Origin of the sequence: Burkholderia sp. Se-20373 (assembly GCF_017104705.1) — a bacterium.
GTDB lineage: Bacteria > Pseudomonadota > Gammaproteobacteria > Burkholderiales > Burkholderiaceae > Burkholderia.
This window is the reverse complement of record NZ_JAAGPH010000008.1, coordinates 1-54,826: the sequence shown is the minus strand read 5'-3', so window position 1 is coordinate 54,826 and position 54,826 is coordinate 1. Positions and strand designations below refer to the sequence as shown.

The following is a 54,826-nucleotide window of genomic DNA, read 5'->3' as shown; positions in this document are numbered from 1 at the left end:
TGAGCCAAACGGAGAAGCGATCGTACTCGTTCATTATCGAGACCAATATTGAAAGAGTCCCGACTGTCGACAGCCCGGATGGCATCTCAACGAGTGCTACCCGATTCCTCGGCAACGGCGTAAACAACTAGGTGACGGCATGACTGACGGCTTCAAACCCCTTCCCACGGCAATCGATATTGCTCAGGATTCGCAGGAAAAGGAGGGCACTCACCCGCTGGCAAGCGTTGAGGGCACCGACTGGCATCAAGTGTTCGAACTGATCGATCCGTTCATTGCAAGCCGCGATGAACTGGAGGAACTGTGGCGCACGGCACCCAACCGTCGCGCGCAGGATTGGCTCGCCGGCATCATGGACACGCGAAAGATGTATGCGGTGGTGACGGGCAATCCGTTCTAAGGCGAAATCGATGACGAGCGCATTCACGAAGTCGATGTGCTTGCTCGCGCTTGTCGGCGCAGCGCAAGTTGCAAGCGCACAAATGACGCAGACGAATCGGGCAGGCGCAGCAGGGCAGACACCCTACAGTTCCGGCGCAGCAGGGCAGCCTCCGGCTAGTCAGACCTCATACGCGACTGGCGCAGCAGGCTCGATGCCGAACGCAGGGGGAAACGTCTATTCGGCCCCCAACGCACCGAGACCGCTACCTCCATTGGTGGACCAGGCGACTGTCAACTATGACGCCGCCGTCAGTACGATGTCACCCCTGACCGGCGACCAGATCAAAGCTCTGCGAAAGCGCATCGATCAAGCGAAACGCGCGGCATCCACCAGCGCTAGAACGCCATCGAAGCCCGTCTCGTCATCGATTACGGTGGATCTCTCGCCGGGCGCACCGCCGCCGATTGTGCGCGTGAGCCACCTCGGGGCAACCGTCAACTTCATCGACAGCACTGGCGCGCCGTGGGACATCATCGAAGTGAACAATATGGCGAAGGGTCGGTTCGATGTGCTGAAACCTGTCGCGGCGATACCATCGATCACGATCACTGCGGACGGAGACTATGTTGAAGGCGATGTTGCGGTCTTCCTCAAAGACCTTCCATTTCCGATCGTCGTAAAGATGGTCGCTGGCCAAAAGGAGACGGACTACCGCCTTGACGTGCGCATTCCACGCCGAGGACCGAACGCAATCGCACCCGTGCGCGGTACGACCGCGATCGATCTGCCCAAGGACTACATGCAGTCCCTACTGGACGGCGTAGATACGCCAGGCGCGAAGCCCATCCGTATTGAAAACGCGTCTTCGGATATGAAGGCGTGGGCAATTGGCGATCGTATCGTGTTGCGAACCAGCCTTTCGCTGAGCAACCCGGCCTACTACGGAATTCTGACGGCGGCTGACGGTACCCACGTCTACGAAATCCCGCAGACGCCCGTCGTCACAGTGAGCGCCAACGGCGCAACCCGAAACATCATTCTTGATCTGGAGTAACGATGGCCGGCAATGATTCTCGAAAGCTGCACCCTGGCTTTATGCGCAACGCAAAGGTCATTGGTGGAATCGTCGTCTTGGCTATCGTCTGTGCAGGGGTGGCATTTGCCGCCATGAAACACCGCAAGGATCAGGCGGCGCAGTTCGACATCCCGACCGTTGACTCGCAAGGCGGCACGCCCTCGCAGGAGTCGCCGCACTATACGCAAGCGCTCAATAGCCAGAACCAGGAGGGGTTGGCGAAAGCTCAAAAAACTGGCGCGACCTTCGTTCCCGCGCTTTCCGACAACACCCAACTGGAGCAGCAGCTTCAACAGCGGAACGACAACACGCCTCCTGAGCGAATCGACTATCAGCATCCGGGCGGGTCACAGCAAGCGCAACAAGCGCAGCAGCTACCGCCGCTGCCCGCGCCATCTCCGGGTGTAAGTCAGCAAATCCAGAGCCTCGCGAACCAATGGGACAACCCCCCACAGTCACAAGAAGTGCTCGGCTTGCAAAAGCAGGGGGAGCAGACTGCCGCCGCGACAACGGCGCAACGCGACATGACTGGCACGCCCACTGGCGCAGCGCAAGCGAGAACTGCAATCATCAAGGACAGCGAGAAGTACTACGCTCACCTCGAAAATGGCATTGACACGAGCGTGCCGTCCGACGTTCTCGCGGTACTCGACCAAGGCCCTTGTAAAGGCTCGGAACTCCGCGGAACTGGCAAGCTCACAAACCAGAGCGTCAGCGCATCATTCTCAACGATGACCTGCCAAGGCAGAACCGTTGCGATCAATGCAGTCGCGTTGAATGACAAGACGCTCAGCAATGCGCTGCCAGCAGATATCGATCACCACATACCGGAGCGCGTCCTGATTCCGGGCATTCTTGGCGCTCTCGGCGCGGCAGGGAGCGTATACAGCAACGCCGGATCAACAGTGACTCAGAACGCGATCGGTGGCGTTACCCAGGTGAACAACCCCAACCCAAGCAGCAAGCAACTGATCGGTGCAGGGGTTTCAGGTGGCATTCAAGGGATGCAAGGCGTCATACAACAGGAAGTCTCCTCCATTCCGGCGATCACCGGCCGCGTGGAAATGAACACTCCCGTGCTGATCCTGTTTAGGCAGGATGTGATCATCCAATAGTCGTCATTTCCATGTCTGATTATTTACGTATAATTACCTCGATACGCATTTAATAGCGAGCGACCATATGAGCGAACACGATCATTTCTCGGCGAACCTGGATGGTCCTTCGGTCGATGAGCATCCGAATGTCACCGTGCACCCCGATGCAGACGGTGCCGACGTCACGACCTTTGACACCGAGCCGAAGAAGAAACGCTCGATCCCGACACCCGTCCTGCTGGCGGGCGGCGCTGCGCTCGTAATGGCAGCCATGTTCGGTTACAAGCATTTCTTTTCGAAACCGAACACGCAGTTCACGAACGCGCCGGTTACCGCATTGCCGTCCGACACCGGCGGGATGATTCCCAATACAGCAACCCCCTCGCCATTGCCGCCGCAAGCTGGAACGACGGATGCAACTCAAGGGGGCGTAACCCCGTTGCCGGCACAGGCAGCGAATCCGGGGATTCCCACGGGCCCTGTTCCGACCGTCGCATCGGGGTCTATGGCTGCTGATTCAGCAAGCACCAAGGGCAACGGCTTGCCGCTCGACATGGGCACGTCGTCGCCGGCCGTTGGCGCGAATGCTGCGCCACCGGCTGCTGCTGCATCGGCTGTCGCTGCCACGGTGACGCCCGCATCTGGCGCAGTGAGCGGAGCTGCGGGAGGAATTATCACTGGCGCGAGTTCCGTCACGACGGCGGCACCGGCTTCCGCTGCGCCCGATGCGACAGAAACGGATGCGAAGGACGCCGAAATCCGCAAGCTCAAACGAGAACTGAAGGCCGCACGAAGCGCTTTGGCGCATCGTGGTCCGCACGGTAGCAAGGCTGCGACCGTCGCTCAATCCAACTCGAGCGCTACCGACGAGCCCGACGCGACCACCGACGCCCCCGTGAAGAAAGCCACGACGCATGCGCGCCATACGGGCAAACACAAGCGTCGAGGTGTCGAGGTTCAGCTTGGCTACCACATCAAACAGGTGATCCCCGGCCAAGGTTGGGTCGTAGACGAGGAAAGCGGCAAGCAGATCGTCGTGGCCGTAGGCGACAAGATCGGGGCATCGGAAGTCACGCGGATCGATGCTGATAACTACAAAATCTATACGACTGCGGGAGTAATTCAGTAATGGACCTGACTACGATCGTCGTCAACATTGCTCAGGACATCATCGCGTTCCAGGCTCTTGCGCAGACGGTCGCTGTTGGCATCGGCATCTTCTATTGCAGCAAGGCTATCTCGGACGCGATGCGCAAGTCGGCATCGCCAGGTGCCGACATTTCAGGCCAAAGCATTTTCTCGGCGTTCTTTATCGGTGCGCTGATCGTCCACTTTTCGGGTGCCGTAAATAGCACGCTCGCGTCGATGGGTGAGAGCGAAGCAACCTACGGCCTCGTCGCCTACTCAGGCGCGTCCGCAGCTGGTGCATTCGGGCCAGCCATAAACGCCGTGCTGACGATCATTTCGACCTTCGGTTGGTGGTACGGACTGAAGGGATGGACGATGTTGCGAAAGGCATCCAACGGCGGTGGAGGAGGAGGGTACGAAGACTACGCATGGAAGGGTTTTATTCACATCCTTGGTGGTGCGGCTCTCGTGAACATCACCGCCACACTGGATGCTTTTAAAGCAACGATGGGTTTGACCTTTTAACCGCTATGGAGCAACACCAATGAAACACTACATCGCCCGGCTTCACCTCTACGCACTGACGCATCGCAACGTCGTTCTTGCGGCAGTCTTCGGCCTCGCCTTCTTCGGCAGGCTCGCATTCACGAATCCCGCACTCGACATTGCGATCGTCGTTCTGGCTATCGCGGTTACGTGGCATTCGCTCCTGCCCGACAACCTTCGACTTTCAAATTTCCGGCTTGCGGTCACGATCTTCGGGTCGCTGATCGGGACGAGCCTTTTGTTCGCGGCTCCTGCTGAAGCAATTAGCCTTGGTGGCATCGCGAAGTCCCTGAAGAACGACATGGGATCTGCATTCGACGCACTGGTCTATGCCTGCTACGGCTGCGGTATCACCGCGACCGGCGTCGGGATCAACAACGGCATCAAGAAGAGCAAGGGCGATCAGCAGGTCACCACCGGCTCGATCTTCGGCTACGGCCTCGGCGGTCCCGCGCTTGGCATGGTCGGCTACATCATGGATTCCGCCGGTGAGTCCATGGGCGGTGGCTCGAGCAGCATGAACAAGCTGCCGGGCGGCCTGTAACAGCGCACCTCGACCACGAGACCAACGCCATGAGCACGCCCATCGACTCGCGCCAGCACGTCACGCTTGACGAGGATGCGGTGCGCAATGCCGGGGTCTCGTGGGACGAAGCAACGCAAGGTATGGCCGCTCCGCATCCGGATCTCGGAGCAAACTTCGTTTCCCGTCGTTACCGGGACATCGTTTTTTCCGTCAAACGGAAGATTTGGCGTCAGGACGACGAAGGCATGGAGTCGGCAAATGCCGAATACAAGAAAAAGCGTCCAGCAGTTCTGGTAAAAGGCGGCAACAGGTGCGTCTTCTGTGGCTTTCGCTCAAAGCACACCGAAGTCCACCACTGCAACGACAACCATGCAGACAACCGCGACGAGAATCTCGCGATCGCCGATCCGCTTTGCCACGGCACGCAGCACATCGGCCAGGTTGGAAGCCAGCGCCAAGGGGTCTTCATCAACCTTGAAGGAATGCCTCAGTCTGAGGTCAACCACCTCCAGCGCACGATCGCCGTCGTGCTGGAGATGGGAAGTGAGCAGGAAAAGTCCGACGCTCGCGCGCTGTTGCAACATCTGGCCAGCCGCGCTGAATTGATCGCCTCGGAGTGGGGAAGTGCGAATCCTTCCGACTTCGCGAACGCGCTGCTACGTCTTCACGACGAAGACTTCGACAAGCGTGTGAGCGCCTTCAGTGGAATGGCATTGCTGTATCGTCCTGTCCGTTTTATGGAGTACATCGGTCAGTGGATCGAAGAGAGCTACAAGTCGCTTCCTCTAAAGATGTGGGGTCAAATTTATGAGCGCGCACGAGCAGCAAGGTAGTGCTCTCGCGACTTCGGACCCAAAAGACAATGCTGTCGCCTGCCCTGAGATCGGCATCATGCTGTACGACAACCCGAAGGAATGCACCTCGGGGCATGCTTCCGTCAACGGCTCGACACCGACGCATGTTCGGCAGCCGTCCGACCTAGCGAACAACGTTATCTGGATAACGAACGCCGACTACGGGCAGTTCATAACGCTCGGGCATCGGAACGTCCACAACTTGCGCGGGAACACCTTTCTCCGCACGCAGGTCCATCAGATCGCCGCCGATCTCGGTTACGAGCTGGCGGGAGCACATGCAGTCGACGCGGCACCGGTTTTGTCGGAGGTCGCCTCACGCGTATTCAAACTCGCGGCAGCCAGCTATGAATGGAAGGCCGGCGAGATTGCGAACGCCGACTCGCTGCATGAGAACATCAAGTCGCGATTCCCGCGGGATGTGTATCCATCGAACAATCCAGCGCTCGAACGCGCGCTGCGCGCTGCATATCAAACCGATTCGGCAATCACACGAGCAGACTTCGTTCCGAATTCGGTTTTCCTGACACTGCGAATGAACCGGTTGGCTCACGCCAAGAAGATACTTTCCTGCCCGATTCCGGATGATGCGTGGGAACACGTATCGGAAGTGAAGCTGCCAGTCAGTCAACGCGAACGCCTGGCCTTCTGCCTAAAGCATGACACGCCGATTCTTGCCGAAGTCGTAATGGACATGACCCGCGCCGACTCCGAATACGCGGCACTCGCTGCATTCGGCCAGAAGGTTGCGTCTCGTATGGTTCTGCGCGAATGGGTGTCCCATCCGGAACTGATCTGGTTATCTCGCTTCGCGCCGATCGAGATCAAGTCCGTATTCCGCTCTGCTGAATACAAGGCACTGCACGAACGGATGCAGCTTCCGCGGACCTTGGTGGAAGATCCGCTGATGGAGTTGTCCTACTCGGCTGGCCTTCTCGCGGAAAACCATTGGGTGTCGCTGGCGACCGACGAATACAACCGTCTCTTGAAAAAGAAGTCGCTGACTCCGCGAGCGGTGTGGCTTCGCGCGGCAGATCGCGCGTTGTGCTTCTCGCTTGCGAAGAAGGCCCTCGATCAAGGCTTTACCGTGACCGGCTATTCCGCCGGCGCGGTGCGAGTTCGTCTGCTTCGTTCCGAGCTATTCCGCGCGCTGGAGTTCGCTGTCGAGAACCAAGTGGTCTGCCCGAACTTCAACCGCCTCATCCAGGAGGACGACGTCCATGCTGCCACCGGATAACGAACCCCTCGACTTCGCCATGCTCGCCGAGGTGATGTGCGCAGCAGCGATTCGCTCGGGAGATTTGCTCAGATTGGACAAGATCGCCGAATTGCCTATGTCCGACCGAGCGATGCACGCGACGATGGTGATCAGCAAGTCAGCAGCAGCCGATCCCGATATCGCGAGAGTCCTAACAGAAACGAAAGCAGTTCAAACCATGCGTCAAGAAATTATGCGCCGGAGATCGAATCCATGACCATCGTATCAACCGTTCTGGACAATGTGGAGTCGCTGATCGCGTGGGTATCGAGCCACGCACTCGGTGCAGATCTGCCGTCGTACTGCCAGCTTGAGACCGCCATTGGCCTTGATCCTGATGACCCACGGGCGAAGCAGATGGCCGCGATGGACCCGAAAGGGGCGCGTCCGTACATCCTCATCACGCGGCAATGTGCAATGCTGACTGTCTTCGAATTGACAGGTTCGATGGACGTAGTAGGAGACGCCGAGTTCGAGCAGATCACTGACGATCTTCGTCGCGCGATGACCTCTTACTTCCAGAAAGCCGGCCACTCTGTGGAGATCTCGTTTGAGCGCGACCCGGACATGATCCGGTCGAAGGTCAAGAACCTGATGCAACCGGCATACGACACCTGTGACCGCATCGGTCTTGACCTGAAGGACATGCTGGACGATCGGTGCGATCGCGTGGCCGATCTTTGCTCTCATGAGTCATGCTACGTGATGCTTTACACACACCTGTCTTCGATGGCTCCCGACGAGTTGAAACGGGAGATGGAGACGCACAAGCTGCGCATTAAGGAAAGCAAGGTTCAGCCGATGCTGGAAGCGCAGTCCGTAACCGCGATTCTGAAGGGGCTGCTGCATCGCCACGAAACGTTCGTCGATGCAATGGAGCGCGATTTCCTGCACGCGAAGCTACACGTCGAAAGACTATCCACGCACCAAGCCGCGAGAGCAATCCGCCAGTCGTATGATCGTCGGCGTACGGACCACAAGTGGAAGCCCGTACTTCCTGGTGACAAGTTCACTCCTCGCGATATGCGTAATGGCTCCCCCAGTGGCTACTACTTGCCGAGGCTTCAGGAGCAGATGTGTTCCGGGAAGATTCACGCCGATGGCGACTACGTGTACGTCAACGGCGAATATCACGGCTCTGCTTACATGGAGGTGGGTCCGCAGGAGATCCACGACTTCATGATGCTGTTCAATCGTGTCGGGAAGGACATTCCTTGGCGGATCAAATTCTCAATCGAGCCCGGCGGCCTAGAAGCGAACAAATTCAAGAACGTGATGGTCAGCGTTATCGGCTTCTTGGGCAGTACGAACAAGGCTATCAAGCGGTCGTTCGATGCGATTGAACAGGCGCGACAAAACAATGAATGCATCGTCACCGTTCGAATCACTGCCTCAACATGGGGTCCGGACAAGAAAACGTGCGAGGACCGTCTATCGGCACTGGTGAGCGCGATGCAGGGGTGGGGCGTATCGCAGATCAGCACGGACACTGGTGATCCTATCCAAGGCCTTGCGTCGACCGTTCCGGGCTTCACCGATAAGTCAGTCGCTCCTAAGCTGATTCCGCCTTTGTCGGACATCGTTCGCCTGTTGCCGATTCAACGTGCAGCCTCACCATGGTGGGCCGGTGGCTCAATTCTGCTGCGAACCTTGGACGGTAAGGTGTACCCGTTCCAGCCGAACTCCTCGTTGCAGACTGCCTGGATCGACCTGATCTGGGCAATCATGGGCTCGGGCAAGTCTGTGTGGCTCAACACGCTCAATCTCGGCGCGATATTGTCGCCGGGCCTTCGCCGCCTCCCGCTGATCACGATCATCGACGTGGGTGTGAGTTCGAGTGGGCTCATCGAGCTTCTGCAGAACGCATTGCCGGACGACCGCAAACACGAAGCCATCTACATTCGACTCAAGAACAATGCCGAGTTCGCGATCAATCCGTTCGATACGCTACCCGGTTGCCGGCATCCAACCGAAATGGATCGCGAGTATCTGGTGTCTTTGTTGACCGCGCTCGCGACACCGGTCGGAAAGAAGGAGCCCTACGCGAACGCGCCTGAACTGGCCGGGATGCTCGTGGACGAGGTGTATCAGAAATATTCCTCACCGGGATCTGAGAAGCGTTATGAGCCGACGATCGATGCAGATGTCGATGCTGCTCTGGAATCGATCGGTTTCCACCACGATGAGTACACGTCCTGGTGGAATGTGACTGATGCCCTGACCGTTGCAGGGAAAACGCGTGAGTCGCGACTTGCCCAACGGTTTGCAGTCCCGGTGCTGTCGGACGTTATCGAAGCTCTCGGCGCGGAGAGCGTTCGCTCAATCTTTTCACCGAAGGAGGACTCCAAGGCGAAGGTCGAGAACGGGATGGACCTGTTGGACGCCATGGGAATGGTTATAACGTCGGCGCTCCGCGATTTCCCGATCATCGCATCGCATACGAGATTCGAGCTGAGCGATCAATCGCGAGTGGTGGCGCTCGATCTGGAAGAGGTGACGCGAGGATCTGGTGAGACAGGTGAACGGCGAGCCGAGATCATGTTCGTTTTCGCGCGTCAGATCGCTGCACGCCAATACTACTTGCCGGAAGACATTTCCGAGCTTGCCCCCTCGATCTACCACGAGACCCACAAGCAAAAGTACGAGGACATCAAGGACGAGATGAAGGCGATGTGCATGGACGAGCTTCACCGGACAGCGGGTAAGAAGTCCATTCGGCGTTTGCTCTCACTCGATCGCCGAGAAGGGCGCAAGCACGGAATCCGCGTATCACTCGCCTCTCAGTTCATGACCGACTTCGAGACGGACGGCGAATCGATTACCGAATCCGCTTTCTCGGTCTACATCATGAACGCCGGCAGTGAGAAGTCGCGGAAGGAGGCGAAGGACATGTTCGGTCTGTCGGATTCGGCAATCCAGGCGTTGAAGCGTGATGTGCGCGGTGCCGGCAAATTCCTCGTGTGGCATCAGACGAAGAGCGGCGTGGTAACGCAGGTGCTTCACAACGCGCCTGGTGCAATCGAGTTGTGGGCGTTCTCGACCACGGCGAAGGATGTCGGGCTTCGCCGGCGGCTGTATAAGCGCATGGCGCCCGCTCTCGCACGAAAGATTCTCGCCAAGGAATTTCCGAGTGGAAGTGCCGCGCAATACATGGAAGCCCGGCAAGCTGAACAGGGCGCGAAGGATGACGACAACATCATCGACACGGTCGCCAATGAACTGATCGTGAAGTACCACCTTGACACGCAAACGGAGCGCGCAGCATGAGCGATAGAAAGCAACGTAGCCGCGCAGGTAGGGTAGTTCGCTTCGGACTGCTTTCGCTTGTCCCTGGCTACCCGATTTACAAGGCGGCCGCATCCCTGAAGGAGAATATCCGGTTAGGGGCCAAGACGCTTGCTGACCGGAACCGTCAGTTGGCAGAGCAGCGCAAAGATCCTCGCGTCGTAACGTACAACGAAGCCCTTGCCAAACGGACAGCCGAGTCCCTGCCACTCGAGGCGATCGAACTGTCATGCGTCAGGCACAAGCGCTTCTTCCTTGCCATTGCCACTGTTTCGGCGGCGTTTCTGTTCGGCAGCACATTGGGAGGGAACTATTTCGGGACATTCCTCGGCGGGCTGTTCGTCCTCTTTTGCCTGATGCTCGCCGTCAAGTACGAGCACCGTCTATGGCAGATGGAAACCGGACGGGCTTCGCCTGACGAACCGCTTGGCGGTTTCCGGAAGTTCTTCGCCACGAGCGGTGTGCTGAAGCGAGTACTGAATCCGCGCCTTTTCTAGGCGATCCTATGTCCTGATATATTCGTATCGTTATATCGATACACAAGAGGAAGACCAATGAAGCCATTACCGAGAAGGTGGGGAGCAAGAGCGGCAGCGTTCAGCTTGTTTGCAACCTCCATGGCCGCGTCTGCTCAATCGTCCGTTTCCATGGGCGACATCCAGAATGCGGCAAACCGTGGCGGCGACAAGTCCATGTCGCTACTGGAACTGGTCTACGGGTCGGTGGTACACAACCCGCTTGCGACCGGCGGTGGATCGGGCGGAATGATTGCGCAGCTTTTCCTCGTGCTGAACGCATGCATGCTTGCCGTCGGCGCGATTTGGGCCATGTATCACTTTGGCTCCGCAATGATCGCCACCGGGCAGGATGGCGAGTTCATGGGACAGAAGAAATCGTCCCCGTGGTTCATCATCCGCATGGGTGTCGGCTTCACGGGCCTGGTGCCCATCTTCGGAGGATATTGTGGCGCGCAGATGGTGATGCTTTGGGGAACCATGATTGGCGTCGGGATTGCGAATCTCTCGCTCGACGCGGCCGTGTCCGTTCTCAACAGCGGTGGATCGATGATCGCAACGCCAGCCTCACCGCAGGCAACGACTCTCGCGAAGGCTCTCTTTGAAGCGAACCTCTGCGCGCAATCTGCCAATACGGCGATCGCGAACATGCCAAACGACAGCGGCGTGTCCGTCGATGCGGCCGAAAATTTCAACGCGATCACGACCAGCAACAAGGTCGTGCTCATGAACAAGCGAGGACTCTCGTGCGGCGGCGCTGAAATCAGAATCGCTAAACCGTCCACGCTACCGTCGTCAGATGGTATGGCCGCCTATTCGCTCGACCCCAGCTCGATCAACTCGCAGATGTTGAGCGCTCATCAGAGCGCGCTGACCACGCTCCAGTCCACGTTGTCGGCCGCGGCGCAAGCTTACGTGTCGGCCGTGAATGGCCAAAGCCAGCCGGCCGATCCGCAGAACACGATCAACCAAGCCGCTCTCCAGTACGAGAAGACGATTACGGATGCGATATCGAATTCCTCGAATGCGATCAGCGGATTGTCGAGCGTAATCCAGTCGAACCTGAAACGCGACGGCTGGATCATGATGGGCGCTTGGTATCAAACTTTCGCCCAGGCGAACTCGCAAGTAACTGCACTTGCAAACGCGACGGCCGCCGCCGTACCCGGCACTGATCCCCACAACATGCCGTACCCGCAGCTATACCGCAAGGTGAGCGCAGCATACGAGCAGCAAAACCAGCAGGGTGCATCAACATCGACATCGACCACGCAAAGCATGGTCAGCGACCTGACCACAGGTACAACGGACCCGAAGAACTTGATCACGAAAATCTTTCCCGGCCAGCAGCTTGTAAAGATGGCTATCAATCTGAACACGGGCCAAGGGCCGGGGGGGTCGACCAATCCGCTCATAGGCATGAAGAATCTCGGAGACTACATTCTCGATGCTGGCTGGTTTGCGCTTGGAGCGTATGCCGTCGTGAAGGGATTGGAGGGTGCTTCGGAGTCCAATGTAGGCACTGTTCTGGGCGTTGTCGGTGACGTGGCGACTGGTGGCATGCTCGGGGCAGCCAAGGGTGCGGCAAAAGGTGTCCTCAGTGCATTGGCACCGTTTATCGTGATCATGTGCATCACGCTGTTCTTCTTTGGCGCGATGCTCTCGATCTATATTCCTATGCTCCCGTTCATCATCTGGTTCAGCGGCGTGCTGTCGTGGTACGCCGTAGTCGGCGAGTCGATGGTTGCATCGCCTCTATGGGCGATGACGCACTTGGACGGCGAAGGTGAGGGTATGGGCCAGCGCCCGACGCACGGCTACATCTTTCTGCTCAACGTCATGTTCCGGCCGGTTTTCATGGAGATCGGCTTCGTCCTGGCGGGAGCCGGCGTCGTAGTGTTGGGAACGCTGCTGAATACGATGTTCGGCGTGGCCATGCAGAATGCGCAGTACGACTCTGTCACGGGCCTGGTGAGTATCGTTGGCTTTATCGTCCTCTATGTCGGTATGTGCCAAACGTTGTGCAACAGTACGTTCAGCCTCATCCACATCGTTCCTGACCAGGTGTTCTCGTGGGTTGGTGGCCAGATGGCATCGCGGATGCCCGAGCTTGAGGATCGTGTGAACCGGCTCTTCGGTGCGGGTGTCGGGCACGGCGGCAGCAATGCCCGCGGGCTTGGCACATCTCTCGGCGGTGGTGGCCCCGGCACGCCTGCCGGTCCAACGCGTGGTACGCCTGTCGGCAAGATGGATGTGTAGCGCAACGCGCCTGTCAAAAAGCGAAAAGCCCGCGGTCAGCGGGCTTTTTCATTACTCGGCTCGGTCGGTTGCTTACGCAGCGCGCTTACCGTTCGCAACGGGATTGAAACCGCCGTCGAAGATCCGTTGCCGGTTCTGCTGCACGAGCAAGTAGCTGCGTGGGTCCACACGTGCGATTTCCTTGATCGCGGCGTCCTTCAACGCTTCCATCCCCGCAGCGTTCGCTTGGCTGATGCGAAGCTGACGCTCAAGGTTTTCGGCGTAGGCTTTCCACTGCTCTGCGCTACGATGCGCCGCCTGTGCCCGACCAAAAATCACTGCGTCCATTTTTCGCTCCTGCGATGTGCCGAACGATCGGCTTGGTTTGAACTATAGCGCAAGGTTTTCGGTCCTCGCAACATCCAATTTAGCAAATCACAGCGATTCGCGTCGTTTCGTATCGCCTATATGCTGCGTAGAACGGTCGAGGCGGGCTTCGGAGCACTTCACCCGTCCCTTCCCCTTAAGAGACCGCGAAGATCGGCATACCGGCCGTTTTGGTGGCTCACTCAAGTCGCGCCCTCATGTCACTTTGCGATCGGTGGTCAAGGTTTTCTATCTTATTCGTGGTCGAAGCCTGTGGATCTGTGGATAGCCGCCGACCTGTTGGCAGGGAGTGGGCAACCCGAAGGGTTGTCCATCCCTGTCAACAGGGAACCGCGAAGCGGTTAGGCGGGTACCCTGCGTAGCAGGGCTATCCACAAATCCATAGGCCAATTGACCACTGACTTATTCACAGAAAACTGCGTCTTACTAGTTGCATAGAGATAATTATTTGTAAACCAACAGGGTAAACCTATAGGCGTAAACTACTTGAGACCGCCGCAAACCCAATACTGGCATGGGTTTGCAAGAGATCCGCGCGACCATTTAACCTCATGAGCGCGACCAATTAACCTCATACCCGCGACTAATTCACCTCAGGGCCGCGACTAATTCACCCCGGATAACTTATAACGGCGCGACCAATTAACCCTGAATAAATCGGCCTATCCACAGGGTTTATCCACAGGGCGAGGCGCGACTAGATAACCTCAACCGGGCTCGGACAAGGGCGCGACCATTTAACCTCATGCGCGACCAGATAACCCCTGCGCGACCAGATAACCTCAACTCCTCCCTGCGCGACCAAATAACCTCAGGCGGGGCGCGACTAGATAACCCCAAGGCGCATAGCGCGACCAAATAACCTCGACATGCGTGGGCAGGCGCGACCAAATAACCTCAGATTGTCGGCGTGGCCTGAAAGTTAGGGTGCGTCGAAGGTGCGTCGATTCTGCGTCACCTGTCTCCGGGAGGGGGGGCGCGACCAAATAACCTCATCGAAACGGCGTGAGCGCTTGCTTTCGATCAGAAGGATGGGGGTGAGTGCTTACTTTCGCGCAGGCGCGCTGCGGAGCGGGACGCAATAGGGCGCGAGTCGCGCGGGGGGGGCGCGACCAAATAACCTCAGGGACTGAGGGTCTCAGCGGTTGACGACTTCGAGGCGGGGTGCGACCGGTGTGGGCGATGGCAGGAGGACGAGGCCACTTTCGCTGTAGTCCACGTTGAGCCGTGGGTAGACAGCCTTGACCGAATTGAGCGCCTTGAGGAAATCAGCGCGGAAGTCACGCAGACGCCCGTAGCTCGAGCCGAACTGGTTATAAAGCTGTTGCCATGTCGGGCGCGAGGAGGTTTTCAGCGAGAACATCCGGTAGGCGAGCCACTGGTAGATGTCCAGTTCAAGCGGCGATTGCTGCAATGCGAGGACTGCACGAAGATCCAGCGGAATGCAATGCGCGGTGATCTCGTTGAAGAACTTCTCCGTCAGGGTGATCTCGCTTTGGAACAGCGAATCCTGACGCTCGTGCTCGTTTTGGTCGAAAAACAGCGTGAAATCTTCGGCGAATTGCAGCAGATCGGTCCGCTTCATCTTCGCCGTGTCCAGGTCGCCAGTGATGAACGCCGCACGGGCGTTGAGCAAGCGGTCAGCCTGATCGATGAGGCGACGGCCAGCCCCGTTCTTTCCCCGGCTACGGTCGATATTCAGTTTGCGGCAGAACTCGGCGAAGTTGCCTCCGGTGCTGATACGCCGGCTGCCTGTTCGAACGGCTTCCGAAGTCAGCCAGATTACAAACAAGCGTGGGTACGTCCCGAACGGAATGCCCTTAAGCGGGTCGCCCTGAATCCACAGGGTGTAGTCGCCGTTCTTCCGGACCCAGGCGCCATTTGTAAGCTGCTCTGGCTTGGGATTGCGATACGGGAGGGATGCCGAGACCAGGCACTTTGCGCCGAAAGCCTTTTCGTCGTCCCGCGGCTCTGCGGAGAGGATATCCGTGGACGTGTCGATGATCTTGGCGCTGCGATGGACGCTTTGACGTGCTAGTGAAGTGGTTTCGGACATGAGCAATGCTCCCGAGGCGGCTCAAAAGATTCTGTATAGATACAACGATACGGAATCTACAAAATTCGATCCATTATGTCAAGGTAGATCATACGTCAAATGATTGTGAATCGCCAAGTGGCCGGGCGGGATATTGCAGGGATTAGGCCGGAATAGCGCGCTGCACAACGGCGCGAACGGCCGCACGGACTGAAGCGCGCGTGCAACGCGGTCATGTTATCGCGCGTTGGTTTTCGGGGACGAGGGAGCGCGGCCGAGGCTCGAGATTTAGCGGGGGATGAAGCGCTTGCGGGGATCGATCTGGTTACGCGGGTCGATCGCTTTGGCGGTGCGATCGGATACGACGGTTTGGGACGAGCCCGCGATGTGCTCGCCGAAGTGGGCAATTTCAGCGAGCAGTCCGAGGCCGCCGAGTGTGGCGAGGTGATTCAGTCCTTCTGTTTCGCCGCGTTCCAGTTCAGACACGACTGCGCGAGCAATCGCGGACGGCTTGATGACCGGCGTCGGTTGCGTGCTGACGGGCTGCTCGGAACGGGGCTTCAGCTTGGGTTTGATCGGTGCGTTCACCGGAACCTCCTTGACTGGTAGGCAAAAAATTGACGGAATTACGTATCATGACTACTATACGCAATCTGCAAACCGATCCTAGCACAATGGTCCGTGGCCTTGGAAACCCGCGCAGCGATCTAATCGACCTGATGACTTCCGAAGTCGGTCGGATGGTTGCGCGCCGAATTGATGATGCACATGGATATGACACAGCAAAGCCACGCAAGGCAGTGCGGTCCGCGGCCGTTCGTATGGTCGAGATCGTCCGGGCGATGGATCGCGATCAGATGGAGGCTTGTCACGCTGAGCTGAACAGGTTCTTTCGGCTGGTCCCGTTCAGTGAAGCGATTCCGGTTGCAATCGAGATCGAACTGAAGTGGCCGCACCACATCGAGACGTTGCCAGAAGCAAACCAGCGGCTCGATCTGATTCGAAAGGGCGGTGAGTACGCGATGATTTTTAGTCCGGAAAAGATCGAGAACGTGCTCGCCTGCATCGCCGAAATCGAGGCGAGGCAATAGCGATGCCATACATGCCGTTCCCCGTTCAGGAACAGTCGTTCCAGGCGTGCGTAGTGCAGGCTGAACAGAAGTATTCGGTTCCGTCCTGCATCTTGAGAGCCGTCCATGAAGTCGAGTCGTCGGGCAATCTTAGCCCCGGCATCGTGCGCGCCAACCGCAACGGCACGAAGGACTATGGCATCACGCAGATCAACACGGTGTGGATCAACTATTTCCAGCGGAACTTCGGTATTTCAGCGACGCAGTTTGCCAACAACGCGTGCCTTGCGGTGAATGGTGCGGCCTACATCATCCGATACGAGATCAATGCGTCGGGTGACTTCTGGACTGGCGTCGGGCGTTATCACAGCCGGACTCCCGGAGAACATGACAGGTACGTCAGAAAGGTCGCCACGGAAGCAGAGAGGTTCGGATGCCAGATCAGGTAAGCAATCGTAGCTCGGCTCCGCTCGTCATCCTATCGGCCATCATTTTCGGTGTCGCGATGGTACTGATGTGGCACCTCAAGCACGAGGCAATCACTCAGAAGCTGCTCATCTGGAAGGCTTACGAAGTCATGCCAATTTCGTACCTTTCGGACACGGCCGACGGATTGAAGGGGCGACTGGTTCTCTATTTCCGCTACGCGCGAGTGATGACGTTCAAGGAAGTATTCATTCTTGGATGGCAAATCGGCGCGTTCTACGTCGTGATCCCCATTGGATTGAGCGTTTGGATCGCGTGGAAAGCTTCGCGGCATCCGGTCGTTCTCGCGACGCGCGTCCATACCGTGCAATCGCTTCTTGAGGTGCAGAGCAAGTCGTTCTCTGCTGTTGCCCCTATCCTTCAGCGCGACCTGACGGATGATCCTTCACCTGAATGGGCCTCGTCCATGCATCCCGAAGAGTGGGTTGCTGAGCATGGGTTGATCGTCAATGAGCGATTGGAGTTCGACCTGACAAGAGACCTGTTGGTCGGGCAGTTAGGTAAACCGGTCAAGTCGCTGTCGAAACTGAAAGCACACGAGAAAGCACTATTCGCGATCTTCGGGCTACGGGTTTTCTTCAAGGACACGAAGGCTTCGCAGGCATTGATTGATGCGCTCAACTATAGCGCGGTCAACGTCAAGTCGAAGCCGGATTTTTCGTTGGCGCGCGAAGCGTTTGAGCGATGCGCGGGCGCGAAGCCGGCGAAGAAATGGCTGATGAAGCATCCGTATCCGAGGACGCTACTGATGGCGCTGCTTATCGAGTCCAGGCAGATGGGCGTGCTTCCGTCGTCAAACTTCATTTGGCTTAAGCCGTTGGATCGCGCGCTTTGGTATCCGTTGAACACCGCTGGTCGGAAGGTGCCGTTCATGGAGTCGGCCGGCGTCTTCAATCAAATGCAAGCCGAGGAAGTGGCGTGGGACAACAACTGTGTGCTTACTGATCCGCACGTTGATGATGCGATCAAGGGGCTCCAGCAATACCTCGAAGAGACCGGCATCCTTGATGCACCGACGAAAAACGAATTTACGCTAAGGAATCCAAATGAGACTCAGTCTTGAAAGAAACGCTCCGATGCCGAAAGATTGCGTGCTGATCGAACCGGACGGAACAGTGTTCACGTCGTTCATGCAAACCGGCTTCATCAAGGCAATTTCGCGCACCAAGTACGCGAGTGGCGATGCGGCGGCAACGGGGGCGTTCATGGTGTCGTCGGCCGAACCGAAGGAAGGTGACGAGGGCTACGCGATGCATGCGCTGACGTTCGTCAGCGAGGTGGCCGGCGACGAGAAGATCGTGGTCCTGGAGCGGTTTCATACGAAGGATGAAGCCGACGCGGCGTGGTTGATGGTGCATCGATCGCTTCGTCGGTACGTGGTCAATGAGCGGCGCAAACGTGCGTGGCGAACGTTCCTGCGATATGTTGGCGTACCGTTTATCGTGCTCGCGGTGGGGATGGCGATGGTGCGCTATCTCGATTCCCACAACGGCTCTCTCGAAGCCCTGAACGCGATTATGCGCGCGGCGGGGACCATGGGTGGCCCGTCGGCCGTCCAGAGCAGTCCGCTCCCTCAAGCCGCGAGCGCTGGCACGCCCGTTGCTGATGCGTCCCATGCTGCCGCGGTGTCCAATGTCTCGCAGATGGCGTCGATTCACTTCGGGTTGGACAATCAACCGCCCGAAAAGACCCTGTATGTCTACTCGGACCCGAACTGTCCTGCCTGCAAGCAGTTCGAGGCGCACATTGACGATCTGGCAAAGGACTTTTCCGTCTACGTGCTGCCCGTTGCCTATCAGGGGGATGACCGCGGCATGGCTGCGGCCAATGCGCTCTGCGCCAAGGACCAACAGGGGGCATGGGCTCAAGCGGTTGGCGGTGTGTTGTTCCCCGCAGGCAGCGATTGCCTCGCGGGCTACACCGGCGTGAAGGCGAACATGCAGCAGTTCGAGCGACTCGGCTTCAATTCGACGCCGCGCGTTGTGAGCGGGACGGGCTTCATCTTCCCGGAAGGTGCACCGGCCAAGATGATTCGGCTGCAAGCTGCCGAGAAGTAAAACCCGCACGAGCAACCGACACGAATCCACCGGCGCATGGCACAACAATACGGCACCTCGCAACGCCAGGAGTTATCGCAACGGCGTATCACGCTAGATCCGCGCACGTTCCTCGAACGTGTCGGCGGATCGTTGACGCACCCGCGCACCTATGCACGATTCCAGATCGCGATGGCGGTGTTTTCGTGCGTTCTGGCCTTCGTCTGGTTGCCGATCACCATTGCCATGGTGTTGCTGCAAATTTGGTTCTCGTGGCAGCGACACGAAATGCCGATGCGCTACCCGAAGGACTTGGGAGGTATCGATCCGTCGCTCGATGTCGAGAAGCCGAATCCAAAAGGAAAGGGCGAGATTGTCGAGCGGAACGAGGCAGACGGCATCCTTTACCTCGGGAATCAGCGTTCCATCGACAGAGCGGAGCACCTCAAAGAGCTATGGGTAACCAACTCCGACGCGCGGACCCATATGCTGCTGATGGGCACCACGGGTTCCGGCAAAACGGTGACCTTGCTGAGCCTGTGTTTCAACGCTCTCGCGTGGGGATCAGGATTCTTCTACTCGGACGGTAAAGCCGATTCAAGTCTGCACGCGGCAGTATGGTCGTTGTGTCGCCGCGTCGGGCGAGAGGACGATTATCTCGTCTTGAACTTCATGACGGGCGGTGCGGACCCGTACAAGAAAAAGAAGTCCACCGAAAAGACTTCGAACGGTACGAATCCATGGTTCGAAGGTGGCCCGGACTTCCTGTCGCAACTCTCGTCGTCCCTTCTGCCGAAGGCGAGCGGCGACGGCGCACAGTGGCAGCAGAAGGCCGTCAACATGATGGACGCGCTCATTCGGACGCTTTGCTACGAGCGCGCGGTTGGCAACATCACGCTTTCGATCGGGGTGATCCGGGAATACCTGGCGTTGCCGAATCTCGTGAAGTTGTACCTGAAGGGCAAGAAAGGGGAGATTCCTGAGTTCGCGTTCCTGCCGATCAAGGCATACCTGGAAACCGGTTTGCCGGGCTTCAAGCCGGATCAGGCGGACAAGCCGGATAAGTGGGATCAAACAGTGTGGGATCAGCACGGCTACTTGACCGGCCAGTATGCCCGCACGCTGTCCATGCTGATGGACACCTACGGGTACATCTTCAAGGACAAGTATTCGGAAGTGGACATGATGGATGTGCTGCTGAACCGGCGCATTCTGGTGGTCATGATCCCGACGTTGGAGAAGTCGTCGCAGGAGGCGGCGAACCTCGGCAAGCTCGTTGTTTCGAGCATTCGATTGATGATGGCAATGAACCTCGGGCATAAGCTCGAAGGGACGTACAAGGACATCATCGATACGAAGGCCACGAAGTCCCCGGCACCGTACATCATCACGATGGACGAACTCGGCTACTACTTTGCCGAGGGTATCGCGCTCATGTTCGCCCAGGCCCGAAGCCTGGGCTTCATGATGATCGCGGCGGGGCAAGATATTGCCGCAATGGCAAAAGGGGAGAACAAGGAAGAAGTCGATTCGATGATCGCCAACACGAAGATCAAGTACACGTTGGCTCTCGAAGATCCCGACAAGACACTCGATGTCTTCAAGAAGGTCGCGGGGCAGGCGATTACCGTTGAAACTGGCTCCTATGAGGGGTCGGTGAACAACTTCACCTCCACGAATTACAGGCAGAACCTTACTGGTTCGATCCAACGGCGTGATCGCATCGAACTGCAAGAGTTGAAGGCACTGAAGGAAATGCAGGGAGTCCTGATCTTCAAGGATCAGGTGACACGTGCGCGCAGCTTCACGTGGTTCTTCTCAAGCAAGTTTTCCGATCTGCCGTTCCGGTTGAACCGCTTCCTGCAGGTCGATCGACCCAAGAGGGAAGACCTGGCCGAAAAGCTGAAGCCGATCGATCAGGCGGATGCTCGATTCACGACAATCGACCGGATCATGAAGAAGATCCGTCTCGGCCGTTCGCCGGCGTACATCGGAACGATCGATCCGATTACTGATGCCTTGCTCGACACCTATCGCGCGATCGAGACACACAATCCGAACGAGACGGCGATCAATCGCGGCATCGCGTACTACGTCGCCGCCGTCGCAGCGATGCGCAAGCATAAGGCTGATGAGGCCGGTCGGTATTGGGAGCCGATTGAGGTAGATCCGGCAACGCTGGATGATGCACCGCCCATCGATGTGCCGGACGAGGATGACGCGCCAATGGCTTTCGCTCGTCCAGTGAGCGGAGATTCCGCCGTACAGGATGGGACGCGGAATCCGGTCTATCACGATCCCCCGTTGCAGGAGAAAGCGAAGGAAGGCGAATCTTTCGAGGACTTGGTGCGGCAATTCACCGAGGCTCCATCCGAAGCGAAACAGACTGATCCTGCGGCGTTCGTGCCTTCGGATTACGATGCCGCCGAGATTGTTCCTCCGGCGATCGCTGGAACCTCCACCGCTTCGAGGACGGTTGAGCCGGCTTCCGATCCGATGGATGGCATGCCGGCTGCGGCAGACGATCTCGACGCTTTCCTGCGGCGCTTCCAGCCGCTTGAGGACGGGGGTGCTGTGGATGGTGTTTCTGCCGATATGGCAGAGCGCGATCCGGTGACGAACACGGTCGAACAGCCTCCGACCGGTGCATTCGCAGAGGAGGTTGTCGCCGATCTGGACGCAGTGCTCGCGGCAAACATTGGCGAACGGCAAGCGAAAGAGGTTGTGATCGGATTCACGGAGAAGACGGCCGATACCTTGGTGAAGATCGAAGAGGCGCTCGGTAGCGAAAGCCCGGTGGAATCCATGAAGACCACTGAGGCCGAGATCTCCGCTCAACTGAAGTGGACCAAACCGGTGGATGAGATGTCGGAAGCCGATCTGGACAGCATGTTCAGCAACATCGAGGCAACGATCAGCCGGTCGGCAAGCAGGGGGAGTTGATGATTACAAGACGTGAGTTTTGCAAGGCGTTTGCTGCCTCCGCGGCACTGGCCCCTTTGGTCAAACCCGCGCAGGCAAGCAACCATGCAGGCCAGGCCGTACCCACGCTGTTATGGGTCCGCCGGGGTGCTGACGAGGCGAAAGTCGATTACTCGACAGACGAAGGATTCCGGACCATCTGCTGGATGTTGCGCGATGTGAGGGCTGGAGTGGTTGGGACGCCAGCTTGGTCACTTCTGCAACAGTGGTCGTGGATGCAGGCGTGGCTTGCAGCCTACGGAACGCATGCCCGGTTCGATATCCATTCCGGACTCAGAACCAAGGCGACGAACGACTACTACGAAGGAGCGCTCGCGTCCTATCACCTACCTGATTCCAACATGGTGTTCCGCGCCGGCGACTTCAGTTCACCGTCCGTCTCAAGCGAGTACATGGGGCGGCTCGCTTTTTTGTCTCAGCAGGGTGGCGTAGGCTTTTACACGCGAAATTTCACTCATACCGACGTGAGGGGGCGGGTGGTCTTCTGGCGCTCGAAGTAGGGCGCGGGCGGTGCGCAAACGGTTGCCGGGCCGTCAGTGCGCTAACGCACACTAAGGTCATACAAAATATTGCGGGAAATTACCCCCTTGGGGATGCTGTACGGATTGTGTGCAACGCACTCTTAGATGCGTATAATCAATGCGATACATAATCCACAACGGAGTACCGCATGGTTTCCAGTGTTGCGGGACAAGGTCCAAATCCTGGCGGCGCAACCTCGGCACCGTCATTTTTCAGCCAGAAACCGATCGCAACCCTAGTTGGCGGGGCGCTTCATGTCAACAAGGCTGCCCTGTCAGCACGAGCGCAAGCCGCGCCTGGCGTGGCATCCGACGATGACGGTCTGTTTCTGCGCCTGATCGCCGCAATCCGGCGCTTCTTTGCCCGCCTTTGCCGGGTCATCCTTCCCTCCAAGTTTTTCGCCTCCTCGGTTGAAGACAATAGTCGTCCAGATGGCCTCTCGACGTCGGCCCAGGGTGGCCCGTTTCCGACCATTTCCGAGACCGAAGAGGAACTGGTGATCGACGGATTGCCCGAGTCCAGTCTTGATCGTGTCCGGCAGACCATCGATGAGATGGTCAATGTGGCGGTGGGCGACACGCTTCCGAACTCGTTGAAGACGGCTCTTGCGATGCCCGAACTTGGTCGTCGGCAGGCATTTCGCGTGTTCTTGCAGCAGAACTTTGGCGACACTCGCCAGATGCGAGAGGTACGCGCCGAGCTTCGCAGGCAGATCGAGGAAATGATCGAGCCGTTCGCCAGTGAACACGGCATCGACAAGGAAACGGCGTTGACTCTGTTCCGTGCCGATCTCGAGAGCGGGGGCGGGGTAATCGCAGAGCGCGTAGATCCCAATTCTGAAATCCGAGGCCATGTGGCCGAGTTGAAGCGCCTGGAAACGGCATTGGCCGCGCTCGCGAAAGCGCGTGGCATGATCTGCGCTCGAGCAATCGAAGCCGGGGTGTACACCCGCGAAGAGCTTGGGGCTGTCGTTGCGGCGCAAGGTCTCGACACGGAGTTCCTGTTCAAGGCGGAAGCGGTGGCTGCGCAGCCGGCCGAAGCCATGCCTGAGCGCGATTCGTCGACCGCACCTGCACCGGCAAACGTCGTCTCGATGGCCGACTACCGTCAATCGACGGGCGCTCCGGTGCCTGTGGATTACACGCCGGCGGAAGGCGTGCCATTGTCGCCGGCCGTTGCCGCGGCAGTGGATATGCTCGTTGAGCAGGGCGTCATCGAACCGGTGCAGGCGCAGGAGATCGCGCAATCTGCCGTCGTTGACGCTGCGCTGAGTGACGAGTCGGAGTTCGAGTTCGAAGCGGATACGAACGGGGATGACCTGGGCGACTTCTTCAAGAAAGACAGTGCTTCCAAGCCTGTGCCGAAACTATGAGTCAAAAATCAAAGGAAGGACCGATCCGATCACTTGATCTGGAAAAGTGGCGGACCAAGCACGGCCTCACCATCAGCGCAGCATGCGAACTGCTCGGTTTGCAGCGTGCAACGTGGGCAGAGCTTCAGAAGCATCCGGAAAAAGAAGTAGAAGACGCGACCGTGTGTGCGCTTGTCACTCTGTACGAGCGGTATCCCAAGGAAACGATGCCCATTACGCGCGTGATCAATATCCGGGAGCGCATGGTCAATCTTGGCTACGATCCGGATAACCCGAAAGACAAAAAGAGCTTTGCCGGAGCTACTGGCCGTGAGGCGGCAGCAGTGTACCGGTGGGTGAATGGGCAAGGTAACGTGAGCAAGCCGGTGGAACGCCTCCTGGAGGCGCTGGATCGCCTGCCTACCGAGTCGGGCAAGAAGAAGCGAAACGTGCTCGAAAGCGTGGCGATGGAGGTCGCGGATCGAGCCGGTATTCGCGATCCGCTGTCGCGGGGGTCGTGGCGTCGTGAGAGCTAAAGAAGGTTTGGGGGAAGGGTGATGATAAAAACGAAGCGCCCTGGTATCGACGTGACGGTGGTGCTCTTCTACAAGGCCGGCAGTGTGCCTGCGCGCATCGACGTTCAGGGCATCACGTTGCCGCTGTCCCGGTCGATACGTGGGTATATCACTGGTCTGTCCGGTCATCAGCGACTCGATGGCCTGATGTACGCTCGCCAGCATGCGGATGCCAAACGGCTTGAAATGATCGTCATCGATCTACTGGTCGGCTTCACGCAACCGATTTATACCAAAGTGCTTCCGCCCGAGCTTGTGGCACAACATGACGTGCTCAACCTGTTCCGGGTTTCCAAGAGCCTGATTGCCGAAATCGCGGAACACTGGCAAAAGTGGGTCAAGGACGAAGAAGGGGCGTCAGCCGTGAATCAGTACGACTGGTCGCGTCCCACGGACTTCGTAGCGCGTCGGCCTGATCTGTTGCCGCGGCTGTTGAAGCTGAAACAGTTCTCGCACATCAACGTTGTAACGCACCCTGTGCTGACCGCGTTCAGTGACCGGCCGCTGACTGCAACGACATTCCGAGTGGGCTACGACCACATCGAACAGGCGTCCGCGCGCTTTCATCCGGATATCGACGTCGTCGTATAGAGCAACGCGGCAGCGCTTCAACGAGCCCCGGCATCGATCGATGCGCGGGGCTTTTCTGTTTGTGCCAGTAGAAAAGAAATTTGTAACAAGATTGCCGGTATTCCGATCTCATCGCCATTTCCTAGGGTGGGCATTGTGCCCGCTGGAGATGGGGATGAAAAAGTTCTGCTTGGTGTGTCCCGGCGTTCGGGACGCAATTCCCGACGAGCTGCATGATCAGTTGCGGTCGCTGCCCGGTGTGCAGCTTGACCGCATCTCATCGGGCATCGTCAGCCTATGGTTCAACGGTGCTGAAGCCGAACTGCGCGCGTTGGTCGCCCAAACTGCATGGTCCGCCCTAGACCTTCGTATCAGCGAGAGCCGTGTGTATCGCTTGCAATAGTAGCGCGCAGTGCGATTTCTGGATCTCGGCGTTGCGAATAAATTGATCTATAGATCAATAAATGGCTTGACGATGATTGATCTATAGATCAATAATTGAATCATCGAATTGTGAGCGAGACGGTAAACCGCAATGAACACAGCCAAGCTCGACCCGCGCATCGGGATGTTGAACAGCGGGAAGTTCTACGCATTCGTCAACGGCTACGACAGGCCCGAAACCATCGGCACGCTTGAGGAAGTCGAGACGGCGCTTGGCCTGCGCAAGGTCACGAATGTTCGGCGCGCACGGAAGTCGCTGCGCGGTCAGGCGTTTAAGACGTACAACGTACACATGACGTTCGAGTTCCCCGCATGGGACGAAGTAGACGGCTACTGGTACGACGGCATCGCGGCCCGGAACAAGAGCGAAGCCAACAAGAAGGCGAGAGGGAAGGCAGAAGCAGATGGTCACACGGTCGGCAAGCGCGTCTGGTTCAAGGCGGCGGAAGTTGAATAACGACTGCCTCCGATAAATGAGAGCGACAATGAAAGACTTCAGTGTGTACAGCATGGGTTGTTTGATTGACCACGTACAAGGTGCGAGCCATGTCGCGGCCATGCGCGCGGTCGAGCGCAAGTATGCAGCCGGCCCCCTCGCCATCTGCCCGCTGGAGGCCCCGCGCGAAGCTCACAAGGCCGCAGCGGTACGGTCGCACTACAAGGTCAACGAGGTACCGCCGGAATTGCGCGGCTGACTGAAAAAGCATGCCCGCGTATGCGGGCCATCAGTGATCATCCAAGTATGGAGCCAATCATGTTTCGCACGCGTCACCTGAAGTGGGAAATCTGCGAATGCTGCGCCGGCAACGGTCGCGTCGAGCATTCAGCTTTCTCGAACGGCATCACGTCGATCGAGTGGGCCGAAATGTCGCATGATGAGCAGGCCACGTACATGAGCGGCGGCTATGACGTGGCATGTGCGCCATGCGCCGGCACGGGCAAGGTGCAGGTGCCCGACGTATCGCGCATGGTGTTCGGAGAAAAGCGCGAGTATGTGCTGTATCTGCGCGAGCGCGCGGCGGACGCACGCGCTGCCCGCGAAATCGCGGCGGAAATTGCTGCTGAACGTCGCATGGGGTGCTGATATGCGGACTCTCCTTCAAGCTGCCGAATTTGGCATGATCGCGGGCATATACGCGCGCGAGCGCGCTGCACACCCTAGCACGCGCGCGCTGACGATCCTCCGGTGGCTGCGCGATGATCATGGCCTCACGCTCGAACAGTTCGAGTGTGAGACTGAGCGAGGTCATTCGTGGCACTTCACGGGCACCGCATACGGTGGCGATGATTCTAGCCATATGGGGGAAGGTCGCTGTTACTGCGCGTACTGCGGTGCGGACGGCGACGCCTGATTGCGATGGGAAATCGACATCACGTGACAATGTTCGGCCGAAACGAGCCGATTTGCTGGCCTGTTCCTCGCGTGCTTTCTGAAGCGGAACGAGCCATCGTGATGCTGTATCGCGTGGGCCCGGTCGATGTGTCGGAACTTGAAGGCTTTGACGACCGGACGATGCGCATGCTGACGAATCGGAAGACGGTCGGCATCTTTTCGGGTGAGAAGCTGGTCGGAGTCGTTCGGCATCGCTTTCCGGGGGATGAGACCGTTGTCTACACGTTGAGTGGAGCAAGATTGCCCGTCATTTTCGGCGCAGCGGGCGAGGAATTGCGGGACTATAGCCAGAGTATCATCGCGCTCCACTCATTGATTGTTGACGAAGGAGCCAATGAAACAGGCAACGACGTATCCGGTTCTGACGCCTGACGAGGCGAAAGAGCTTTTGCGACGCAAAGGGTGGTCGAACAAGGCCCTCGCGTTGTGGTGGGGTTTCTCGGAGGAGTACATCAGCCGCACGATCAACAACGTTGATCGGAAGCGTCGCGACGATGACGCGCTACGCGGTTTGCCGAAGTGTCCGAAGGCCCTGATCGATAATTTGCAAACTGAGTGAGTTACGTCATGTATGACATTCTGGAGGTGCTGTTTTTTCATCAACCGACCGCGGACAAGCGAGCCGCGCTCGACCGGTTGCAAGAAGCGCTGAATGGTGACTTCGAGGTCGAGGGGCACGAGTTCGTGACGGAGACGCCGTTGGATGACTCCCGCCAGGTGGTACGGATCATCGCTGCGAGTGAAGAATTCGATTCCGGGCAGGAATTCGAAGAGCGCGTGCGCGAGCTTGCCTCGGAAGGAGAGTTCTCGTGGCAGCGCATAGGCGCGGTACCGGTTGGAGGCACCGAGACGGTGCTCTGCTAGAAACGCGACGAGACTGGCAGGTCGAAGCGCGACCAAATAACCTCACAAAGTGAAGAATTCATGACACAGACTGCGGTGGACGACAGCAGCGCATTCGGCATGATCGCCCGTGCGTTCCTTGACGGTGCGAATCTCGCACGATGCGACGTGCGTGACGGTATCGTGACGACGAAGGTGATTTTCGGGCGCGAGCGCCTCGATGACGGGTGGCCGTCGATATCACTCTCTGCGGCTGACGCGATGTCGATGTGGCGTTACGCGTACAACATGTTGTCGTTGAATGGAGTGTCGTCACACCCAAGGTTCGACCCGTCTGTACGCCAGTCGTCAGTGCTCCATCGAGCGGGGGATGGGGCGGAAGTCGTGCTCACATTCCAATCGATTCCTTGCGGAGATGGCGTCATCGTTTTGCTTGGCAATCGAGCGACACCATCGGAGTTTCTTGACGACTTGGTGCGCGAGGTCGAAGCGGAGACCATTGCTTTGCAGGCGGATCGCGTTGTCGAGTTGTCGGAGGTCAACATGCTCGAGGTGGTCGGCGAACAGTTTGCAGCCGGGCGAGGGGTGGTGCAATTGCAGAAAGGAATGACCGACGCTATGATCGCGACGGTCATCAAGGGGGCCGCGTCTCATGGCATGCCGTTCCAGGTGATCCCCGCGGAGTTGGTGGGCGCGACCAAATAACCCCAAGGTCGCTGGCGAGGCGACAAAAGCCCGCTACGCCGCCTAAGTCGAAAAATATGCCGCGATGCGCGGCACTGGCAAATTGGAAACGGTGATGCTTGCAGACATTAAATACATCTGGAAGGCGCAACGCGCGTCCGTATTCATGTTCGTCACGAGCCTGTTTTGGTTGCTCGTATCAGCAATCGGCATGGTGGAGCAATTCTCAAGTGGGCATCTGCTTTTTGGCACCATTCTCGCACTGATGGTCATTGTCTTCGCTTCGTTCGCGTTGATGGTCGGCGTCACGCAGTTGGCCGTTGCGAGGCAGCGGCGAAGCGCGGGCACGATTAGTTAGACATTGGAAGTCCGCACAGTGCGTCCTACCGCCAGAAGTACCATTCCGTTCCTGGTCAACACTCCCGCGAACGCCTGAATCTGCCTACCGTGAAGCACGGTCTCCAATTTTCTTGACTGGCAGGCAAAGAATTGCGAATATGCTAAAAAATACGTATCGTGCATGCGATACGTAAAACCGTGAGGTGGCTATGACGAAAGACGAAGTGGTTGCCCTGATCGCGGAGCGGACCGGTTCATCAAAGGCTCGGGCCGCGAGCGCTCTCGAAGCAGTGATCGACGGTTTGACAACGAGCATTCGCAGGGACGGGTACGCGAAGATCCATCGGCTGTGTTCCTTCTCTCTGGTCGAACGAGCGCCTCGGAAAGCGCGCAATCCGCGTACCGGTGCAGTCGTTCCGGTGCCCGCTCGGCAGGTCGTGAAAATCAAGCCGCTTCAGGCGTTGCGTGACGCTGTGGAGCGCTAATCAGGCGGATAACCGCAAGGTGAGCATGGAAACGGAAAATGCATTGCCGGGAGACCAAGCCCCGGCGCTTTATGGTGGCTCGAAGGTAGAGATGACTGCGTTGGGCAAGTTGGTGATTGCCTTGGTCGCCATCGGACTCGCGTTTGCGGGTTGGACTTACTACCAGGGGCAGGGAAACCGCCCGCGCGCGGCAGCGGGTGCCAGCCATCCCGTGATGCAGCCGGCTACTCGTGAGATGGCTCGGTCTTCGCAGACACCGACCGGTGTCCCGTCGTCCGACCAGGTGTTGCTCGTGCTTGAGAAGGAGCGGCGTGACCGCGCTGTTCAGATCGCCGCGTGGCGTGCAGTCTCCGAATCGAGTAGGCAGCAGCTTGCCGATTTGGCGTCGGCCATGGAAGTTGTCGATGCGAAGGTGGCGGCAATCCAGAAGCTGCCGGCCGCGTCGCGACCCGCCAAGGACGAAGTAACCGAAGGCGCGAAGGCGGTCCACAAGGCGGCCGATGCCGCGAAGGCTACGGCATCGATCGATGTTGCATCACTCCCGATCGAGACGGTGACGGCTCAGGCGATGGGGCTGACTGGCTTCGGAAAGGGCATGGTCGGCATCGGTGGCCAGAAGCTATCGGTTGGGCAATCGTTGCAACAGGGCGAAGCGATCGTGGCGATCGACCCTGAAAGCAGATCGATCGTCACCAACCGGCGAATCATCAACGTGACGAATTGAGGTAGGCGATGGCCAAAACTTTCCTGACTCGCGTCGGCATCGGTCTCGGGCTCGTGCGCCGGACTGTACCGGAAGTGCGGATGCAGACTGTCAATGAAGCACCGGCTGCGCCGGCAAACCAGCCGAGGCGCGCGCAATCGCCGTCGGCCGGAAGCACCAATGCGCCCGCGCGCGTACCGAGCAATGTTGCCCCGCGTCAAAGCCCGGCAGCGGGGTCCGCATCGGCTCCGGTATCCAGGCCGATCCCTGCCGCCTCGGTACCGCAGATTCCCGATGGTTTGCCTACGCGCATAAGCGAAACCGATATCCACACGGTAATCCCCGCAGCGGCACAACTGACCGGCGATCTGACGATCGAGGAAAGCATCGTGCTCCAGTGTGTGGTGCGGGGTAACGTCACGCAGGAAGGCGATCATCAGGTGGTGCTGACTGCAACTGGCGGTATCCATGGCACGCTTCGGGCGCGCACCACGGTAATCGGCGGGACGGTCGAAGGCGACGTGTTCGCCGATCGCGTGGTGCTTCTCGAAACGGGGATCGTCCACGGAAACATCCAGTACGTGACGCTGGCGATGAAGGAGGGCGCGTCAGTTACCGGAATGCTGACACGCACCGTCCCGAACGTACTCGACGGTAGCCACGGCGCGTCGGTGATCGCGCCCACTGCCGCACCCGCACTTCACGCGGTTCTGTTGGCGGAACAAGAGCGCGTGGCGTGACTAACCGCTTGCTGATATCAGTGGTGCTACTGGCGTGGAGCGCGCTATGCGCGCTTCTTGCGCAAATTCACTTTCCACATTTCCTGTTCATCTGCGAGTCCGTCGAAGCCCTATATGGAAGCTTGGCCGATGACGTGGTGGTGAGCCGCGCCACGCAGGCACTGATTGGCCTCCTGTGGATGGTCGGCTCGGTCGCCATCATCGTCTGCATCAAGCTCGCTCGCAGACCTCGGCGCGCACCCTCGCGCGCGCCATCCTCGTAACGCACGCTACGCTGAAGAATGAAGATCTTCCTCGGGTATAACGACTACCTCCGAAAAAAGGAGAGCAAGGACGTTCCGGTCTATTGGGACTCGGATGCGCTCATCAATCCACATCTCATCCTGTGCGGAAAATCGGGTACGGGGAAATCGTTCCAACTGCTGAATTTCATCGATCAAGCGCTGAAGACGGCCGGCCCCGGCTTCGAGAGATATCACAATCTCGACGTTCACGGCGACCTGATTGTGCCCGGTGAGTCGCGCGTGGAATTCTCGCGTGCCACCCGCTACGGCTACAACCCGCTCGTGCTCGACCCCAATCCGAAATCGGGCGGTGTCGATCGGCAAATCAACTTCCTGATCTCGACCATCAACCAGACTTCTCGAAAGCTGATGGACCGGCAGGAAGCCTGCATGCGCAACATACTGACCGACGTGTTCGCAGCCTATGGGATCTACGAGGATGATCCTGACACGTGGATTAGGGAAGAAATGACCGAGTCAATGCGTGCAGAGATGTGGGCGAGCCGTCGTTGGTCGGATATGCAGCGGTACTATCCGACGCTTGAGGATGCGATCGCCCTCGCCGAACGGAAACTGAAGGCGATGTACGGCGGCTTGAACATGAACGAGCACGGTAATCGTGCGGTCGCCGCGCTCGAGGAGATGAACCGCGCGGCTGCGCAGATGAACCGTGCCGTAACGACGAGCAAGAAGAAGATCGACATCGAGGACAAGGAGAAAGCAGAGAAGCAGTTGGAAGTTGCGAAGAGCAAGTATCTTGAACGCGTCTCCGACTATGTGTCTTCGATCGAAACTGGTCGCGAGTTCGATGACCTGATCAAGTACGACTCGAAGGAAGTCTTGAAAGGCGTCATCGACCGCTTGAAGAACCTCAAGGCCATCGGAATCTTCAACGGCAATCCGCCTCCATTCGATGAGAACGCTCGCGTTTGGTCCTATGACCTGACCAACCTGGACGAAGAGGACAAGTTCGTCTTCGCGAAGGTTCGCGCACAGCACATCGCTCGCAGCCGCAAGCTTGGCGGTTTGCAGTCTGAAATCAAGGAGATCATCGGACTGGACGAAAGCCCGGTTGTCTTCGATGACAATCCGGACAGCATCTACAACAAGATCGCCAAGGAGCTGCGGAAGTTTGGTCTCGCGCTCTGGTGTGTGGCGCAAACACCTTCGGACTTCCCTGAAGGTGTGATTACGACAGTGAGCACGAAGATCCTCCTCGGGATCGACAGCTACTACTGGACCGTATCCTGCAAGAAATTGAACATCGAAGAGAGCGTGTTGAAGTTCATCACGCCGCAGAAGACCATTGCCGTCTATATGGACAAGAAGGGTGCGACGAATTCGAAGTTCAACAACGTCCAGTTGCAATAGGAGCTACCAGATGCGAAAGCTTCCCAAGTTGGGTATGGTGGAGATGGCGTTGTTCGCGTTCGTGATTCTCAGCGCCACGATGTGGTTGCGAGATCAAATACCAGCGAGCGAAGTTGAAATCTCCGAGGTGCGGGCACTCGCTGCGCGTAACGGTGCTGCGCGCCAGGCCGTGGCCGAGATGTTATCGGCGGACCCGTCGCCGAATAGGCGTGAAGTCAGGCAATTGCGTGAGCGTGTTGTCTCGATCGAGCGCGTTGCACTTCGTCTGTCCGAAGATCCCTCCATGCGGGCGATGCTCATCGAGCGCGATCGGCTCGCCGCTACTCCGCTGTCGAGCATGTCGGTTGACGATCTGATCCGCTGGATGCTTTTTTCCGTAGGCCGATATATGACGCTGATCGTGGGCACGTTCGTGGGGCTCTGCGGACTTTTGCTCTTGCGCAGTCGCGGTCGGCCGAGGTGCGCGCGAACGTGACAGGAATGCGACATGTGGCGCGGGACATCAACGATCAATTTAGAAGGGAATGTTCTATATGAAAAAGGCTAACGCCATCAGATTGGCGGTGTTCGTTTCGATCGTGGCATTTGCTTGCGGTTGGGCGGCGAATGCGGCACGGGTCAACGCTCAAGAGCGCTGCTCCATTTCGTCAGGGGTGAAGATCTCGGGGCAGGCAAGGATCGAATGCGGTCAATAGGTCGTCGGTTTTTGTAGATGAAATATTGCGTATAAATGTAAGCATACAAACTAACTTACCGGATACAAATCATGAAAAAACGTACCGCGATTGCAGTGACGATCGCTGCATCGATGTGGATGTTGAGCGCTTCTTGGGCCAACGCTGCTGATTCGTCGGTTCATGTCGCAGAGTCGATTTCGAAGGCGGCTGCGGCATCGGCAAGGCCGAGCGCGGGGGCCGCGGCCATGGTAGAAAGCTGCGCGCCGAACGGGATCATTTCCATGCGAGACAGCACTCCGGTCTTCTGCGATCGGGGCGTGTGGACCGTCGCACAATTCGTGCCCGCGGCCGCAGCGCCGAAGCGTGACTGACCAGGTGCACTGACCCTTGCCGCTGCGAACCGGCGGCAACAGCCAGTGTGCTGACCACGCCAGCGATCAATATCAACCAGGAACCGGCCATGCGACTTCCGTTCGAACTCGATCCCGCCATCATTCATCACATCATCCACTCTCAAGCTGGATCTATCGGCAAGGCCATGATCGAGCTGATCATGAATTCGGTGGACGCGGACGCCCGTTCGGTCGTGCTCACTATGTCGAAGGAAGGCTTCACGTGCAAGGACGACGGGCGTGGTTTTGCAAGCCGTGAAGACGTACTGCGCTACTTCGGGAGATTCGGCACGCCTCATCAGGAGGGGGACGCCACCTATGGCAGATTCCGGCTCGGCCGAGGTCAGATCATGGCGCATGCCAGCACCGTGTGGAAGTCGAATCTCTGGCAGATGACCGTCGATACCCGGTCGATGGGATACAGCTACGATCTAGACGATCTTACGAATTCCACTGGAGTGCAGGGATGCGACATCTCCGGGAAGTGGTATGAGCCGCTGACCGACACCGAATTGCTCTCGGCGACACAGGAAATCCGCGATCTCGTCCGCTATACGCCGGTCAGCGTCGAACTGAACGGTCGCACTATCTCACGCGATCCGCGATCGGAGAAATGGGATCACGAGGACGAGTTCGCGTGGTATCGCGTCAAGGTTGAGGGTGCGGTATCGATCTACAACCAAGGGGTACTCGTTCGTCACGATTCCTCGCATCAGTGGGGCGCGGGTGGCCTGATCGTCTCGAAGAGGGCGATCTCACTCAACGTTTCCCGCACGGAGATCCTGCGCAAGACCTGTACGGTGTGGCAGCCGATCGCGAAGCAGTTTGGGGCCATGGCTCGCGAGATCTCGGCACAGCTTGGTGAGCACCGAAAGACAGAGGCGAGTCGTGAGAAGGCGGCGCATGATCTGCTCGCCGGCACCGAAAACCTTCTTCAGGTATTCGCGTCGGGTGAGGTCATCACACTGCTGCCTGGCAAGCGGCACCTGTCGCTGTTTGGTTTCCTTGAACTGAATGGCCGCATGCACGGCGGCCGGGCGAGTGTCGCCGAGAACGCATTCGACATTCCGAAAGCCGAAGCAATCGCGCGAGAGAAGATCGCGCAGATTATCCATCCGGTCACGCTCGCGCGCTTCAATTGCCCAACCACTGAAGACTTTCGCGACGCGCTTGAGCGCATCATGCCGATCGTTCGGGAACGGTGGGCTGCGTTGACGCGAGAGGAACGATATCCGCTTCGTGTCTGGAATATCGACGGTCTGGCCGTACCGGACTTTATCGACTTCACGACCCTGCGCGAGGCGTTTGTCGAGCGCACGACGATTGTCCTTGAGAAGGACGCACTTGATCGCGAGACGCGGCGCATGTGGACCGCCCTGCGTTGGTGTCTCCAGCAGTACGCAGGTTTGTGTGCGGGCGGGCGGAAGACTCGTAATCGCGGTGCGCAATATCTGTCCGGACACGAGCACCGTAGGCACATTCTGCTTGGCGAGTCCAACGCAATGGAAGCGTGGACGGACGGCGAATCGTATATCGCCTATAACGCCAATATTGTGCGGAGACTGAGGCAAGACCCGATCAAAACGGCCGGCTACCTGTTCAGTCTGACCGAGCATGAAGTCGCCCACCAGGGCGACAGCATCGATTGCGGACACGACGAGGCGTTCTATCAGCGCTATCACGACATCTCGATCGCTATGGCCGCGGAGCGCCAACGGTACATGCACCTGTTCATGCAAAAGTATGTGTACAGCATGGAGGGCGAGGGCAACAGAGACCGGAGCAAGTTGTGGTACGAGCAACGGCTGATCGAGCGGGCGAACAACGGTCGGCAGAAGCGCGAGTTGCCGCGCGCGATCGAGGATATGACCACGCTGCCGTTTTTCGCGGATACGGTTGCCGAGGAGGACATGGACGTCGTATTGACGATCAACGCACGCCTCGTCGAAAGCGGCGCGTTACCGCCGCCTCCCGATTGGGAGATTGTGCGCAGGAACGCCCGCGAAGCGCAGTGGCGAATCTCGGAAGCGCAGCGTGAGGCTCGCGCAGAAGAGGCTCGGCGTGATGCCGCTATCGAGGCAAGCGAATTGGAACTGGAAGCGAATGAGAAAGCACGCGTCGCGGCTCTTCTTGGCGTACAGCTTGACGCGATCGATAGCGAGGCGTGGGGATACATCTACGATGGCATTCGGTGGGGTATTACAGACGACTACATACGCGAGCTGTGGGATGCGAAGCCATGGGCGGCGCAAGCTGATCGGGACTCCGAGTTCTATGACAGGACAGAGCAATACCAGCAACAAGAGGTGGAGCGGATCGCGAAGATCGTGGGCGTGCTCGAGACCGAAATCAGCAGCGCTACGTATCAGTGGTTGTGGGAGGAGGAGGAGGGCGAGATCCGCCGACTGTGGGCAGAAAAGCCTTGGGAAAAGGTTGCTGACGAGGTTGGCCTCGAAACGGAAGAAGAGGAAGACGTGCGCAGCAATGCGCCGCCGGTGCGTCCGAAGGACGATCCAAGGAACCGACTCGCCGAAAAATACCATTCGCTGATTGCCGCTGGCGAGACGTGGTGGAGCATGGAGCGGAACGCCGCGGCTGCCGGATTCCATCGCGTCGAGGACTATTTGTCGTGGCGCTCGGAGAGCATGGGAGCGGGTGCAGACGAAGCGGGCGCTGCCGGGGAATCGCGATGAAGCTGCATCGCGCTTACGTTGTTGCTGGCGTGGTTGCGCTGCTGTCCGGTGCGGCCGGCGCGTCGCCTACGACCTGTCCACAGTTCTTCGCCGGCGGACGTGCCCCGGATCTTCAGCGGGTCGATCTCGCCGAGCGGGGGCATCAACTGTGCTTCTCGTTCTACTCCGTGGCGGAGTCTGGTGTGAGCCGGACCGCGATCTGGTCGGCGGAGCATCTGACGCGCGCCTCTGTCGAGTCAGCACGTCGGCAGAAGCGCGTCGATGCGTTCCATTCGGAGGCAGCGATCGGTGCGCGAGATCGCGCGGAACGCGAGGACTATCTCGGCTCTGGTAGGGATGAGGGGCACATGTCGCCGAGCGGCGACATGCCGGACGAGCGCTCGCAGTTCGAAAGCTTTTCCCTCGCGAACATGGTGCCGCAGTCACCTGACAACAATCGGCATCTGTGGCAAGGCATCGAAATCGCTACGCGTGCCCTCGCAAAGTACGACGGCGAACTGTATGTGGTGACCGGGCCCGCATTTATCGGCCCGCGCGCGTCGATCGGCAGGGGCGTAGAGGTGCCTACGCACGTCTGGAAGGCAATCTACGACCCGCAACGCGGTGCCGCCGCGTACATCACGCTCAATCAGCCTGGCGAGGCATATGCGGTGATCTCGATCGCCGACCTGACGCGCGCGACGGGCGTAGACCCCTTTCCGGCGTTACCTGACCGAGTGAAAGCCGCTGCGATTGGGTTGCCGACACCCCGGCCGGGCGGGCAAAGACTTTCGGTCGGTCCCGTGGGGATGTGGCAAATCGGGATCGCTCCGTCGAGCCCGATCAGCAGCGTGTATGGCCAATCTGCGCCGCTTGTCGAAGAAGGAAGGACGCGAGAGCGTTGGCATAACGAGCGGCTCGCGCGCGGCGCTGTACGAACGCTTGTGCGTGCGCTTCGCTACTGACGGGAGGCGGGCATGCGAAAGCGCGGAAATCGAATTCACCATTCCAGGCGAGATCCGGCTGCCTTCGTGCGCCTCTTCGGAGACCGTCTTCTCGTCCCGCCAGGCCATGCCATGAAGGTCGAGTTGGCGTATCACCTTGCTCTCGAGGAGATGCGAATGGGGCGAGGGACAGACACGGGCATGAATCAGCTTGCCTATGCGCTGAATCTCGCTCTCGTGCTCTGCGAGCTTGGGTTCAGGAGCGAGCAGGTAGCTTGTATCCGCGTCGCACAAGAATGTCTGGCGCGCCTTGGGGCCGAAGGGCGACGGGGTGGCCGATGGTGTGTCGATGAAGAAGCGTATCGCGCGATCGGGCCCGCACTGGCGGTTCACGATAGTCAGTTTGTGACCGCTACGGTGGCTGAGATTCGTAGAGCGGAGAGAACGATTCTAGATCGGATCGCGGCCGGCGATGTTGTCCGCGTGGAGGCGGGGGCGGCGCACCAGTGCCCAACGGTAGAGGGAGACTCGCATGGAAAATGTAGATGATCAACTCGTCGGCTCGTGTGAGTCGCAAGAGGAAAAGGTTGCGCTTTGGCGAGCGAGGTCGTTGTCATTCAAGGCGCGTCGTACATGGAACGTCGTCACCGCGGTCGCCACGGGGTACGTATCGATGAGGCAGGGGTACTTCGCATTGCGTTATCCGGCACACGTGGTTGGCCTGGCGATTAAACCCTCCCGAGGCAGGGGCATGTTGTTGATTTGCCCTGCAGCAGCCGAAGCTTGCGCGTCCTTGGAGCGGTAGTGGAATCGGTAATCAGTCGCGAGAGCAGTGGAAGAAAGCAAAGGAGGCCATATGGAATTATCGGACCAAGTAGTCGATGTCACACAACTGGATCACGCGGCACAGGTGCATTCGCGTGGGCGCTCTGCTCACCGGGCGGAAGGAACGCCGTTGCGCGTGGACGTAGCGCAAGACGAGATTGTCATCTCTGGCGAAGGCTCGTTGGCAACGTATAACTGGAAACCGGAAAGGTGGGGGCGTGCCGTCAAGCGCCTCTCCATTCGCGCTGGGCACAAGGCACGCGGCGACATCGAGGAAGCGGTGTTTAGTGTCGTGGCGACGGATGGAGAGGATTCCGGTCACCAGGGCGTCCTCGTAGATGGTCTCACCGAGTCGGAAGCACGAGATCTGATCGTTCGCATTCAGGACGCGGTAAAGGTAAGCCTCGGCATTACCCAGCCGGCAATTCCCGTTGTCGATTTGCCGGATGTGCCCGTCCGACTCGATGCCGGCTCGCAGTCTTCGCAACCGGCTGGCATCGGCAGGATGGTCCTCAATGGCATAGGGAAAGTGCTTTCCACTGCGGGGCTGGTAGTGACGGTTGTTGCAGTGCTTTGCGCGCTGTCGTTCGGATTGCCGGTCGCCTATAAGGCCGGTGAGCACGTTGCTGCTGGCATGTTTCCCGTGGCGGATGCCGGCGACGCGCGCAAGATCGTCCCGTATGACGGCGAGCTGTTGCGAGACGTGCCTTTGGCGCGGCCTGTGCCTCACCTTAAGCCGGTGCCGCCGTTGGGCAAGCAGTAAGCGCCGCTATCAAGGATCTGCCCCGCCTGCCGTTAACGGGGGCAGATAAGAATCAATGAGAGGGCTTGCGTAAATGGAATTGCTTCTGTGGATCGGGATACCGGTAGCTATTGTTTCAATCCTCGTCGCCGGTTTTCGGCAATCCTCGTGGCGAAAGGCGCAAACGGATCGGCGCATTCTCGAGCTTGGCCGCAAGGGCTTTCGGGCCAGTCACGCCCTGACGCGCGGGGGCGTTAGCGTGCTCTTCGATGACTCGCGTCGGGAGATAGCGTTCGTCAGGTGGGACTCCACGTACACATTCAGTTACGCCGATGTGCGGACGCGGACATGGCATTGGCTCGATAAAAACGGGACCAAGATCAACAACCGCATCAGCATCGCGATCGCGAGTCCTCAAACACCGCTATTCGACGTGCATATGCTTGGCGCGCGGGACGCGGAACAGTGGATGGCGAAGATCGATGCCATTCTGGAAGGCTGACCTGCGGTCCTCTCAGAGAAGCGCCATCTGTTCGCCTTGGCCGCCCTTGCTGACTTCCTGATCGTGGCTCTCTTGGGTTTGGTCAGTCTCGACCCCATGGTGCGTCGTCGGCCGCTCCACTGCCTGGACTGATTGCCCCCACATGGGATTGATCACCTCGGCTGCGAAAACAACGCCGGGCGCAATCTGAACGAGAGTTGTCATCAAAAGTCTCCGTGCCTGCCAATGGGAGGATGTTAGGTCAGATTAACTGACCTAACAAGAACTTTCGAAGGCCGCTTTGCTTGATGACTGGCCCCCACGAGACGAGGCGATAGACCGGCCCGTCTTTCTCGATAGCGATGCCGAGTTGATCGCGAAGCTTCTCGACATCGTCCTGAATTGTCTGCTTGTGGTGGCCAGTCCGCGCGGAAAGGGTCGTCAGCGTCGCTCGCTCTTCCTCGGCGATCGCCAGCGCAAGTGCGAGCAGACGACGAACATCGCCCTTGGGAAACGGCTCCGGCTTCGTCATATGGGTCGTGGTTTTGAGCATTAACCCTGCACTCTAGGTCAGTTTATATGACCAAGCAAGTGCGACCGATGGCGTGATAGAGAGGTGAGTATTTACGGGAGTGAATGGTGCATTCCATGCAACTAACTGTCTGTCCGTGCTGCGAGCACGAGCATCGGGCGCAAACCCACTACTGGCGGGCTTACCAGAGGTGTGGCGACTGGACAACAACGGGGAAACGGAATATTATTGGTTAAGCAAATGTGCGTATCGTTACAAGGCTACGGAATTTTTCGGGTCGCCGGAATCGCGAAATGCGCGTTGCCATTACTCATCCTTTCCTTGGTGGAGCGATCATGAGCACTGCTGGTGTGGCTGAAAAAGTAAAGCCCGTCCTTCGCGCGGTCGTGCAGCGCGGCGAAAAGTGGTTCGAGACGGCCGTGTTCGTGCCGTCCAGCAAGCCGGACAGCAAAGCTGTCCTGACCGGGCACATCGATTTGGGGCTCGGTGACGGGCGGATTCCGGTTTTCGCGTTTGTGAACGAGCGCAAGGACGGTGCGCCGACCGGCGCAAAGTACATTTCGCTGACCACCCGGAAGGTTCACCCGCGTACCGGCGAAATCGGCTACTTCCCCGTCGCGATCGGCAATGTCGTGAACTCCCGCGGCGACGGCGGCGAAGTCTTCTTCGATACGGTGATTTTCAATCCCGTTGACGAAGACCTGAACAACATTCCCGACGTGCAACCGGTCGCCGTATGGGTGACCGAAGCGTGCGATGCCGCATTGCACGCGAAGTTGGGTTTCATGAGCGCGCGCGTTGCGCGGCCGAAGAAGCAAGACGAAGGCCAACCGGACGCTGGTGCGGTCGATCCCGTCGACGAGCAGATCTCCCGTGCAGCGATGCTGGATGCCGTCGCGCAGGCGACAGGCACGCATCTGTAACGGCGGATGGTGCCTATGTCCTATCAGGTCGGTCAGAAGCTAACGGGGGGTGTCGCGCGCCTGCGCGAGACCGAGACGACTCCGCCGAAGCGTTTTAACGACGGAACGTTGATCACGGCCATGACGAACATTCACCGATTCGTGAGCAACGAGGCCGATCGGAAGGTTCTTCGAGACACAAAGGGCATAGGCACTGATCGGACGCGCGACGCGATTATCGAGACCCTCAGGCAGCGCAAGTACGTCGTTCGCGGAAAGGGGGGCTATCTTGAGCCAACCAACCTGGGCATCGAGTTGATCCAGCGGTTGCCGCGGGAGCTGTCCGATCCGGTTACAACGGCAAAGTGGGAGATGGCGCTTGGTCTGATTGAGCAAGGAAAGATGACGCGTCAGCAGTTCGACGTGATGATTCGCGGTAACGCGACGAAGCTTGTCGAGGCTCTCAAGAGCGTGAAATTCGACCTCGACCGCATGGGCATCAAGACGGCAGAGGACAAACCGAGACCGGAGGTTGACGAGACCTTGCCGGGGCACGGCGAGACGTGTGAGAAGTGCAACAAAGGTCGAATGGTTGGCAAGCGGCTTCCTTCCGGAAAGAAGGTGGTCGGATGTTCGAATTTCCCTTCGTGCAAGCATTCGAAATGGATCGACTGATGATGGATGCCGCTGGTTTATACGGAGTTCTTAAGGTCAAGATGCTGGCTCTGGTAAGCGAGTTCGCGCCGGCTCGGGACCGGCGGGCCCTCGTGCAGCAAACGGCTGCTGCCGAGGGGCGGATTGACTTTGAAGCCTGGCTGAACGGCAATCTGATGGCGACGGTCACTCTCGACGGCGAGGGAATTGATTTCGTCTGCTTTCAGGGCATCCATGGTCGGTTGTACCCCGAATTCGTACTGGAGCCGCAATCGATGCGTCGGAGTCTGACCGGCGAGGCCATAGACGTTGCGGCAGCGTTGAGGACGCTGCGTGTGAGCTTTCGTGAGGCGGATGACGTGCGCCTCGTGGACGACCGCGATACGCCGGACGAAGAGACGTTCGTGGTTGATCCCGATACTGAACAAGATCTGATTGAAGTGCATCACACTTAGAGGTTTACACATGGCATTGGACGACAACATCGAGCTGGTGCGGGAACTGCAACAGACCGGCCGCCATCTGGCCCGTCTCGCGGGCTATATGAGCATCGGCGTGCAACCGAGCCGCGAGAACATGGTCAATGCGCAGCGCTGGTTCAATTCGGCTTCCGAGAAGCTGGAGCCTGTATTGCAGGAGGTGGAGGCCAGTAAGGCTTCGCAACGTCTCCGGCAAACGTTCAGGAGATAATTGTGGCGGCACGGCGGTGGGTAAACCTTGCGCGCTACGATGGGGCCGAGATGCTGATTGCGGCGCAGTGCCCGCCCGACGGCCGCAACCGTCTCGTCGTTCGCGGCTATAGCCGCAGTGATCTGTCGGCGTTCGGCTTCGAGCAGGTCGGTACTGGAATGTGGCTTGGCGATCGCTCTTCGTTCAAGACGAGCGACCTTCAAGCCTGGTTCCCTGGCTTCGACGTAAGGCGTGACATCGCTGAGATGGATACGTCGGACTTTCTCATCGGATACGAAGATCTCGATCTCGTAGACGACTCCACTTCGCTGGACGCGTTGATCCGGCGGGGCTCGCCTTCGGTGAATCCGAGCCCCGCGGACCAGCCCACGCGGAAGCCTAAGACCTTCGAAGAGACTCTCGCGGAGATTCGTGCCAAGGTCGATCCGATTGAAGTGGCGTCGATAATCTCCGGCTTTCCGGAAGAATCGCTATCGGCTGCCTTTGATGGCGAGATCGACTCTAAAACTCGGCAGTGGTATATCGATGATTTCTGCGTGCCTCGCGCGGGCGGGGAGCGCGCGCGCAGCCATCTGGCGGCCCTCACCGACGCAACAAAGCAGCGACTTTCGGACGACATCGATCGGTATAACGAACTGCGGATTTGTGGCGTTGACGCGCTGTCGAACTACGACATTGGCGTGGCCTATTCCGGGGATGCGCTTGTCGCGCTGCTTCAGACGTTGCGTGCGAAGGAAGGGCATATCCTGTTTCAGCGTCGGCGGCTCGCCGTGTTGGCCGAAGTCTCGAAGGCGGTCGCTGAGTCCGTCCAGGCAGGCCGAGAGGTGCCGGAGCAGGGGCGGGAACGCAACGCCTACGATGTGCAAGAGCGGACGGCCGAACCTTCTCCTCGGCGTGGGGTCAAGAGCGCCGAGCGGCAACGCGCGCGTATCGAGGATGCCGGAGAGAAGATTGGTGGAGCACGGAAGGACTTTTACGCGAAAGCGCTGTCGCGATCCGATCTCGAAAGCATGAACGACCGAGAGAAGCTGGAGCTGGTCGCTCGCGACAATATCTGGCCGCGCAAGTCGTTGGATCAATTCCGCGACGAGGGCATTGATTGTCGTGTTGCGCTCTTCATAAATGCCTTGCGCAAGGACATTCAGTCCAGAATCGCGAACCCGCAACATGCGGCCGCGTACATCGACTTCGTATCCAAGGTCCGAGACTGCGCGAACGCGCTGCACTCGCGTGAGCAATTGCTGTCGGGTGATGGCGAATCGGCTTTCGAGCGCAGTCTCATTGACGCCGGGATTATCGAGATCACGCGTCGCGATGGATCCGTGTCGAGGCGGGTGGCCGACGAGTATCACGAAGTCATTAGCAGCGATCCGAGAGGATGGCGCTTTGCGTCCAACTATTTGCTGGACTCGGAACGTGGGTATCGTCGTGCAAAAGCGTTGTATGACGGCCACCGCTTCCACATCAATGACCAATGGGTCTCGCCATCGCAGATGGACTCGGATGGATTGTATGCCTTCATCGAGCAGCGCCAGGCGCTCTCGAACCAGAAGCGCGCAACGACAATGGCCTCGCGTGACGACGGGGAGGAAAACCAATACCTGTCGCGTCCCCATCTCGATCACATCAAACGCACTGGTGCCCCTGATGAGCGTGGTGGCCGGGATATCAAGCCGGATGACTTTCTGGAGACGTTTGGATTCCGCGCGTGCGAATTCGGGAACTGGCTACCGGATATTGAGCGGCAAGACGTTCTCAATCGAGCATACGACTCGCTTTCCACCCTCGCGCGCGTGCTCGGCGTGCCGAAGACCTTCCTCAGTCTCGGCGGTACGCTGGCCCTTGCGTTCGGCTCCCGCGGCGTTGGCCGGGCGCTCGCTCACTACGAACCGGCGCGGAAGGTCATCAACCTCACTCGACTGAAGGGGGCGGGGGCGCTCGCCCATGAGTTCTTCCACGCCCTTGACGACTACATGGGTGAGCATGTTCGGGAGTTGATTGCGGGATCTCCGTGTCGGGCGAAAACCAGCAACAGCTACTTTGCGTCTGAGCTATTCCTGACTCAGCAGCGCACGCGCGGCGTATCCCGTCTCAATGAGATTGCGCAGGCCGGCTATGTACCAGACGACCTTCGCGAGCGTCTGCTCCCGCTCGTGAACTGCGTAAACGCGCTTACGGTCCGTCGATATACCGAAGACGAGGCAAGGTCGGCCGCGACGGCGCGCCTCGAAGCCACGCGATATCAGGTCTGCAATCATGTGGCTGGCGTCCTTGGTGTGCTGATGCCGGATCAGTCATATCAGGCTCGGCATAGCGCCGCTGAACGCATGACTGAGGAAGTTTTTCACGAAGTGGCCGAGGATCGGGTGCCGCAGCTACGCCCCGGCGAGCGACACCCACTTGTGGAGCGGCTGTCGAATATGCGTCCTCAAACAAGCCTGGCGCGCGCTGAAGAAAAGGCAGTTGCAGATACGCTCGCCCGCATTGCGGGTGCGATCCGGGCATTGCCCGAGATCTACCGAGTCGCTACCGATCGAGATGCGCTGTTGCAGTCCGAGTACATGAAACGGCTCGTCAATACCAAGTTCTTCAAGGATGCGGAGAAGTTCGACCAGAAGAAGGCGAAGGCGTACTGGTCTTCCGTGCGCGAGTTGTCTGCCCGCAGCTTTGAGGCGTATGTGCAGGATCAGTGCGCCGGGCGAGGTTGGCAGGACGACTATCTCGTTCATGGAACAGAAGAGTCGCGTTTCGAACTTTCCTCCAACGCTCCGTATCCAGTCGGAGCGGATCGGGAGTCAATGCGTAGCGCATTCGATGGCCTGATGGCGTTCACGAGACAGGAGCTTGCGCCTGCGTCGGTGAGCGAGGATGTCCAATCCATTGCGCCGCGTCCGAAGGCGGCATAGGAGTTTCAGTGTCTCATCTCATTCGATTCATTGAACGCGTCCGGGACAATCTGACTCCCGACGAGTGGAAGTTCTTCAGCGCGCGGTACATCGAGCGAAAGAGCGTCGCAGATTCCGCTGCGCTGGTGCCGGCGTTCGCCGGCGACGGGGAGGCGGTGCATCAGTTGGTGTTGAGGAAACTGCGTGCTGGCGAGGTGCAATCTTGAGCGAAGCGACATTCGAGGCAGACGAAAAGCGGACGGCCACCGCGCAGATTTTCAAGAGCCTTGCGGTTGAAATGCTCGAACTCGCGGCGCTTGACTTGTCCCGGCCGGAACCCGATCCGCTCGACCGGACGCCATCGGCGGCAGTGCGCCGCGCGGATCGGCATAGTGCGCTGCTGTGGATGGGCGGAAAGGGCGATCGAGGCGTGGTTACGTTTGCTTTGTGCTGCGACGCGCTCAACGTTCCGCCCGAGGCGATGCGTGATGCAACGCTCGCTGCTCCGGCGCGCGTGCTCGCACAGATTCGTTCGATCTCGAACACTGATTCCGATCGTAGCGAGCACGACGCAGCGGTGCGACAGGCAAGCCGCAACCGTGCTTTGTCGTGCGTGTTGTAGTACGTATAATTGCAACGATATGTATTTTGTGTGGTGAAATATGGACGGTTTCAGAATACCGGTCGAGCACCATCGAGCCTTGGCTCGCTACTACGAGAAGGTGCTCGAATGCACCTTCGAGCTGAGCGGAGAGCAATGCGATGCGTCGGAGGTTTTCCATCGCGAGGGGTTTCTCCCTTTGATCGTGGAGGTGGCGAGCACCAGGAGTCAGCGCGCCTTCAACCAACCGATCAGAGCGGAGATCGTTGCGCACGAGAGCGCGCTGCTCGGTAAGTCCGTCGTTCTGCCTGACGACGCGGATCAGCCGATCCTGTTGCTGCTAGTCAGAGCGGCGGAACTTGTATTCAAACCGGCTCGTGGTCAAACAATCGAGTTGTACCCGATCTTCGAATACTGCTGGATGGCGCCTGATAAACGCGCTCGCGCGGCATGGCAACCGTCCGATATCTGAGAGAGACCACCAATGACGATCCGACATTCCGCCCGGTTGCTCACAATCGCGGCCCTCGTCTCCTCGATCTCGGGGCAGGCGATCGCAGGAACATGCGCGATGTCAACGCAAATGTCGAACGCTCAGGCGCAGGAGCAGCAACGACGCATGAACAACATCGACACGAACTTGCAGCAGCTTAAATTGCTCGATCAGTTGCAGACGGCGTGCCTGGAGAACTTCCCGCAGTTCCCGACGCAATGGTTGGGTAACAGCGTGCTGCTGAATGCGGCATTCAACAAGATCAAGCAGTCGTCCTGCCAGGCGCTGGCGGACAAGGCGCGGGCGACCACGCAGCAGGCGATGGCGCAGGCGCAGGCTGCGGTGCAACAGCAGATCGACAACATCGAGAAGAGCGTGACGAACGCGGTAGGCGGGTCGAGCGGTCTGCTGTCAGGCGCGGTTTCCGAGGGGCTCAATCAGGCGTTGCCTACATCCGGCGGCGTCCTCTCCACCATCACTGGCAGCTTGTCGAGGCTCTTTCAATGAAGAAGATCGTTTCTCTGTCAGTTTTGTCGGCTGCTGCCTTGATGCAGTCCAGCAGCGCGTATGCCGTTTGTGATGGCTGCGTCGTTGGGGCAGTGCAAGCCGCCTCTACGGCGATCGTCGGCTCGGTTGCGGCTCTCGGAACAGCGCTGTCGACCATCCTGCACGAGATCGATACGGACGTTGCGAGCATCGGCTCGAAGGTGTCGGACAGCATCGTGCAGGCGGCAAAGACGCAACGCGAGATGGCGCTCGAGGTGCAGCGGCAACAAGAGCGGGATCAGGTCTCCCGCGAGACCGAATTGCCGATCGATCCCTGTGCGACGTCGACCAGCAACTATGCAATGCAAGCGTCCCACAGCACGAACACGACGGCGTCGAGCTATCGGCCGGGTGGTGGAGCGAACGTCAGTAGTGCGCCGTTGAACAAGGCGCTGAACGGTCCTGCGCCGGCCGTAGAAGCCTCGCGGCGGGCTTCGACCGCGATCCACCAGGCGAAGTATTGCACCGCTGTCGAAGTGCAGCTTGGGTATCCCGGCTGTTCGACATCTTCCATGCCGGATGCGGACGCAAACGCGGATTCGCTCTTTACCGGGGCCGGCATGCCGGGCAAGGACGCCGATCTGACGTTCACCAAGGATCAGGAGGAGGCTGCGCGCGCGTACGCGCGCATGGCGATCGATCCCAATCCGCCGGAGAACATTTCGAAGGCCGAGGCGGCGACTGAAGTTGGCAAGCTGTACATCGCAATGCAGAAGGCATACCAGGCGAACATGTCGTCCGCGCAGAAGGCCATGAACGACGAGATCGCTTCACACATGCCGTTTCCGGGCAGCGCCCAACTGATTCAAGACATCAAGCAGTCGGATGCGGCCGCTCAGTATTTCAACGCAACCGCTTCGAGTGTCGCGAAGAGCACTGGCACCATGAGCCAGGCTGAACTGATGGAGTTCGAGGCGGGGCGTCGCTGGAGAAATCCGTACTGGCAGATCGAGTTTGCCGCGTTGGCCGATCCGACGAAGCTCCAGCGCGAACAGCTTTTTGTATCGGCTTTCATGGCGGATCTCCTGTATCAGCAGTTCCAGAAGAGCAAGCACATTGACGTGCTGCTTGGCCAAGTTGTGGCTGCTCTGGAGCGGTCAGGCGATCGACCGGCGCTGGAGGCTCAGCTTCAACGAGTGCGTGCGACAAACGCGAGGTGACCAGATGATTCATCAAGAAGCGGGTGTTCCGTCGCCGGCGAACCGGCTCGCGATGTTCCGTATCGGCCGAGTCGATAGCGGAGTAAAGAGCATCGCCGCGACCGCACAGCGGTTTCGGGAAGCGGTCGATGTCGCGCTAGGCGACAGCCGCGATAGCGAATCGACGAAGGCCGTCACGAAGGCGTTTGTGGCCTCCTACCAGGCGTTTTCCGAGTCGCTGGAGTCCGCTCGAACGGGAGGACTCGTCAAGGGCGCGACGATCGACGTGTTGGAGTCGATCATGAAGAATCTCAAGGCCGAGTACGCAGACGGCCTGGCGTCGTTGCGGGGCGACGTGGGGCGACTGGAGCAACGTGGTCCCGCGTCCATGAAGGAATTCTGCGCAGCGGCGAGCGACAAAATCGATCGACTCGAACAGTTCTGGCAGACGACGTACCAGCACGCGCCCAAGATGAAGATGTAATGGTGCGCAGCCGGACGGCTGTGAGCTAACATTGAACTATTGTTCAAGGTCGGGGAATAGGATGGTTAGGGCGAAAGCCAGGGCGAGCGCGATCACGCATGGTCTGTTGCAAGAGCCGGAATTTGAAGCCGGCCGTGGCCGCTTACTGACGACCGACGAGGCGAAGGCGACCATCGCGGCGAAAGGGTGGACCAACCGCGCTTTGGCGGAATGGTGGGGTTGCCGCGCTGAGTACATCAGCAAGATCATCCACGATCCGGAGCGCAAACGACATTTCGATGATGCGCTTCGCGGTCTTCCGCACGCGTCTGAGATTCGCCCCCCGCGATCGTAGATTGATTCACGAACAACTTAACGGGGGAAGTAGTGTCAAAGGTCGAAGAGTTTCAGCGCAAGACGGAAGCAGTGCTTCACGCTCAAGCTAACAGCGCCGAGCGCGGTCTGTATCGGGACGCGAGCCGCCGTCTCATAGAGGTTTCGAGCATAGGTCCGACTGTGGAATTCACCCCTCAGGGTGGAGGTTTTTTGCGCTCGATGTCGCGCGCCGATTTCGAGAGAAACTTTGTCCCTGCAACTGTGCCTGCTTTCGAGCGAGCGTCGATCACTGCGGATTGGTTGCCTGAAGGCGTCAATCTGCCGGCATACAGCAATGGCCTTGCGTGGAACGGATGGGCGATGCCGCACTTCGATCGTGAAACCGCAATGCGTCTGTCCGAGATCATGCCCGAGATCCGCTATGACGAGGAGCGTGACGCATTCATCGCGCATGACGAAAACACCGGCGAGGACGACGTTTTCGTGAGCGTCTCGATTCAGGTGGAGGGCGAGACCCTTACTGTCTATCCAGTCGGTGCCGGTTCGTGGTGCTGGGAAACGTCGAACGATGAAGAGTCGTTAGCCGAAGCGCGGCCGAAGATGCGATTGTGAGAATGTGCGGCCGCCCGGCCGCTTGTTGAATGGTGGGGATGGCACTCATCCTCCTGGCTATCTGAATAAAAGGAAGAAATCATGGCGGGTCGCAGTTACACGGAAATCAAGGCGCAGATCGAATCGCTTCAGGAAGAAGCCAAGGCGGCACGCGAAGCGGAGATTGCGGAAGTGGTCGCAGACATTCGCGAAAAGGTAGCCACCTATGGGTTGACTCCGCAGGACGTATTCGGCCGTAAGCGGGCGGCAAAGGGCGCAGCGGGTGCGAAGCCGGCCTCGGCGGTCAAGTACCGTGATCCGAAGACCGGCGCGACCTGGAGCGGTAAGGGGCGCGCACCTGGTTGGATTGCAAAGGCAAGGAACCGCGACAAGTTCCTAGCCGAGGCGGAATGATATCAGGTGATAGCGTCTGATATCAGATGATATCGGATGCTACATTGCGCCTGCGTTCTGAAGCCGGCGAATTTCGGCGACCAGTGCCGCGATGACGTCATCGGCGTCCCGGCACAGCACGCATTCCTTTGACGCCTGGACCACTACCTTCCTCGCGGTCGTGACGATCGCGCAATACTGGCTGCGGGACGTGGCATTCCCGAAAAAATGAACCCACACATAGTGCTGAGTTCCGAGTTGGTAGAGGACACCTTCTCCGTTCCCCGTGTAGATCTCGAGTGTCGCTCGGCATAGCGCTTTCGGCACGATGCGCAACAATCCGTCATCTATCTGCGCGCGTAGTCGCGTGAGCACGCTGTTGCGCTTTCGTGGCGCGCGGGTAGCCGGCCGGCCGACACGTTGCTTTGGCGTGCTCACGTGGATTTTCCCGACGACTACATGCGCATCCGCGGTCGCTGCTCGACTGGCGGCGTTGCGGATTCGAGGGGGGGCGGGAGGGGCTGATCGCTGAGGGCGACATCATAGTCATTGACTGCCGCCGTGGCTTGTGTGGACGCTTGAGGGCCGAGGAACACCCTTGCCCATTCCGAATTCAGTTGCGAGATGGAGCGGATGCGTTGGTAGGGGTCCGTAAAGTGTTGCGCAAACTCGTAGCACTCGGCTGCATCTTGCACGGTTGGATTCGGGATTGCCGCGACAGGCGCACCACCGTAACGCTTCCAGAGCAGTGGCATGGTCTGACATGCCATGAACTGCTCGGCGGCCGTCAATTCCCTGTGCTGTACCAGTTCGAGCAACCGGGTAGCGTTGAGATCCGAGATCATGGCGTCGATCGGATTGCGCAGCACGATCGGCCGGTCTGACGTGATGAGCCGCGGCGAAATGGAGTAGTCGAGTGCGATGTAGGCTGCATGCTCGATACCTTCGCGCTCCGTCTTCAAAATGAAGTGGTCTCCGCGCTTCATGAAAAGCGCCTGTTCCGCCGGCGAGAGCGCTACAGGATCATGCGCAGGGTTTTGCTGGTGAGGAGCGCCGGAAACGCGAATGACCGAGAGGGGGCCGGACAAGGACTCGATATGGACAGGCGCGCGGTTGCTGAGAGCCGATCGAGGCGTGGCACCGGTACGCTGCTGTACAACGCGCATCGCGCGAATGTACGCGTCAACCTGGGCGCTGTCCTCTGCGTCGCAGCGGAAGGCGTCGTTTTGATCGAAGAAGAGTCGGGTGGAATGCGGCGCAAGCATGATGGCCTCTCAGGGGCGGAAGCGAGGAGCAGCCTGGGCGACGATTTCAGAGTCGTCCTGCGATGAGTCGTCGTCGCCGACGATATGGCGGATCTGCTCCGAAGAGAGACCATGGGTCTGCTGTGCGAATTCGCGAGCGATTCGCTGTTCATCTGCACGGGCCTCGCGAAATTGTGCGGCCTGCTCTTCGAGGCTTTCGGGCCCATCCCCTGCGATCATGGCGAGCTTTATATCGTGAACGCGTTCACGAGCGGCCAGCAGTTTCCGGTGGTGGTCGTAAATGCTTGCCATGACGCGGCTGTCGCTCGCATCGCCCACGTACAGCTTCTGCGGGTCGTAGGAGCCGGGGCCCACTTGCACGTAAGCGGCTGCTGCCATCAGTGTTGCGCCGGCTGTCGCGCCGACTGCGACGCCGCGGCGGAACGCTGCGCGCAGTCTTTCCGCCCGTGGCGTGATTGCAATACCTTGGCCGAACGCGCGGTCGGTGGCGAGGATGTGTTGCTGGAGACGCTGAAAGCTTTTCATTCGGCGGGTATCCGTATTACGTGGTTGATGTTGATCAGGCTGCAATTCTTTCCAACCGATTTGCGCTCGCGGTTCATCGGGCTTAACCGAGAGCACTTCCTTGTACCTCGCGAGGCGATCAGCGTTGTTCCCGTGATTTGATTGAAGCAACGCTCTCATTTCATCGACCGATAGCCCTTTGTCCACGGCGTAATCGGCCAATTTGGAAGGATCACCGAGCAGGTGCTCGCGCTTGGCCTGCTCCGCCTCCATCGTCAACACTCTCGCCGTCAATTGCCTTTTGTTCAGCCCGACGATCTCGGCGTCGTAAGCCGTGGTATCTGCGCCGGCCCGCTCAATCGGGGAGGGCGCAATCTGGCCCGTTTCAACTGCGGAATACGGATGCCCCATTCGGTCACCTCAGTGGCGAATAAGCTGTTTGATTGCCGCAAGACGCGACTCGAAGAGTGCGTCGGAGATGATCCGACGATCGCGGAACACATCGTCGGTCGTGGCTGCGTCAGCCTCGACCAGTGCAAGAGCGAGTGCAACGAGCGTGTGGTCCTGCCGAATCGGAGCCAACTGATACCGCATTGCACGCAGAAATTTCTCCTGCTCCTGCGGCATCGCGGTTTTCGCAAGCAGCGTCGCGCTTGCAATTGCTACGGTTGCGTCGCAGATTTGATGTGGTGCGATGAGTGAAAGGCGAAGGAGATTTTTCGCGAGATCGGCATCACCAGTCACGTCAATGATTTCGGACACGACCTCTTGTACTGCGGGGTCAGGCAAGCGAATCTGCATCGTTTGACTCCCTGTCACTTTGCATGTATCGTTACAATCATACGGAATTTTCGGTTGCATTATACCGGCATTTCCGTAGCGGGAAAGCGCCCGAAACGAGACCCCGCTCGAAGTCGGATGCTGACCCGGAATGGCCCTCGGATTGCCGGATGGACTTGCACCGTTCATCCGGCTCTTTTTTGGAAACGAGCCAATGTCGAGCAGCTTCTTTACGTTGCTTAGCGCTCGCGCCGATGTCGTGACGTATCACCGCTCTAACGGGCCAATCCACCAGTATTCCAAAGCCCTGGCGCTAGCCAGCGGTCCAACGCCGATGTCCGATGCGACGCCGGCGATTTCCATCCCCGGACGAACTCAGCAGTGCGATCGCGACGCGATCGTAGAGCACAGCTATCGATGGAGTGACGAATGACCCCCGACCAGGTGAAAGTCTTCGAAAAGATCAGGAAATGCCTTGCTCTGTCTAAAAGCTCGAACGAACACGAAGCTGCTGCCGCGTTGCGGCAGGCACGTGCGCTCATGCGGTTGCATGGCATCAACGAGGATCAGGTCGAAGCAGCCTCGGTTGCCGATGCTGCCGCGAGTGCAGGGGCAAAGCGTCGGCCCCCGCTGTGGGAAGCGGCGTTGGTTGGAACGGTTGGCGCGGCGTTCGGGTGCGCGGTCATATTCGAAAGCTACCGGAAAAATGGAGGCTGGCGCTTCATCGGCGTCGGGCAGTCGGCCGAAATTGCCGCTTACGCGTTCGAGGTGCTGTTTCGGCAGTGCAAAAAGGCCCGCGCGGCGTACATCGCTGCGCGATTGAAGCGTTGTGCGAGCAGTCGAAAAATCGAGCGGGCCGACATGTTCTGTGGTGCGTGGGTCACGACGGTTGCGAACCAGGTGGGCGAGTTTGCCGATTCGAAGAACGAAGCCGCGATCGCAGCGTATATCAAGTTGAAGTACCCGGAGGCAAGCGGCGAGTTGGAGCCGCGCGATCGGACTTCGGACTCGAAAATCGATCGCAGTCTCTACGGGGATTTTCTCGCCGGCAAGGATGCCGGTCGGTCCGCACGTCTGTTTAGTGGCGTGAGTGCGTCCAGTGAGGCATTGCGCCTTTCCTGATGGCGTGTATGGGTGAGTTCGGGTGGCGAGCCGCCGGCTTGCGAGGATGGAGGACGGATGTTTGCGAATGATCAAGCGCGTGACGACGTTATCCGGCGCATGCGAAGGGTTTGGGGAGAGGACTGCACGATCCAAATCTATGGGTCGGGCGGCCGCGTTGTGGGCGATGGCGAAATCGTTCGATTCGCAGATCTCAATGATCTGGAAAACATCATGAAGAGTCGGCCGATTCAATCCGAAGATCGTACTTGCTCGGTCAGATAAACTGACCTAATATCAAATCGTGTGTTTGATCAGTGGAGAGTGTTCATGGAAGAGCAGGCGCGTGCCGAGAATCCCGCTGGCGTGAGCAAGCGCGACGTAACGATGTACAAGGTCGATCTCATGGATCGGGGGCAAGACCTGACCACGCTTTATGTGGTCGATGGCGTGATCGTTTATTGCGGTCCGTTTCAGCGGCTGACCTGGGAAGGTCGCGCGCTCACGGAAAAGGTATTTGAAGAAGGCGACACCATCACCTTGTTGGATGATGGGCGATCGCTCGGATATCCGGTCATCGGCGTCGAGAAAGTGGAGCGCGATCTGCCGTATGACGTATGGCTGGAGCGGATCGACGCACTCGCGTGGGGTCAGTGGGGCGAACGCTCTTATACGGCGAATACTGGTGCGTGCAAGCCCGGCGATCCGTGGATCGAGCCGTATCTCGATGGCGACTCGCCTATCGAAGCGTGGGAAGAGGAAGTTATCGCCGCTTGCAGCTAGGCGAACAACCGAGGGTCATCATGAAAATGACATCGATAAGACTGGAGCGAGTGGTCGCCGACTGGAATCGCCAGCATGGCGTCGGCGCGATCGTGAAGTACCACCGGATCATCGGTGAAGACGAGGGTGTTGCGACGAAGACGCGTAGTGAAGCATGGGTGCTGAGCGGCCACACCGCAGTGGTGATGGTGGAAGGCGTTTCGGGCTGCGTAGCGCTTGAGGCAATCACCCCGTTGGGAACGGCACGCAAGCAGCACGCTGAAGCGGGCGACGCTTCGCGGCCTATGCGCGTCGACCAAGAATTCGAAGGAGCATGAGCATGACCACCATCGACATCATCACGCTCACGAAGGTCGAGCGCAGCATCATCCTCTACGCGGAATCGTGCAGCGTGGACTACGGCGGCTTGCTTGAAGGCAAGCGCATGAACGATGACGATCTGGCGGCACTCCGCAAGTTCGAGGACGCGGGCCTTCTGTCGTTCGGCCGAGTGCCGGGGAAACTGCTGGGGCCGCTTTCGGAATACGGCCGAAACCCGACGCACTGGGTCACGTTCACCGATGATGCGTGGGCGCTCGCGCACGCACTGCGCCGTCAGCGAGCCGCACGCGGGTCCGCGTCGCGCACCAAGGTCGACGAAGTGCTTGCCGAGCGCGCAGCGGAGGAAGCATGACCACCACCGATAAGAGCCCCGCTGATGCGCTGACGCGCAAATCGATCGAAGCGATCGCGCGCAAATACGCAGGAGCCTACTTCTCCGGGCTGCTGTTTCAGGACGCGGATTCGTTCGCGCGATTCTCCGACGAACTGATCCTTGCCGCATCCCCTGTCGAGCAGCCCGCAGCCGCGCCGGCGGACAAGCGGGCGGCGATCACGACCGACGGCTATTTCGTTTACGACCCGGCCGGCTCTCACGTCGAGTTCTACGATACCGACGCCGAACGTGATGCAGCCCACCGCGACGCGATCAACGAATACCGCCGTGAGGCGATGCACGATCAGGAATGGTCGACGGAAGTTGTCGGAATCGTGTCCGGGATCGTCACGCATACGACTGCCGAATTGAAGGTCGATGAAGACAGCTACGACTACGAACCCGGCGCGGCCCGCGCCTCCTCTGCCAACATGACGGAGGACCAACGAACGGCGGTCGAATTTTATGCGGCCAATCCATCGGCCGCACTTCTCGACTTCGCCGCACGCGTATCGCGCAACTGTGGCTCCTCTGCCA

General features: G+C 58.8%; 69 protein-coding genes (1 of these 69 cut by a window edge). 60 read left to right on the top strand and 9 right to left on the bottom strand.

Features of this window, described 5'->3' with window-relative positions; all coding sequences use genetic code 11:
• The 13 genes from G3N96_RS04790 to G3N96_RS04730 form a co-directional block, all read left to right on the top strand.
• Nucleotides 1-131, top strand: the end of a protein-coding gene (locus G3N96_RS04790; RefSeq protein ID WP_206136434.1) for a DotI/IcmL family type IV secretion protein. Its footprint begins 568 nt before the window's first position; only the last 131 of its 699 coding nucleotides appear in the window; its start codon lies beyond the left edge, outside the window; it ends in the stop codon at nt 129-131.
• An 8-nt stretch (nt 132-139) separates the two neighbouring features.
• Nucleotides 140-400, top strand: coding sequence for a hypothetical protein (locus tag G3N96_RS04785; protein WP_206136433.1), 261 nt, complete (start codon nt 140-142; stop codon nt 398-400).
• A gap of 298 nt (nt 401-698) precedes the next feature.
• Entirely contained in the window at nt 699-1,436 is a 738-nt protein-coding gene (locus tag G3N96_RS04780; RefSeq protein ID WP_206136432.1) for a DotH/IcmK family type IV secretion protein, read from the top strand.
• Nucleotides 1,437-1,438: 2 nt separating this feature from the next.
• Nucleotides 1,439-2,572, top strand: coding sequence for a DotG/IcmE/VirB10 family protein (locus tag G3N96_RS04775; RefSeq protein ID WP_206136431.1), 1,134 nt, complete (start codon nt 1,439-1,441; stop codon nt 2,570-2,572).
• A 67-nt stretch (nt 2,573-2,639) separates the two neighbouring features.
• Nucleotides 2,640-3,683 carry a hypothetical protein gene (locus tag G3N96_RS04770; protein ID WP_206136430.1) on the top strand — a complete coding sequence of 348 codons (1,044 nt, stop codon included), beginning with the start codon at nt 2,640-2,642 and terminating at the stop codon, nt 3,681-3,683.
• On the top strand, nt 3,683-4,207 hold the full coding sequence (traQ, locus tag G3N96_RS04765; protein WP_206136429.1) for a conjugal transfer protein TraQ: 525 nt from the start codon (nt 3,683-3,685) through the stop codon (nt 4,205-4,207). Before G3N96_RS04770 ends, traQ begins: the two co-directional genes overlap by 1 nt.
• Nucleotides 4,208-4,226: 19 nt before the next feature.
• Nucleotides 4,227-4,772 (top strand): hypothetical protein, encoded by a 546-nt coding sequence (locus G3N96_RS04760; protein ID WP_206136428.1) that lies wholly within the window; start codon nt 4,227-4,229, stop codon nt 4,770-4,772.
• A gap of 29 nt (nt 4,773-4,801) precedes the next feature.
• Nucleotides 4,802-5,587, top strand: coding sequence for an HNH endonuclease (locus G3N96_RS04755; protein WP_206136427.1), 786 nt, complete (start codon nt 4,802-4,804; stop codon nt 5,585-5,587).
• Nucleotides 5,588-5,645: 58 nt separating this feature from the next.
• Complete coding sequence (locus G3N96_RS04750) at nt 5,646-6,845, top strand: hypothetical protein (protein ID WP_206136426.1); 1,200 nt, start codon at nt 5,646-5,648, stop codon at nt 6,843-6,845.
• Complete coding sequence (locus G3N96_RS04745; RefSeq protein WP_143066212.1) at nt 6,829-7,083, top strand: hypothetical protein; 255 nt, start codon at nt 6,829-6,831, stop codon at nt 7,081-7,083. The genes G3N96_RS04750 and G3N96_RS04745 overlap by 17 nt, the downstream gene beginning before the upstream one ends.
• Complete coding sequence (locus G3N96_RS04740) at nt 7,080-10,133, top strand: hypothetical protein (RefSeq protein WP_206136425.1); 3,054 nt, start codon at nt 7,080-7,082, stop codon at nt 10,131-10,133. The genes G3N96_RS04745 and G3N96_RS04740 overlap by 4 nt, the downstream gene beginning before the upstream one ends.
• The gene (locus tag G3N96_RS04735; RefSeq protein WP_206136424.1) at nt 10,130-10,648 is read left to right on the top strand and encodes a hypothetical protein; all 519 of its coding nucleotides are present in this window, start codon (nt 10,130-10,132) and stop codon (nt 10,646-10,648) included. Before G3N96_RS04740 ends, G3N96_RS04735 begins: the two co-directional genes overlap by 4 nt.
• A gap of 150 nt (nt 10,649-10,798) precedes the next feature.
• Entirely contained in the window at nt 10,799-12,925 is a 2,127-nt protein-coding gene (locus G3N96_RS04730) for a DotA/TraY family protein (RefSeq protein WP_206136423.1), read from the top strand.
• A 72-nt stretch (nt 12,926-12,997) separates the two neighbouring features.
• Here G3N96_RS04730 and G3N96_RS04725 read toward each other — a convergent pair whose 3' ends face one another.
• The 3 genes from G3N96_RS04725 to G3N96_RS04715 all read right to left on the bottom strand — a co-directional run bounded on the left by G3N96_RS04725 (nt 12,998) and on the right by G3N96_RS04715 (nt 15,914).
• Nucleotides 12,998-13,252 (bottom strand): hypothetical protein, encoded by a 255-nt coding sequence (locus G3N96_RS04725; RefSeq protein ID WP_091924166.1) that lies wholly within the window; start codon nt 13,250-13,252, stop codon nt 12,998-13,000.
• A 1,177-nt stretch (nt 13,253-14,429) separates the two neighbouring features.
• Complete coding sequence (locus tag G3N96_RS04720) at nt 14,430-15,347, bottom strand: replication protein RepA (protein ID WP_206136422.1); 918 nt, start codon at nt 15,345-15,347, stop codon at nt 14,430-14,432.
• A gap of 267 nt (nt 15,348-15,614) precedes the next feature.
• Nucleotides 15,615-15,914 carry a hypothetical protein gene (locus G3N96_RS04715; RefSeq protein WP_206136421.1) on the bottom strand — a complete coding sequence of 100 codons (300 nt, stop codon included), beginning with the start codon at nt 15,912-15,914 and terminating at the stop codon, nt 15,615-15,617.
• 47 nt (nt 15,915-15,961) lie between these two features.
• Between G3N96_RS04715 and G3N96_RS04710 the strand changes: the two genes are divergently transcribed.
• From G3N96_RS04710 to G3N96_RS04570, 29 genes are all read left to right on the top strand, one after another.
• Nucleotides 15,962-16,417, top strand: coding sequence for a hypothetical protein (locus G3N96_RS04710; protein WP_206136420.1), 456 nt, complete (start codon nt 15,962-15,964; stop codon nt 16,415-16,417).
• Nucleotides 16,418-16,428: 11 nt separating this feature from the next.
• Nucleotides 16,429-16,845: a lytic transglycosylase domain-containing protein gene (locus G3N96_RS04705; protein ID WP_206136419.1), complete on the top strand. Its 417-nt coding sequence runs from the start codon at nt 16,429-16,431 to the stop codon at nt 16,843-16,845.
• A complete protein-coding gene (locus G3N96_RS04700) occupies nt 16,830-17,945 on the top strand; it encodes a conjugal transfer protein TrbA (protein ID WP_206136418.1) in 1,116 nt (371 codons plus the stop codon). Before G3N96_RS04705 ends, G3N96_RS04700 begins: the two co-directional genes overlap by 16 nt.
• Nucleotides 17,929-18,939 carry a thioredoxin fold domain-containing protein gene (locus G3N96_RS04695; protein ID WP_206136417.1) on the top strand — a complete coding sequence of 337 codons (1,011 nt, stop codon included), beginning with the start codon at nt 17,929-17,931 and terminating at the stop codon, nt 18,937-18,939. The genes G3N96_RS04700 and G3N96_RS04695 overlap by 17 nt, the downstream gene beginning before the upstream one ends.
• Before the next feature lie 36 nt (nt 18,940-18,975).
• A complete protein-coding gene (locus G3N96_RS04690; RefSeq protein WP_206136416.1) occupies nt 18,976-21,861 on the top strand; it encodes a TraM recognition domain-containing protein in 2,886 nt (961 codons plus the stop codon).
• On the top strand, nt 21,861-22,400 hold the full coding sequence (locus G3N96_RS04685; protein ID WP_206136415.1) for a D-Ala-D-Ala carboxypeptidase family metallohydrolase: 540 nt from the start codon (nt 21,861-21,863) through the stop codon (nt 22,398-22,400). Before G3N96_RS04690 ends, G3N96_RS04685 begins: the two co-directional genes overlap by 1 nt.
• A gap of 170 nt (nt 22,401-22,570) precedes the next feature.
• Nucleotides 22,571-23,794 (top strand): hypothetical protein, encoded by a 1,224-nt coding sequence (locus G3N96_RS04680; RefSeq protein WP_206136414.1) that lies wholly within the window; start codon nt 22,571-22,573, stop codon nt 23,792-23,794.
• Nucleotides 23,791-24,309: a hypothetical protein gene (locus G3N96_RS04675; RefSeq protein WP_091924178.1), complete on the top strand. Its 519-nt coding sequence runs from the start codon at nt 23,791-23,793 to the stop codon at nt 24,307-24,309. Before G3N96_RS04680 ends, G3N96_RS04675 begins: the two co-directional genes overlap by 4 nt.
• A 21-nt stretch (nt 24,310-24,330) precedes the next feature.
• Nucleotides 24,331-24,939, top strand: coding sequence for a hypothetical protein (locus G3N96_RS04670; protein WP_206136413.1), 609 nt, complete (start codon nt 24,331-24,333; stop codon nt 24,937-24,939).
• 154 nt (nt 24,940-25,093) lie between these two features.
• On the top strand, nt 25,094-25,321 hold the full coding sequence (locus G3N96_RS04665; RefSeq protein ID WP_206136412.1) for a hypothetical protein: 228 nt from the start codon (nt 25,094-25,096) through the stop codon (nt 25,319-25,321).
• Between the two features lie 132 nt (nt 25,322-25,453).
• A complete protein-coding gene (locus G3N96_RS04660; RefSeq protein ID WP_206136411.1) occupies nt 25,454-25,819 on the top strand; it encodes a hypothetical protein in 366 nt (121 codons plus the stop codon).
• A gap of 28 nt (nt 25,820-25,847) precedes the next feature.
• Nucleotides 25,848-26,057 (top strand): hypothetical protein, encoded by a 210-nt coding sequence (locus G3N96_RS04655; protein ID WP_206136410.1) that lies wholly within the window; start codon nt 25,848-25,850, stop codon nt 26,055-26,057.
• A gap of 20 nt (nt 26,058-26,077) precedes the next feature.
• Entirely contained in the window at nt 26,078-26,446 is a 369-nt protein-coding gene (locus G3N96_RS04650) for a hypothetical protein (protein ID WP_241022483.1), read from the top strand.
• A gap of 291 nt (nt 26,447-26,737) precedes the next feature.
• Nucleotides 26,738-27,127: a hypothetical protein gene (locus tag G3N96_RS04645; RefSeq protein WP_206136409.1), complete on the top strand. Its 390-nt coding sequence runs from the start codon at nt 26,738-26,740 to the stop codon at nt 27,125-27,127.
• Nucleotides 27,090-27,314 carry a hypothetical protein gene (locus tag G3N96_RS04640; RefSeq protein ID WP_206136408.1) on the top strand — a complete coding sequence of 75 codons (225 nt, stop codon included), beginning with the start codon at nt 27,090-27,092 and terminating at the stop codon, nt 27,312-27,314. Before G3N96_RS04645 ends, G3N96_RS04640 begins: the two co-directional genes overlap by 38 nt.
• Before the next feature lie 8 nt (nt 27,315-27,322).
• Nucleotides 27,323-27,619: a hypothetical protein gene (locus G3N96_RS04635; RefSeq protein ID WP_206136407.1), complete on the top strand. Its 297-nt coding sequence runs from the start codon at nt 27,323-27,325 to the stop codon at nt 27,617-27,619.
• 60 nt (nt 27,620-27,679) lie between these two features.
• Entirely contained in the window at nt 27,680-28,303 is a 624-nt protein-coding gene (locus tag G3N96_RS04630; protein WP_206136406.1) for a hypothetical protein, read from the top strand.
• A 94-nt stretch (nt 28,304-28,397) separates the two neighbouring features.
• Complete coding sequence (locus G3N96_RS04625; protein WP_206136405.1) at nt 28,398-28,640, top strand: hypothetical protein; 243 nt, start codon at nt 28,398-28,400, stop codon at nt 28,638-28,640.
• A gap of 190 nt (nt 28,641-28,830) precedes the next feature.
• Nucleotides 28,831-29,106 carry an HU family DNA-binding protein gene (locus G3N96_RS04620; protein WP_206136404.1) on the top strand — a complete coding sequence of 92 codons (276 nt, stop codon included), beginning with the start codon at nt 28,831-28,833 and terminating at the stop codon, nt 29,104-29,106.
• Nucleotides 29,087-29,830 carry a hypothetical protein gene (locus G3N96_RS04615; protein WP_206136403.1) on the top strand — a complete coding sequence of 248 codons (744 nt, stop codon included), beginning with the start codon at nt 29,087-29,089 and terminating at the stop codon, nt 29,828-29,830. Before G3N96_RS04620 ends, G3N96_RS04615 begins: the two co-directional genes overlap by 20 nt.
• A gap of 8 nt (nt 29,831-29,838) precedes the next feature.
• Complete coding sequence (locus tag G3N96_RS04610; protein ID WP_206136402.1) at nt 29,839-30,549, top strand: polymer-forming cytoskeletal protein; 711 nt, start codon at nt 29,839-29,841, stop codon at nt 30,547-30,549.
• Nucleotides 30,546-30,812 carry a hypothetical protein gene (locus G3N96_RS04605; RefSeq protein ID WP_206136401.1) on the top strand — a complete coding sequence of 89 codons (267 nt, stop codon included), beginning with the start codon at nt 30,546-30,548 and terminating at the stop codon, nt 30,810-30,812. Before G3N96_RS04610 ends, G3N96_RS04605 begins: the two co-directional genes overlap by 4 nt.
• Before the next feature lie 18 nt (nt 30,813-30,830).
• Nucleotides 30,831-32,204, top strand: coding sequence for a DUF87 domain-containing protein (locus G3N96_RS04600; RefSeq protein WP_206136400.1), 1,374 nt, complete (start codon nt 30,831-30,833; stop codon nt 32,202-32,204).
• Between the two features lie 10 nt (nt 32,205-32,214).
• Nucleotides 32,215-32,679 carry a hypothetical protein gene (locus G3N96_RS04595; RefSeq protein ID WP_206136399.1) on the top strand — a complete coding sequence of 155 codons (465 nt, stop codon included), beginning with the start codon at nt 32,215-32,217 and terminating at the stop codon, nt 32,677-32,679.
• Nucleotides 32,680-32,970: 291 nt separating this feature from the next.
• Nucleotides 32,971-33,252 (top strand): hypothetical protein, encoded by a 282-nt coding sequence (locus G3N96_RS04590; protein ID WP_206136398.1) that lies wholly within the window; start codon nt 32,971-32,973, stop codon nt 33,250-33,252.
• An 89-nt stretch (nt 33,253-33,341) separates the two neighbouring features.
• Nucleotides 33,342-35,966, top strand: coding sequence for an ATP-binding protein (locus G3N96_RS04585; RefSeq protein ID WP_206136397.1), 2,625 nt, complete (start codon nt 33,342-33,344; stop codon nt 35,964-35,966).
• Complete coding sequence (locus G3N96_RS04580) at nt 35,963-36,910, top strand: DNA/RNA non-specific endonuclease (RefSeq protein WP_206136396.1); 948 nt, start codon at nt 35,963-35,965, stop codon at nt 36,908-36,910. The genes G3N96_RS04585 and G3N96_RS04580 overlap by 4 nt, the downstream gene beginning before the upstream one ends.
• An 835-nt stretch (nt 36,911-37,745) precedes the next feature.
• A complete protein-coding gene (locus G3N96_RS04575; protein WP_206136395.1) occupies nt 37,746-38,477 on the top strand; it encodes a hypothetical protein in 732 nt (243 codons plus the stop codon).
• A 73-nt stretch (nt 38,478-38,550) separates the two neighbouring features.
• Nucleotides 38,551-38,958, top strand: a complete 408-nt coding sequence (locus tag G3N96_RS04570; RefSeq protein WP_206136394.1) for a hypothetical protein — start codon at nt 38,551-38,553, stop codon at nt 38,956-38,958.
• Between the two features lie 12 nt (nt 38,959-38,970).
• On the opposite strand, the gene G3N96_RS04565 is transcribed toward G3N96_RS04570, so the two are convergent.
• Together G3N96_RS04565 and G3N96_RS04560 are read right to left on the bottom strand one after the other, a co-directional pair.
• Complete coding sequence (locus tag G3N96_RS04565) at nt 38,971-39,162, bottom strand: hypothetical protein (RefSeq protein WP_206136393.1); 192 nt, start codon at nt 39,160-39,162, stop codon at nt 38,971-38,973.
• A gap of 37 nt (nt 39,163-39,199) precedes the next feature.
• Entirely contained in the window at nt 39,200-39,490 is a 291-nt protein-coding gene (locus G3N96_RS04560) for a helix-turn-helix domain-containing protein (protein WP_206136392.1), read from the bottom strand.
• Nucleotides 39,491-39,804: 314 nt separating this feature from the next.
• On the opposite strand from G3N96_RS04560, the gene G3N96_RS04555 reads away from it, so the two are divergent.
• From G3N96_RS04555 to G3N96_RS04495, 13 genes are all read left to right on the top strand, one after another.
• Entirely contained in the window at nt 39,805-40,392 is a 588-nt protein-coding gene (locus G3N96_RS04555) for a hypothetical protein (protein WP_206136391.1), read from the top strand.
• Nucleotides 40,393-40,407: 15 nt separating this feature from the next.
• On the top strand, nt 40,408-41,046 hold the full coding sequence (locus G3N96_RS04550; protein ID WP_206136390.1) for a DNA topoisomerase: 639 nt from the start codon (nt 40,408-40,410) through the stop codon (nt 41,044-41,046).
• On the top strand, nt 41,034-41,480 hold the full coding sequence (locus G3N96_RS04545; RefSeq protein WP_206136389.1) for a hypothetical protein: 447 nt from the start codon (nt 41,034-41,036) through the stop codon (nt 41,478-41,480). The genes G3N96_RS04550 and G3N96_RS04545 overlap by 13 nt, the downstream gene beginning before the upstream one ends.
• A gap of 10 nt (nt 41,481-41,490) precedes the next feature.
• Complete coding sequence (locus G3N96_RS04540) at nt 41,491-41,715, top strand: hypothetical protein (protein ID WP_059976981.1); 225 nt, start codon at nt 41,491-41,493, stop codon at nt 41,713-41,715.
• A 50-nt stretch (nt 41,716-41,765) separates the two neighbouring features.
• Nucleotides 41,766-44,621 (top strand): LPD1 domain-containing protein, encoded by a 2,856-nt coding sequence (locus tag G3N96_RS04535; protein WP_206136388.1) that lies wholly within the window; start codon nt 41,766-41,768, stop codon nt 44,619-44,621.
• 8 nt (nt 44,622-44,629) lie between these two features.
• The gene (locus G3N96_RS04530; protein WP_091923928.1) at nt 44,630-44,827 is read left to right on the top strand and encodes a hypothetical protein; all 198 of its coding nucleotides are present in this window, start codon (nt 44,630-44,632) and stop codon (nt 44,825-44,827) included.
• Nucleotides 44,824-45,222: a hypothetical protein gene (locus G3N96_RS04525; RefSeq protein WP_206136387.1), complete on the top strand. Its 399-nt coding sequence runs from the start codon at nt 44,824-44,826 to the stop codon at nt 45,220-45,222. The genes G3N96_RS04530 and G3N96_RS04525 overlap by 4 nt, the downstream gene beginning before the upstream one ends.
• Nucleotides 45,223-45,301: 79 nt before the next feature.
• The gene (locus G3N96_RS04520) at nt 45,302-45,673 is read left to right on the top strand and encodes a hypothetical protein (RefSeq protein WP_206136386.1); all 372 of its coding nucleotides are present in this window, start codon (nt 45,302-45,304) and stop codon (nt 45,671-45,673) included.
• A 147-nt stretch (nt 45,674-45,820) separates the two neighbouring features.
• Nucleotides 45,821-46,201, top strand: a complete 381-nt coding sequence (locus G3N96_RS04515; RefSeq protein WP_206136385.1) for a hypothetical protein — start codon at nt 45,821-45,823, stop codon at nt 46,199-46,201.
• Nucleotides 46,198-47,400: a conjugal transfer protein TraW gene (gene traW, locus G3N96_RS04510; RefSeq protein ID WP_206136384.1), complete on the top strand. Its 1,203-nt coding sequence runs from the start codon at nt 46,198-46,200 to the stop codon at nt 47,398-47,400. The genes G3N96_RS04515 and traW overlap by 4 nt, the downstream gene beginning before the upstream one ends.
• A 4-nt stretch (nt 47,401-47,404) precedes the next feature.
• Nucleotides 47,405-47,863 (top strand): hypothetical protein, encoded by a 459-nt coding sequence (locus G3N96_RS04505; protein ID WP_206136383.1) that lies wholly within the window; start codon nt 47,405-47,407, stop codon nt 47,861-47,863.
• 366 nt (nt 47,864-48,229) lie between these two features.
• On the top strand, nt 48,230-48,790 hold the full coding sequence (locus G3N96_RS04500) for a hypothetical protein (RefSeq protein ID WP_346778876.1): 561 nt from the start codon (nt 48,230-48,232) through the stop codon (nt 48,788-48,790).
• An 81-nt stretch (nt 48,791-48,871) separates the two neighbouring features.
• Nucleotides 48,872-49,183 carry an H-NS histone family protein gene (locus tag G3N96_RS04495; RefSeq protein WP_206136382.1) on the top strand — a complete coding sequence of 104 codons (312 nt, stop codon included), beginning with the start codon at nt 48,872-48,874 and terminating at the stop codon, nt 49,181-49,183.
• Nucleotides 49,184-49,222: 39 nt separating this feature from the next.
• On the opposite strand, the gene G3N96_RS04490 is transcribed toward G3N96_RS04495, so the two are convergent.
• From G3N96_RS04490 to G3N96_RS04475, 4 genes are read right to left on the bottom strand one after another with little or no spacing between them, the layout of a single operon-like run.
• The gene (locus G3N96_RS04490) at nt 49,223-49,600 is read right to left on the bottom strand and encodes a hypothetical protein (protein ID WP_206136381.1); all 378 of its coding nucleotides are present in this window, start codon (nt 49,598-49,600) and stop codon (nt 49,223-49,225) included.
• Nucleotides 49,601-49,617: 17 nt separating this feature from the next.
• Nucleotides 49,618-50,427, bottom strand: a complete 810-nt coding sequence (locus G3N96_RS04485; RefSeq protein ID WP_206136380.1) for a hypothetical protein — start codon at nt 50,425-50,427, stop codon at nt 49,618-49,620.
• Between the two features lie 9 nt (nt 50,428-50,436).
• Complete coding sequence (locus tag G3N96_RS04480) at nt 50,437-51,342, bottom strand: hypothetical protein (RefSeq protein ID WP_206136379.1); 906 nt, start codon at nt 51,340-51,342, stop codon at nt 50,437-50,439.
• 9 nt (nt 51,343-51,351) lie between these two features.
• Complete coding sequence (locus G3N96_RS04475) at nt 51,352-51,732, bottom strand: hypothetical protein (RefSeq protein ID WP_206136378.1); 381 nt, start codon at nt 51,730-51,732, stop codon at nt 51,352-51,354.
• Between the two features lie 408 nt (nt 51,733-52,140).
• Here G3N96_RS04475 and G3N96_RS04470 point away from each other — a divergent pair, with 408 nt between their 5' ends.
• The 5 genes from G3N96_RS04470 to G3N96_RS04450 form a co-directional block, all read left to right on the top strand.
• Nucleotides 52,141-52,833, top strand: coding sequence for a DUF2786 domain-containing protein (locus G3N96_RS04470; protein ID WP_206136377.1), 693 nt, complete (start codon nt 52,141-52,143; stop codon nt 52,831-52,833).
• 309 nt (nt 52,834-53,142) lie between these two features.
• Nucleotides 53,143-53,595: a hypothetical protein gene (locus tag G3N96_RS04465; protein WP_206136376.1), complete on the top strand. Its 453-nt coding sequence runs from the start codon at nt 53,143-53,145 to the stop codon at nt 53,593-53,595.
• 20 nt (nt 53,596-53,615) lie between these two features.
• On the top strand, nt 53,616-53,912 hold the full coding sequence (locus G3N96_RS04460) for a hypothetical protein (RefSeq protein ID WP_206136375.1): 297 nt from the start codon (nt 53,616-53,618) through the stop codon (nt 53,910-53,912).
• A gap of 2 nt (nt 53,913-53,914) precedes the next feature.
• The gene (locus G3N96_RS04455; RefSeq protein WP_206136374.1) at nt 53,915-54,268 is read left to right on the top strand and encodes a hypothetical protein; all 354 of its coding nucleotides are present in this window, start codon (nt 53,915-53,917) and stop codon (nt 54,266-54,268) included.
• Nucleotides 54,265-54,826: hypothetical protein (locus G3N96_RS04450; RefSeq protein ID WP_206136373.1), on the top strand; the 562-nt coding region annotated here is incomplete at its 3' end. The genes G3N96_RS04455 and G3N96_RS04450, both read left to right, overlap by 4 nt.

Coding starts and splice junctions, on each gene's coding strand:
- G3N96_RS04785 (WP_206136433.1), top strand. CDS start 140: ATGACTGACGGCTTCAAACCCCTTCCCACGGCAATCGATATTGCTCAG.
- G3N96_RS04780 (WP_206136432.1), top strand. CDS start 699: ATGTCACCCCTGACCGGCGACCAGATCAAAGCTCTGCGAAAGCGCATC.
- G3N96_RS04775 (WP_206136431.1), top strand. CDS start 1,439: ATGGCCGGCAATGATTCTCGAAAGCTGCACCCTGGCTTTATGCGCAAC.
- G3N96_RS04770 (WP_206136430.1), top strand. CDS start 2,640: ATGAGCGAACACGATCATTTCTCGGCGAACCTGGATGGTCCTTCGGTC.
- traQ (WP_206136429.1), top strand. CDS start 3,683: ATGGACCTGACTACGATCGTCGTCAACATTGCTCAGGACATCATCGCG.
- G3N96_RS04760 (WP_206136428.1), top strand. CDS start 4,227: ATGAAACACTACATCGCCCGGCTTCACCTCTACGCACTGACGCATCGC.
- G3N96_RS04755 (WP_206136427.1), top strand. CDS start 4,802: ATGAGCACGCCCATCGACTCGCGCCAGCACGTCACGCTTGACGAGGAT.
- G3N96_RS04750 (WP_206136426.1), top strand. CDS start 5,646: ATGCTGTACGACAACCCGAAGGAATGCACCTCGGGGCATGCTTCCGTC.
- G3N96_RS04745 (WP_143066212.1), top strand. CDS start 6,829: ATGCTGCCACCGGATAACGAACCCCTCGACTTCGCCATGCTCGCCGAG.
- G3N96_RS04740 (WP_206136425.1), top strand. CDS start 7,080: ATGACCATCGTATCAACCGTTCTGGACAATGTGGAGTCGCTGATCGCG.
- G3N96_RS04735 (WP_206136424.1), top strand. CDS start 10,130: ATGAGCGATAGAAAGCAACGTAGCCGCGCAGGTAGGGTAGTTCGCTTC.
- G3N96_RS04730 (WP_206136423.1), top strand. CDS start 10,799: ATGGGCGACATCCAGAATGCGGCAAACCGTGGCGGCGACAAGTCCATG.
- G3N96_RS04725 (WP_091924166.1), bottom strand. CDS start 13,252: ATGGACGCAGTGATTTTTGGTCGGGCACAGGCGGCGCATCGTAGCGCA.
- G3N96_RS04720 (WP_206136422.1), bottom strand. CDS start 15,347: ATGTCCGAAACCACTTCACTAGCACGTCAAAGCGTCCATCGCAGCGCC.
- G3N96_RS04710 (WP_206136420.1), top strand. CDS start 15,962: ATGACTACTATACGCAATCTGCAAACCGATCCTAGCACAATGGTCCGT.
- G3N96_RS04705 (WP_206136419.1), top strand. CDS start 16,429: ATGCCGTTCCCCGTTCAGGAACAGTCGTTCCAGGCGTGCGTAGTGCAG.
- G3N96_RS04700 (WP_206136418.1), top strand. CDS start 16,830: ATGCCAGATCAGGTAAGCAATCGTAGCTCGGCTCCGCTCGTCATCCTA.
- G3N96_RS04695 (WP_206136417.1), top strand. CDS start 17,929: ATGAGACTCAGTCTTGAAAGAAACGCTCCGATGCCGAAAGATTGCGTG.
- G3N96_RS04690 (WP_206136416.1), top strand. CDS start 18,976: ATGGCACAACAATACGGCACCTCGCAACGCCAGGAGTTATCGCAACGG.
- G3N96_RS04685 (WP_206136415.1), top strand. CDS start 21,861: ATGATTACAAGACGTGAGTTTTGCAAGGCGTTTGCTGCCTCCGCGGCA.
- G3N96_RS04680 (WP_206136414.1), top strand. CDS start 22,571: ATGGTTTCCAGTGTTGCGGGACAAGGTCCAAATCCTGGCGGCGCAACC.
- G3N96_RS04675 (WP_091924178.1), top strand. CDS start 23,791: ATGAGTCAAAAATCAAAGGAAGGACCGATCCGATCACTTGATCTGGAA.
- G3N96_RS04670 (WP_206136413.1), top strand. CDS start 24,331: ATGATAAAAACGAAGCGCCCTGGTATCGACGTGACGGTGGTGCTCTTC.
- G3N96_RS04665 (WP_206136412.1), top strand. CDS start 25,094: ATGAAAAAGTTCTGCTTGGTGTGTCCCGGCGTTCGGGACGCAATTCCC.
- G3N96_RS04660 (WP_206136411.1), top strand. CDS start 25,454: ATGAACACAGCCAAGCTCGACCCGCGCATCGGGATGTTGAACAGCGGG.
- G3N96_RS04655 (WP_206136410.1), top strand. CDS start 25,848: ATGAAAGACTTCAGTGTGTACAGCATGGGTTGTTTGATTGACCACGTA.
- G3N96_RS04650 (WP_241022483.1), top strand. CDS start 26,078: ATGCGGGCCATCAGTGATCATCCAAGTATGGAGCCAATCATGTTTCGC.
- G3N96_RS04640 (WP_206136408.1), top strand. CDS start 27,090: ATGAAACAGGCAACGACGTATCCGGTTCTGACGCCTGACGAGGCGAAA.
- G3N96_RS04635 (WP_206136407.1), top strand. CDS start 27,323: ATGTATGACATTCTGGAGGTGCTGTTTTTTCATCAACCGACCGCGGAC.
- G3N96_RS04630 (WP_206136406.1), top strand. CDS start 27,680: ATGACACAGACTGCGGTGGACGACAGCAGCGCATTCGGCATGATCGCC.
- G3N96_RS04625 (WP_206136405.1), top strand. CDS start 28,398: ATGCTTGCAGACATTAAATACATCTGGAAGGCGCAACGCGCGTCCGTA.
- G3N96_RS04620 (WP_206136404.1), top strand. CDS start 28,831: ATGACGAAAGACGAAGTGGTTGCCCTGATCGCGGAGCGGACCGGTTCA.
- G3N96_RS04610 (WP_206136402.1), top strand. CDS start 29,839: ATGGCCAAAACTTTCCTGACTCGCGTCGGCATCGGTCTCGGGCTCGTG.
- G3N96_RS04600 (WP_206136400.1), top strand. CDS start 30,831: ATGAAGATCTTCCTCGGGTATAACGACTACCTCCGAAAAAAGGAGAGC.
- G3N96_RS04595 (WP_206136399.1), top strand. CDS start 32,215: ATGCGAAAGCTTCCCAAGTTGGGTATGGTGGAGATGGCGTTGTTCGCG.
- G3N96_RS04590 (WP_206136398.1), top strand. CDS start 32,971: ATGAAAAAACGTACCGCGATTGCAGTGACGATCGCTGCATCGATGTGG.
- G3N96_RS04585 (WP_206136397.1), top strand. CDS start 33,342: ATGCGACTTCCGTTCGAACTCGATCCCGCCATCATTCATCACATCATC.
- G3N96_RS04580 (WP_206136396.1), top strand. CDS start 35,963: ATGAAGCTGCATCGCGCTTACGTTGTTGCTGGCGTGGTTGCGCTGCTG.
- G3N96_RS04575 (WP_206136395.1), top strand. CDS start 37,746: ATGGAATTATCGGACCAAGTAGTCGATGTCACACAACTGGATCACGCG.
- G3N96_RS04570 (WP_206136394.1), top strand. CDS start 38,551: ATGGAATTGCTTCTGTGGATCGGGATACCGGTAGCTATTGTTTCAATC.
- G3N96_RS04565 (WP_206136393.1), bottom strand. CDS start 39,162: ATGACAACTCTCGTTCAGATTGCGCCCGGCGTTGTTTTCGCAGCCGAG.
- G3N96_RS04560 (WP_206136392.1), bottom strand. CDS start 39,490: ATGCTCAAAACCACGACCCATATGACGAAGCCGGAGCCGTTTCCCAAG.
- G3N96_RS04555 (WP_206136391.1), top strand. CDS start 39,805: ATGAGCACTGCTGGTGTGGCTGAAAAAGTAAAGCCCGTCCTTCGCGCG.
- G3N96_RS04550 (WP_206136390.1), top strand. CDS start 40,408: ATGTCCTATCAGGTCGGTCAGAAGCTAACGGGGGGTGTCGCGCGCCTG.
- G3N96_RS04545 (WP_206136389.1), top strand. CDS start 41,034: ATGGATCGACTGATGATGGATGCCGCTGGTTTATACGGAGTTCTTAAG.
- G3N96_RS04540 (WP_059976981.1), top strand. CDS start 41,491: ATGGCATTGGACGACAACATCGAGCTGGTGCGGGAACTGCAACAGACC.
- G3N96_RS04535 (WP_206136388.1), top strand. CDS start 41,766: ATGCTGATTGCGGCGCAGTGCCCGCCCGACGGCCGCAACCGTCTCGTC.
- G3N96_RS04515 (WP_206136385.1), top strand. CDS start 45,821: ATGAACAACATCGACACGAACTTGCAGCAGCTTAAATTGCTCGATCAG.
- traW (WP_206136384.1), top strand. CDS start 46,198: ATGAAGAAGATCGTTTCTCTGTCAGTTTTGTCGGCTGCTGCCTTGATG.
- G3N96_RS04505 (WP_206136383.1), top strand. CDS start 47,405: ATGATTCATCAAGAAGCGGGTGTTCCGTCGCCGGCGAACCGGCTCGCG.
- G3N96_RS04495 (WP_206136382.1), top strand. CDS start 48,872: ATGGCGGGTCGCAGTTACACGGAAATCAAGGCGCAGATCGAATCGCTT.
- G3N96_RS04485 (WP_206136380.1), bottom strand. CDS start 50,427: ATGCTTGCGCCGCATTCCACCCGACTCTTCTTCGATCAAAACGACGCC.
- G3N96_RS04480 (WP_206136379.1), bottom strand. CDS start 51,342: ATGGGGCATCCGTATTCCGCAGTTGAAACGGGCCAGATTGCGCCCTCC.
- G3N96_RS04475 (WP_206136378.1), bottom strand. CDS start 51,732: ATGCAGATTCGCTTGCCTGACCCCGCAGTACAAGAGGTCGTGTCCGAA.
- G3N96_RS04470 (WP_206136377.1), top strand. CDS start 52,141: ATGACCCCCGACCAGGTGAAAGTCTTCGAAAAGATCAGGAAATGCCTT.
- G3N96_RS04465 (WP_206136376.1), top strand. CDS start 53,143: ATGGAAGAGCAGGCGCGTGCCGAGAATCCCGCTGGCGTGAGCAAGCGC.
- G3N96_RS04460 (WP_206136375.1), top strand. CDS start 53,616: ATGAAAATGACATCGATAAGACTGGAGCGAGTGGTCGCCGACTGGAAT.
- G3N96_RS04455 (WP_206136374.1), top strand. CDS start 53,915: ATGACCACCATCGACATCATCACGCTCACGAAGGTCGAGCGCAGCATC.